Annotated in this window: 63 protein-coding genes (2 of these 63 cut by a window edge); 11 read left to right on the forward strand and 52 right to left on the reverse strand. The window is 45.9% G+C overall.

Translation table 11 applies throughout. The features are described 5' to 3' along the window. From EXW93_RS10515 to EXW93_RS10555, 9 genes are all read right to left on the reverse strand, one after another. Positions 1 to 10 carry the start of a UDP-N-acetylmuramoyl-tripeptide--D-alanyl-D-alanine ligase gene (locus EXW93_RS10515; protein ID WP_254606202.1) on the reverse strand. 1,310 nt of this gene lie to the left of the window's left edge, so only the first 10 of its 1,320 coding nucleotides appear in the window; it begins with the start codon at positions 8 to 10; its stop codon lies off the left edge, out of view. 108 nt (positions 11 to 118) lie between these two features. Beyond that, positions 119 to 2,164: a penicillin-binding protein gene (locus tag EXW93_RS10520; RefSeq protein WP_235147584.1), complete on the reverse strand. Its 2,046-nt coding sequence runs from the start codon at positions 2,162 to 2,164 to the stop codon at positions 119 to 121. An 89-nt stretch (positions 2,165 to 2,253) separates the two neighbouring features. Beyond that, positions 2,254 to 2,640 (reverse strand): cell division protein FtsL, encoded by a 387-nt coding sequence (gene ftsL, locus EXW93_RS10525; protein WP_174316441.1) that lies wholly within the window; start codon positions 2,638 to 2,640, stop codon positions 2,254 to 2,256. A gap of 13 nt (positions 2,641 to 2,653) precedes the next feature. Continuing rightward, positions 2,654 to 3,592, reverse strand: a complete 939-nt coding sequence (gene rsmH, locus EXW93_RS10530; RefSeq protein ID WP_035396712.1) for a 16S rRNA (cytosine(1402)-N(4))-methyltransferase RsmH — start codon at positions 3,590 to 3,592, stop codon at positions 2,654 to 2,656. A 161-nt stretch (positions 3,593 to 3,753) separates the two neighbouring features. After that, complete coding sequence (gene bshC, locus EXW93_RS10535; RefSeq protein WP_174316442.1) at positions 3,754 to 5,316, reverse strand: bacillithiol biosynthesis cysteine-adding enzyme BshC; 1,563 nt, start codon at positions 5,314 to 5,316, stop codon at positions 3,754 to 3,756. Between the two features lie 29 nt (positions 5,317 to 5,345). Next, a complete protein-coding gene (locus EXW93_RS10540) occupies positions 5,346 to 5,702 on the reverse strand; it encodes a DUF3397 domain-containing protein (RefSeq protein WP_023468811.1) in 357 nt (118 codons plus the stop codon). Continuing rightward, positions 5,699 to 6,508, reverse strand: coding sequence for a ketopantoate reductase family protein (locus EXW93_RS10545; RefSeq protein WP_174316443.1), 810 nt, complete (start codon positions 6,506 to 6,508; stop codon positions 5,699 to 5,701). Before EXW93_RS10545 ends, EXW93_RS10540 begins: the two co-directional genes overlap by 4 nt. Before the next feature lie 83 nt (positions 6,509 to 6,591). Continuing rightward, the gene (gene rpmF, locus EXW93_RS10550; RefSeq protein WP_012370841.1) at positions 6,592 to 6,765 is read right to left on the reverse strand and encodes a 50S ribosomal protein L32; all 174 of its coding nucleotides are present in this window, start codon (positions 6,763 to 6,765) and stop codon (positions 6,592 to 6,594) included. Positions 6,766 to 6,811: 46 nt separating this feature from the next. Then, positions 6,812 to 7,336: a YceD family protein gene (locus tag EXW93_RS10555; protein WP_023468813.1), complete on the reverse strand. Its 525-nt coding sequence runs from the start codon at positions 7,334 to 7,336 to the stop codon at positions 6,812 to 6,814. Positions 7,337 to 7,492: 156 nt separating this feature from the next. Between EXW93_RS10555 and EXW93_RS10560 the strand changes: the two genes are divergently transcribed. Beyond that, positions 7,493 to 8,644, forward strand: coding sequence for a tRNA(Met) cytidine acetate ligase (locus EXW93_RS10560; RefSeq protein ID WP_174316444.1), 1,152 nt, complete (start codon positions 7,493 to 7,495; stop codon positions 8,642 to 8,644). On the opposite strand, the gene EXW93_RS10565 is transcribed toward EXW93_RS10560, so the two are convergent. The 5 genes from EXW93_RS10565 to EXW93_RS10585 are packed head-to-tail and all read right to left on the reverse strand — an operon-like array spanning position 8,617 to position 11,480. Next, entirely contained in the window at positions 8,617 to 9,615 is a 999-nt protein-coding gene (locus EXW93_RS10565) for a SepM family pheromone-processing serine protease (RefSeq protein ID WP_174316445.1), read from the reverse strand. The genes EXW93_RS10560 and EXW93_RS10565 overlap by 28 nt on opposite strands. Next, positions 9,615 to 10,106, reverse strand: a complete 492-nt coding sequence (gene coaD, locus EXW93_RS10570; protein WP_174316446.1) for a pantetheine-phosphate adenylyltransferase — start codon at positions 10,104 to 10,106, stop codon at positions 9,615 to 9,617. Before coaD ends, EXW93_RS10565 begins: the two co-directional genes overlap by 1 nt. Then, a complete protein-coding gene (rsmD, locus tag EXW93_RS10575) occupies positions 10,103 to 10,684 on the reverse strand; it encodes a 16S rRNA (guanine(966)-N(2))-methyltransferase RsmD (protein WP_074668417.1) in 582 nt (193 codons plus the stop codon). Before rsmD ends, coaD begins: the two co-directional genes overlap by 4 nt. 46 nt (positions 10,685 to 10,730) lie before the next feature. Then, complete coding sequence (locus EXW93_RS10580; RefSeq protein WP_023468818.1) at positions 10,731 to 10,988, reverse strand: YlbG family protein; 258 nt, start codon at positions 10,986 to 10,988, stop codon at positions 10,731 to 10,733. Between the two features lie 24 nt (positions 10,989 to 11,012). Next, positions 11,013 to 11,480 carry a YlbF/YmcA family competence regulator gene (locus tag EXW93_RS10585; protein WP_217448912.1) on the reverse strand — a complete coding sequence of 156 codons (468 nt, stop codon included), beginning with the start codon at positions 11,478 to 11,480 and terminating at the stop codon, positions 11,013 to 11,015. 74 nt (positions 11,481 to 11,554) lie between these two features. On the opposite strand from EXW93_RS10585, the gene EXW93_RS10590 reads away from it, so the two are divergent. Together EXW93_RS10590 and EXW93_RS10595 are read left to right on the forward strand one after the other, a co-directional pair. Next, positions 11,555 to 12,322 (forward strand): ATP-grasp domain-containing protein, encoded by a 768-nt coding sequence (locus EXW93_RS10590; RefSeq protein WP_231681737.1) that lies wholly within the window; start codon positions 11,555 to 11,557, stop codon positions 12,320 to 12,322. A 110-nt stretch (positions 12,323 to 12,432) separates the two neighbouring features. Beyond that, a complete protein-coding gene (locus EXW93_RS10595; protein WP_023468821.1) occupies positions 12,433 to 12,783 on the forward strand; it encodes a YugN family protein in 351 nt (116 codons plus the stop codon). A gap of 146 nt (positions 12,784 to 12,929) precedes the next feature. On the opposite strand, the gene EXW93_RS10600 is transcribed toward EXW93_RS10595, so the two are convergent. From EXW93_RS10600 to cyoE, 9 genes are all read right to left on the reverse strand, one after another. Continuing rightward, positions 12,930 to 13,187 carry a hypothetical protein gene (locus tag EXW93_RS10600; RefSeq protein ID WP_023468822.1) on the reverse strand — a complete coding sequence of 86 codons (258 nt, stop codon included), beginning with the start codon at positions 13,185 to 13,187 and terminating at the stop codon, positions 12,930 to 12,932. A gap of 6 nt (positions 13,188 to 13,193) precedes the next feature. Beyond that, positions 13,194 to 13,799, reverse strand: coding sequence for an SCO family protein (locus tag EXW93_RS10605; protein WP_023468823.1), 606 nt, complete (start codon positions 13,797 to 13,799; stop codon positions 13,194 to 13,196). A gap of 12 nt (positions 13,800 to 13,811) precedes the next feature. After that, a complete protein-coding gene (locus EXW93_RS10610) occupies positions 13,812 to 14,273 on the reverse strand; it encodes a DUF420 domain-containing protein (RefSeq protein WP_023468824.1) in 462 nt (153 codons plus the stop codon). Between the two features lie 18 nt (positions 14,274 to 14,291). Continuing rightward, on the reverse strand, positions 14,292 to 15,197 hold the full coding sequence (gene ctaG, locus EXW93_RS10615) for a cytochrome c oxidase assembly factor CtaG (RefSeq protein ID WP_023468825.1): 906 nt from the start codon (positions 15,195 to 15,197) through the stop codon (positions 14,292 to 14,294). A gap of 131 nt (positions 15,198 to 15,328) precedes the next feature. Beyond that, on the reverse strand, positions 15,329 to 15,658 hold the full coding sequence (locus EXW93_RS10620; RefSeq protein WP_023468826.1) for a cytochrome C oxidase subunit IV family protein: 330 nt from the start codon (positions 15,656 to 15,658) through the stop codon (positions 15,329 to 15,331). Between the two features lies 1 nt (position 15,659). Further along, positions 15,660 to 16,289, reverse strand: coding sequence for a cytochrome c oxidase subunit 3 (locus EXW93_RS10625; protein WP_023468827.1), 630 nt, complete (start codon positions 16,287 to 16,289; stop codon positions 15,660 to 15,662). Position 16,290: 1 nt separating this feature from the next. Next, on the reverse strand, positions 16,291 to 18,159 hold the full coding sequence (ctaD, locus tag EXW93_RS10630; protein WP_029342162.1) for a cytochrome c oxidase subunit I: 1,869 nt from the start codon (positions 18,157 to 18,159) through the stop codon (positions 16,291 to 16,293). A gap of 35 nt (positions 18,160 to 18,194) precedes the next feature. Beyond that, positions 18,195 to 19,226 carry a cytochrome c oxidase subunit II gene (gene coxB / locus EXW93_RS10635; protein ID WP_023468829.1) on the reverse strand — a complete coding sequence of 344 codons (1,032 nt, stop codon included), beginning with the start codon at positions 19,224 to 19,226 and terminating at the stop codon, positions 18,195 to 18,197. 64 nt (positions 19,227 to 19,290) lie between these two features. Then, entirely contained in the window at positions 19,291 to 20,223 is a 933-nt protein-coding gene (gene cyoE / locus EXW93_RS10640) for a heme o synthase (RefSeq protein ID WP_174316447.1), read from the reverse strand. Between the two features lie 325 nt (positions 20,224 to 20,548). On the opposite strand from cyoE, the gene EXW93_RS10645 reads away from it, so the two are divergent. After that, positions 20,549 to 21,442 carry a COX15/CtaA family protein gene (locus EXW93_RS10645; RefSeq protein WP_023468831.1) on the forward strand — a complete coding sequence of 298 codons (894 nt, stop codon included), beginning with the start codon at positions 20,549 to 20,551 and terminating at the stop codon, positions 21,440 to 21,442. Between the two features lie 46 nt (positions 21,443 to 21,488). Here EXW93_RS10645 and EXW93_RS10650 read toward each other — a convergent pair whose 3' ends face one another. From EXW93_RS10650 to EXW93_RS10665, 4 genes are all read right to left on the reverse strand, one after another. Beyond that, complete coding sequence (locus EXW93_RS10650; RefSeq protein ID WP_023468832.1) at positions 21,489 to 22,844, reverse strand: cryptochrome/photolyase family protein; 1,356 nt, start codon at positions 22,842 to 22,844, stop codon at positions 21,489 to 21,491. A 75-nt stretch (positions 22,845 to 22,919) separates the two neighbouring features. After that, positions 22,920 to 26,354 (reverse strand): pyruvate carboxylase, encoded by a 3,435-nt coding sequence (locus EXW93_RS10655; protein ID WP_035396703.1) that lies wholly within the window; start codon positions 26,352 to 26,354, stop codon positions 22,920 to 22,922. Beyond that, positions 26,347 to 27,618, reverse strand: a complete 1,272-nt coding sequence (locus EXW93_RS10660) for an FtsW/RodA/SpoVE family cell cycle protein (RefSeq protein ID WP_035396702.1) — start codon at positions 27,616 to 27,618, stop codon at positions 26,347 to 26,349. The genes EXW93_RS10655 and EXW93_RS10660 overlap by 8 nt, the downstream gene beginning before the upstream one ends. A 70-nt stretch (positions 27,619 to 27,688) precedes the next feature. Further along, complete coding sequence (locus EXW93_RS10665; RefSeq protein WP_023468835.1) at positions 27,689 to 27,967, reverse strand: Fpa/YlaN family protein; 279 nt, start codon at positions 27,965 to 27,967, stop codon at positions 27,689 to 27,691. A gap of 123 nt (positions 27,968 to 28,090) precedes the next feature. Here EXW93_RS10665 and EXW93_RS10670 point away from each other — a divergent pair, with 123 nt between their 5' ends. Further along, the gene (locus EXW93_RS10670; RefSeq protein WP_023468836.1) at positions 28,091 to 28,552 is read left to right on the forward strand and encodes a hypothetical protein; all 462 of its coding nucleotides are present in this window, start codon (positions 28,091 to 28,093) and stop codon (positions 28,550 to 28,552) included. A gap of 39 nt (positions 28,553 to 28,591) precedes the next feature. On the opposite strand, the gene EXW93_RS10675 is transcribed toward EXW93_RS10670, so the two are convergent. Together EXW93_RS10675 and EXW93_RS10680 are read right to left on the reverse strand one after the other, a co-directional pair. Continuing rightward, positions 28,592 to 29,914: a PhoH family protein gene (locus EXW93_RS10675; RefSeq protein ID WP_174316448.1), complete on the reverse strand. Its 1,323-nt coding sequence runs from the start codon at positions 29,912 to 29,914 to the stop codon at positions 28,592 to 28,594. A gap of 40 nt (positions 29,915 to 29,954) precedes the next feature. Continuing rightward, positions 29,955 to 30,407, reverse strand: coding sequence for a PNPOx family protein (locus tag EXW93_RS10680; protein ID WP_023468838.1), 453 nt, complete (start codon positions 30,405 to 30,407; stop codon positions 29,955 to 29,957). A gap of 117 nt (positions 30,408 to 30,524) precedes the next feature. Between EXW93_RS10680 and EXW93_RS10685 the strand changes: the two genes are divergently transcribed. Then, positions 30,525 to 30,728 carry a YlaI family protein gene (locus EXW93_RS10685; RefSeq protein ID WP_023468839.1) on the forward strand — a complete coding sequence of 68 codons (204 nt, stop codon included), beginning with the start codon at positions 30,525 to 30,527 and terminating at the stop codon, positions 30,726 to 30,728. A 43-nt stretch (positions 30,729 to 30,771) separates the two neighbouring features. Here the strand turns inward: EXW93_RS10685 and EXW93_RS10690 are convergent, their stop codons facing one another. The 3 genes from EXW93_RS10690 to typA form a co-directional block, all read right to left on the reverse strand. After that, a complete protein-coding gene (locus EXW93_RS10690) occupies positions 30,772 to 31,869 on the reverse strand; it encodes a PQQ-dependent sugar dehydrogenase (RefSeq protein WP_023468840.1) in 1,098 nt (365 codons plus the stop codon). Positions 31,870 to 31,990: 121 nt separating this feature from the next. After that, positions 31,991 to 32,344 carry a YlaH-like family protein gene (locus EXW93_RS10695; RefSeq protein ID WP_023468841.1) on the reverse strand — a complete coding sequence of 118 codons (354 nt, stop codon included), beginning with the start codon at positions 32,342 to 32,344 and terminating at the stop codon, positions 31,991 to 31,993. Positions 32,345 to 32,370: 26 nt separating this feature from the next. Then, entirely contained in the window at positions 32,371 to 34,218 is a 1,848-nt protein-coding gene (gene typA / locus EXW93_RS10700) for a translational GTPase TypA (protein WP_023468842.1), read from the reverse strand. Between the two features lie 185 nt (positions 34,219 to 34,403). Here typA and EXW93_RS10705 point away from each other — a divergent pair, with 185 nt between their 5' ends. Continuing rightward, entirely contained in the window at positions 34,404 to 34,574 is a 171-nt protein-coding gene (locus EXW93_RS10705) for a DUF5325 family protein (protein ID WP_158581850.1), read from the forward strand. Positions 34,575 to 34,615: 41 nt separating this feature from the next. Here EXW93_RS10705 and EXW93_RS10710 read toward each other — a convergent pair whose 3' ends face one another. From EXW93_RS10710 to EXW93_RS10720, 3 genes are all read right to left on the reverse strand, one after another. Continuing rightward, positions 34,616 to 35,401: an inositol monophosphatase family protein gene (locus EXW93_RS10710; RefSeq protein ID WP_035396699.1), complete on the reverse strand. Its 786-nt coding sequence runs from the start codon at positions 35,399 to 35,401 to the stop codon at positions 34,616 to 34,618. A 122-nt stretch (positions 35,402 to 35,523) separates the two neighbouring features. Next, entirely contained in the window at positions 35,524 to 35,712 is a 189-nt protein-coding gene (locus EXW93_RS10715) for a hypothetical protein (protein ID WP_023468845.1), read from the reverse strand. A gap of 282 nt (positions 35,713 to 35,994) precedes the next feature. Next, complete coding sequence (locus EXW93_RS10720) at positions 35,995 to 36,267, reverse strand: UPF0223 family protein (RefSeq protein ID WP_023468846.1); 273 nt, start codon at positions 36,265 to 36,267, stop codon at positions 35,995 to 35,997. Between the two features lie 132 nt (positions 36,268 to 36,399). Between EXW93_RS10720 and EXW93_RS10725 the strand changes: the two genes are divergently transcribed. Beyond that, positions 36,400 to 37,887: an aminotransferase class I/II-fold pyridoxal phosphate-dependent enzyme gene (locus EXW93_RS10725; protein WP_035396697.1), complete on the forward strand. Its 1,488-nt coding sequence runs from the start codon at positions 36,400 to 36,402 to the stop codon at positions 37,885 to 37,887. 56 nt (positions 37,888 to 37,943) lie between these two features. Here EXW93_RS10725 and EXW93_RS10730 read toward each other — a convergent pair whose 3' ends face one another. From EXW93_RS10730 to pdhA, 5 genes are all read right to left on the reverse strand, one after another. Continuing rightward, a complete protein-coding gene (locus EXW93_RS10730) occupies positions 37,944 to 38,249 on the reverse strand; it encodes an SAV0927 family protein (RefSeq protein ID WP_023468848.1) in 306 nt (101 codons plus the stop codon). 109 nt (positions 38,250 to 38,358) lie between these two features. Continuing rightward, complete coding sequence (gene lpdA / locus EXW93_RS10735) at positions 38,359 to 39,771, reverse strand: dihydrolipoyl dehydrogenase (RefSeq protein ID WP_029342176.1); 1,413 nt, start codon at positions 39,769 to 39,771, stop codon at positions 38,359 to 38,361. 3 nt (positions 39,772 to 39,774) lie between these two features. Beyond that, positions 39,775 to 41,067 carry a dihydrolipoamide acetyltransferase family protein gene (locus tag EXW93_RS10740; protein WP_023468850.1) on the reverse strand — a complete coding sequence of 431 codons (1,293 nt, stop codon included), beginning with the start codon at positions 41,065 to 41,067 and terminating at the stop codon, positions 39,775 to 39,777. 101 nt (positions 41,068 to 41,168) lie between these two features. Then, positions 41,169 to 42,146 carry an alpha-ketoacid dehydrogenase subunit beta gene (locus tag EXW93_RS10745; RefSeq protein ID WP_023468851.1) on the reverse strand — a complete coding sequence of 326 codons (978 nt, stop codon included), beginning with the start codon at positions 42,144 to 42,146 and terminating at the stop codon, positions 41,169 to 41,171. A gap of 3 nt (positions 42,147 to 42,149) precedes the next feature. Continuing rightward, on the reverse strand, positions 42,150 to 43,232 hold the full coding sequence (gene pdhA / locus EXW93_RS10750) for a pyruvate dehydrogenase (acetyl-transferring) E1 component subunit alpha (RefSeq protein WP_023468852.1): 1,083 nt from the start codon (positions 43,230 to 43,232) through the stop codon (positions 42,150 to 42,152). Between the two features lie 377 nt (positions 43,233 to 43,609). Here pdhA and def point away from each other — a divergent pair, with 377 nt between their 5' ends. Continuing rightward, positions 43,610 to 44,149 carry a peptide deformylase gene (def, locus tag EXW93_RS10755; RefSeq protein ID WP_023468853.1) on the forward strand — a complete coding sequence of 180 codons (540 nt, stop codon included), beginning with the start codon at positions 43,610 to 43,612 and terminating at the stop codon, positions 44,147 to 44,149. 45 nt (positions 44,150 to 44,194) lie between these two features. Here def and rnjA read toward each other — a convergent pair whose 3' ends face one another. Then, complete coding sequence (rnjA, locus tag EXW93_RS10760; RefSeq protein WP_035396693.1) at positions 44,195 to 45,862, reverse strand: ribonuclease J1; 1,668 nt, start codon at positions 45,860 to 45,862, stop codon at positions 44,195 to 44,197. Beyond that, on the reverse strand, positions 45,859 to 46,074 hold the full coding sequence (locus EXW93_RS10765; RefSeq protein ID WP_023468855.1) for a DNA-dependent RNA polymerase subunit epsilon: 216 nt from the start codon (positions 46,072 to 46,074) through the stop codon (positions 45,859 to 45,861). The genes rnjA and EXW93_RS10765 overlap by 4 nt, the downstream gene beginning before the upstream one ends. 173 nt (positions 46,075 to 46,247) lie before the next feature. Here EXW93_RS10765 and EXW93_RS10770 point away from each other — a divergent pair, with 173 nt between their 5' ends. Next, positions 46,248 to 47,024, forward strand: a complete 777-nt coding sequence (locus EXW93_RS10770) for a Cof-type HAD-IIB family hydrolase (protein WP_174316449.1) — start codon at positions 46,248 to 46,250, stop codon at positions 47,022 to 47,024. Positions 47,025 to 47,062: 38 nt separating this feature from the next. On the opposite strand, the gene EXW93_RS10775 is transcribed toward EXW93_RS10770, so the two are convergent. From EXW93_RS10775 to EXW93_RS10795, 5 genes are all read right to left on the reverse strand, one after another. Next, the gene (locus EXW93_RS10775; protein ID WP_023468857.1) at positions 47,063 to 47,731 is read right to left on the reverse strand and encodes a potassium channel family protein; all 669 of its coding nucleotides are present in this window, start codon (positions 47,729 to 47,731) and stop codon (positions 47,063 to 47,065) included. Positions 47,732 to 47,835: 104 nt separating this feature from the next. Continuing rightward, positions 47,836 to 48,858: a cytochrome d ubiquinol oxidase subunit II gene (locus EXW93_RS10780; protein ID WP_023468858.1), complete on the reverse strand. Its 1,023-nt coding sequence runs from the start codon at positions 48,856 to 48,858 to the stop codon at positions 47,836 to 47,838. A gap of 12 nt (positions 48,859 to 48,870) precedes the next feature. Further along, positions 48,871 to 50,268, reverse strand: coding sequence for a cytochrome ubiquinol oxidase subunit I (locus EXW93_RS10785; protein ID WP_023468859.1), 1,398 nt, complete (start codon positions 50,266 to 50,268; stop codon positions 48,871 to 48,873). Between the two features lie 234 nt (positions 50,269 to 50,502). Then, the gene (locus EXW93_RS10790) at positions 50,503 to 51,615 is read right to left on the reverse strand and encodes an N-acetyldiaminopimelate deacetylase (RefSeq protein WP_023468860.1); all 1,113 of its coding nucleotides are present in this window, start codon (positions 51,613 to 51,615) and stop codon (positions 50,503 to 50,505) included. Next, the gene (locus tag EXW93_RS10795) at positions 51,599 to 52,489 is read right to left on the reverse strand and encodes a transcriptional regulator CcpC (protein WP_023468861.1); all 891 of its coding nucleotides are present in this window, start codon (positions 52,487 to 52,489) and stop codon (positions 51,599 to 51,601) included. Before EXW93_RS10795 ends, EXW93_RS10790 begins: the two co-directional genes overlap by 17 nt. A 65-nt stretch (positions 52,490 to 52,554) precedes the next feature. Here EXW93_RS10795 and EXW93_RS10800 point away from each other — a divergent pair, with 65 nt between their 5' ends. Next, positions 52,555 to 52,950, forward strand: coding sequence for a disulfide bond formation protein B (locus tag EXW93_RS10800; protein ID WP_023468862.1), 396 nt, complete (start codon positions 52,555 to 52,557; stop codon positions 52,948 to 52,950). Between the two features lie 49 nt (positions 52,951 to 52,999). Here EXW93_RS10800 and EXW93_RS10805 read toward each other — a convergent pair whose 3' ends face one another. The 5 genes from EXW93_RS10805 to EXW93_RS10825 form a co-directional block, all read right to left on the reverse strand. Next, positions 53,000 to 54,271, reverse strand: coding sequence for an FAD-dependent oxidoreductase (locus EXW93_RS10805; protein WP_174316450.1), 1,272 nt, complete (start codon positions 54,269 to 54,271; stop codon positions 53,000 to 53,002). Between the two features lie 116 nt (positions 54,272 to 54,387). Then, positions 54,388 to 55,206, reverse strand: a complete 819-nt coding sequence (gene nadE / locus EXW93_RS10810) for an ammonia-dependent NAD(+) synthetase (RefSeq protein WP_174316451.1) — start codon at positions 55,204 to 55,206, stop codon at positions 54,388 to 54,390. A 33-nt stretch (positions 55,207 to 55,239) separates the two neighbouring features. Further along, on the reverse strand, positions 55,240 to 55,683 hold the full coding sequence (locus tag EXW93_RS10815) for a BsuPI-related putative proteinase inhibitor (RefSeq protein ID WP_050677557.1): 444 nt from the start codon (positions 55,681 to 55,683) through the stop codon (positions 55,240 to 55,242). Between the two features lie 80 nt (positions 55,684 to 55,763). Further along, a complete protein-coding gene (locus EXW93_RS10820; RefSeq protein WP_023468866.1) occupies positions 55,764 to 55,976 on the reverse strand; it encodes a hypothetical protein in 213 nt (70 codons plus the stop codon). A gap of 359 nt (positions 55,977 to 56,335) precedes the next feature. Further along, positions 56,336 to 56,719: the 3' portion of a virulence factor gene (locus tag EXW93_RS10825; RefSeq protein WP_371811221.1), read on the reverse strand. It continues 405 nt past the right edge of the window; only the last 384 of its 789 coding nucleotides appear in the window; its start codon lies off the right edge, out of view; it ends in the stop codon at positions 56,336 to 56,338.

The raw sequence follows: 56,719 nt of genomic DNA on the forward strand, positions 1-56,719 counted from the left end.
TTGTTAACATGATATATACCTCCATTTGATGACAGCAAAAGAGGACGAATGCAAAAGTCAACGAATGACTCCTGTTCGTCCTCGTCTTCCTGTAGAAATCAGGAAATTTGCCCCACCGTTATTCTTTAGGTTCAGCTAGTTCGACCGTTAACTTTCCATTTTCCCTCACTAGTGTACCAGTTCGAGCTGATTGTTTGGTTACAAAACCTTTACCAATGACATCAAGCTTCAAGTCATACAAGCTGACGAGTTTTTTGACGTCTCGCTGCGACCACCCCGTCAAATCCGGCATTTTGAACGTATTTGCTGTCTTCAGCAAGACACGCTCTCCGCTGACGAATTCTTGACCACGAGACGGAATCTGCGAAACGACTTCAGCACCATCGCCTAGGATGATTGGAACAGCCTCTTGTTCTTTTGCTAAATCCGTCGCTTGTCGGGCACTCTTCTTGATGTAGCTTGGCGTAATTTTCGCTTTGACATCCACCGAGTCCTTTTGCGTTTCCGGTTGAATGCTCCGGTATTGCAATGCTGTGTTCATGACACTCTTGAACACCGGACTCATGATGAGTGGTCCTGAAACAGACGATTCACTTTTCGAAGGACGATCGACTGCGATGTACATGATCAATTCCGGATCATCTTTTGGCGCCATACCGATGAACGAGTGAATGAATTGTCCTTGAATGTATTTCCCATTCTCAGAAATTTGAGCTGTACCGGTCTTCCCGATGACACGGTAGTCTTTCAACTTATACATTTGCCCGGTTCCGATTTTACTATTGACGACACCGTCAAGTGCATCCCGCGTCGCTTTTGCCGCCTCTGCCGAAATCGGCTTACCGACGACCTCTGTTTTCGCCCGGTACGGTGCTTTATCCGTATGATCCGCTTTTTGGATGATATGCGGTTTGACCATCTCGCCGTCACCAGCAATTGCCGTTGCCCCTTGAAGCAGTTGCATTGGTGTGACCGCAGTCGATTGTCCCCATGACGTAATGAGCGCATTCAACGGTTTCGACAAGTCAGATTGACTGTTTACTTCTCCCGAGATGTCTATACCCGTTCGTTGGTCAAAATGAAACTTCTTAAAGTATTCTTTATAACGCTCAATCCCAAGTTTTTCTGCTGTCAACTTCGAGAACATGACGTTCGAGGAGTGATAGACTCCTTCAATCATCGGAATAGTTCCCCAACCGACATCGTTATAATCCTTGATGACCGTTCCTTTGTAGTTATAACTACCCGATTTATACATCTCATTCGGACGGAACACTCCCGCATCAATCGCCGCTGCGAGCGTAAAGATTTTCATCGTCGAACCGGGTTCGAACCGTGACGAGACGGCGAAATTCGTGAAATCTTTCATGTCACGTAAGTTCGGGTTGAACGATGGACGATCCGCCATGGCAAGGATTTCACCGGTTTTCGCATCCATGACGATCCCTGTCGCATTTTTCGGTTTGTACGTGTTGTACATTTTTTGCATTTGTTTCTCTAGCGACTGTTGAATGCGGTGATCGATCGTCAAGTACAGGTTTGACCCGTCCTTCGGTTCATTCGAGACACGCGACGAGCCTTGGATCAACGGATTACCGCTCCGATCTTTCTCGAAGACACGTGCCCCGTAAGATTCGCTTAAGGCATCGTCATACTGTTTTTCGATCCCCATTTGTCCCTGTAACGCGACACGACCATTCTCCTCGGTGATCTTTTGGACGAATCCAAGTGTATCGGACAAGAAGATACCATTCGGGTAATATCGTTTCGGCTCTTCAATCATCCGGATTCCAGGAAGTTTCAACTTATCGATCTTCTCTTTTTGATCGAGCGTCAAATCATTTCCTTTTTTTCCGAATTCGATTTGCGAACGATCTTTGTTCTCAATCAAATAGGTCTCCAGTTCCTTCGTCGTCATCCCAAGAATCGGTGCAAGACCTTCAGCCGTCTTTTTAAAATCGACGATCGTCTCGTCCGGATCTTTGACGCCACCTAGTCGGTAAATACCAATCAAATGATAGGATGGAACATTGATCGCGATCGGTGAACCGAGTCGGTCGAAAATTTCACCGCGTTCTGCCCCGAGCGTCTCCTGAGACTCCCATCGCTTTTTCTCAGCATAGGCGATCATGTCTTCCCCATGGAATTGTTTTGTTGTCGCCAAGTATAAAAATCGACCAATGAACACAAAAAAGAGAGTAGCAAATATCACCATGATAAAGGCTACTCTCCAACGGGATTTTTTCAGTGGATTCATTTAGGAATCACCTTGATGTTCCCTTTACGCATATCAAGACCCTGTTCTTTTGCAATCTTATAAATCCGTTCCGGAGAGCTTAAGTTCGTGACCTCTAGTTGTAAACGTTCGTTTTCTTTTTTGAGTGATTGTGTGACTTGGTTCTCTTTCGCTAAATCACGGCTCACATTATACGCTTCGTTATGCGTACTGATCGTCAAACTCCCAAATAACACAAGACCACCAATCATCGCACTGTATAAGAATTTTTCAAAGGGATACAAGCGATACTTCGGACGGACGGCGACGCGACGCGCGATATCTTCCGTCTTTCGTGGTTCCTGAACAGGTTGTTGACGAACGGATTGAACCGTTTGGACCGATTTACGAAGTGGTTCTGCCATTGGAATGCTCCTCTCAAGTTTCTTTCATTTTTTCAGCAACTCGTAATTTTGCCGATCGGGCGCGACGGTTATCATCGAGCTCTTCAACACCCGCCGTAATCGGCTTGCGTGTGACGAGTCGGAGTTCCGGCTCCATTTCGACTGGAATCATCGGTAACCCCGGTGGAAGCTCGGGTAGTGATGATTTTTCTTTGATTGCTTGTTTACACATGCGATCTTCAAGTGAATGGAACGTAATGACACATAGACGTCCACCGACCCGTAATAAATCAATGGCTTGGTGTACCGCACGATCAAAGACGTTCAGTTCATCATTGACAGCGATCCGGATTGCTTGGAAAGTCCGTTTCGCAGGGTGACCACCTTTACGTCGTGCTGGTGCCGGAATCGCATCCTTGATCAATTCGACGAGTTCAAATGTCGTCTCGATCGGTCGCTCTTCCCGCGCTTTTTCGATTTTACGCGCAATCTGTTTCGAGAATTTCTCTTCCCCGTATGTAAAGAAGATACGTACGAGATCATTGTACGACCACTCATTGACGACTTCGTAGGCAGAAAGTGGAGAAGATTGATCCATGCGCATGTCGAGACGTGCGTCGTGATTGTAACTAAATCCCCGTTCCCCTTCGTCTAATTGTGGTGAAGAGACACCGAGATCGAATAGGATGCCGTCCACTTTCTCGACGCCATGTGCTGCTAACTGCTCTTTCAGATAAGCAAAATTACTCTTTATTAAAGTAAAGCGACCTTCATACGCCGCGAGACGTTCTGCTGCATGAGCGAGGGCGACATCATCTTGATCAAATGCGTACAGATGACCTGTCGTCAGTTGCTTGACGATCTCTTCGCTGTGTCCTGCTCCACCTAATGTACAATCGACGTAAATACCGTCGGGTTTAATCGCGAGTCCTTCAATCGACTCCCATTTCAATACTGTTTCATGCTCAAACATGTCCTGCCTCACCTTTCACTGTCCTTGAAGGACGTTACTCTTTTTCAATGTATCACATTCTCTCGTGAAAACGTTACGAAAATGAGACAGTTTCCTTGATTTATTTAACTTTTGTGTAATTTTCGCTAAAAAACTAAAAAAACCTGCTAGTTTCAGCAGGTTTAAAGGAAAATCTTCAGTTGATCACTCGTATTCGCTTCATAGGCTGTTCTTAAGTCCCGAACAAAATCAAGACCATGGTGATTCAACCACGGGAGGACAGAATGAATCCGCTCTTGTGGCGCTCCATCAGGAAGAAGATGATAAGCCGTCTCTTTATATTGCCGTGTCTGTCGGTCAAACTGACGTCGATCTTCTGCCAGTAGACTAGCAATTGCTTGATCGAGCTGTTTCTTGACCTTCTCACTCTTACTCGATGTCCGCAGTAGATTCTGTTCGAGCGAGAGGAATTCCGAGACGAAACTGTCTTTTAGCATCGCTGCCGTCTGCATACGTCCTGTCATCTTCTCTTCTGAATAGAGCGGAATCGGTACGCCTGATCGGACGATTTCTTCGAGCGACACCTCAAGTTTAGCAAGACGCTTTTCATCGCTACGGCGCACGAGTAACCCACCCATGCGGGGAATCAATAACGGCATCGTCCAATTCAGGTGATGAAAGAGCGGTCGTAAGCGTGTCCAGTATGCTAACTCCCCCGGACCCCCGATATAGGCAAGCGTCGGGAACAGGTAATCCTGCATCAATGGACGTGTGACGACACTGTTGGAGAAACGTTCCGGACTGGCGTACAGCAACGCGATCAATTCAAGCTCCGTATATTGCTTTCCTTGTTTTGTCTCGAATCCGTCTACTGTCGGATACAGCAACTGACGACCGTGATCATCGACGAAAAGATGCGCCGCTTCCTCGTTCAAGAATGTATCCGGTAACTCTTGCGTCTGTGAAATACCATCCGTCAATGCTCGTCTAAATTCCGCATTGTCTTGAATCAACCGTTCAAAGAACGGAATCTCGAGTTCACGGACAGAATGTGTATCCGCATCAAAGAAGACGACATCAAAATCGATCAATTCACCGATCAATTGTGAGAAAAACATCCCATACGATGTACACGCTTCAACGAGTTGCTTCAGGCGCGCAACTAATTGTTTCGTATGAACCGTTTCTGGCATTGCTCGGAATGCCTCTTCGATGATTTCAAGAAGTGCTGCTTGATCAAAAGAGAGCCGACTGACCGAGTGGGCAATCGATTCTGAAGGTGTGACAGCGATTTTACGCGTTTGATAATCCGCTGTCGGAACGTAAACATGGTTAATCTCATCAAAATCGTGATCTTCGGTCGCGAGCCAAAAAATCGGAACGACAGGTCGCCCAAGTGTCGTTTCCGCCTGCTTCGCGACCTTAAGACAGGTCAACAATTTATAGATGGCATATAATGGTCCGCCAAAGATACCCGTTTGTTGCCCTGTAATGACAACTTGAGCTTCACCCGTACGAAGCTTCGCGACACGTTCCCGCAAACGCTCCGTCATGTTCGGATTTTGGCGTTCGAGTTCGTCTGTCAGTGCCGCAAGATGCGGATAGTGACGTTCTTCAAGCAAACGGCTCCTCGACGCTAAACCACTCTCTCCAAGGTGGTCGACATATGTTAAGAATTCTTCTCGTGAAGCACGATGCATCAACGAGTTATCATCGTATAAGGCTTCAAATGGTTGTACCTTCAAACAAAATCCCTTCTTTCTTACCTAACTGGTCAGCTGATGAACAGTTGACGAATACCGAGTACGAACAGTATGAAATGGACGGGTAATGCCAGCAAGATGATGATCCGCCAACTGTGGCGAATCATTTGTCTCAAATCAACATCAAGTTGACGAATTCGTTGCCAGAGTGCATTCAACGCAAACACCAACAACACGACGATGACGATCCACCCTAAGTAATTTGTTCCGGTCAAGGCAATCAATGCAACATGAATCGCATACAGAACGATGAATGTTCCAAAGTCGAGTGCAAATCGAACGGCCTTCCCATGTTTCCGAAATAGAAGTAGAAAGACGAGATACAACGCAATCAGGCTGAATAAAGGAAAAATGATGAAGACTGTCACTGCGGACCCTCCCTCTGTTTGATCTGTTCATAATAAAAAGATAAACGTGGCGTCGCAGTCGTCGCCTGACGTAATACGTATCCAAGTATCGGTTCTACTTCCGTTCGTCGTCCATACTCAAGATCTCGTAACATGGAAGAACGATTTTTGCTCGTATTCTTCATGATCCGCTCGATTTCGGAATAAGTAATGTCATGGTGCGGGAAAATCGTCCGCATTTCGTCAAATAATTGACGGGCTTCTTCTCGATAAGGCATCTCTAATAAGGATCCATTCTCAACACCGTAATAAGCCGTCACTGGATTGATGACGACGTTGATGAACAGCTTCGTCAATAAAACGGCTTCCATATCTGACTCAAGTTCAAAGCACAGCTGCTTTGACGACAAGTTCACTACCTCTTGATTTCCGTAGCGGATGCGTCCTTTTCCAGTATGCTGGACTTCAAACGGTGCAGTGCGCATGGCACCATGTTCGACGACACCAAATAAGACATGCGGCAATTGCTCTTTCCATTTCAAATGATCCATTCCATTTTGCAGGAACATGACGGGACACGTCAGCCGTTTAAGGAATGGAATCACACTTTTTATATCATACGACTTTGTCGCGACAAACACCAAGTCTTCTGACTCGAGCCGATCAATCTTCCGGATCCGTACGAGACGACTCGCTTGTCCATCGCGAATGATTGGTCGTTCCTCATCTTGTTCTTGTCGCACATAAAGCGTGACTGCATGATCTTCCGATAAATAAGAGGCAAGCAATAACCCGATGGCACCCGCGCCAATGATTCCAACATTCATCTATTCCTATCCCCTTTCATGAAAAAAGCGACCTTAAAACCGATTTCTCGATTCGAAGGTCGCTTTTATACCGATCAATCAGCTTATTTGCTGACGATTTCTTTACCTTTGTACGAGCCACATGCTTTACAAACGCGGTGTGAAAGTTTCATTTCACCACAGTTTGGGCACTCGACCATACCTGGTACACGGAGTTTGAAATGAGTACGGCGAAGACGTTTGCGTGTTTTCGACGTTCTGCGGAATGGTACTGCCATCGTTGTCCACCTCCTTGAAAAAATACACTCGCCTTTACTTCAGAAATCAGGAATCCTGATCTTTTTTAAAGAACTGAGCGAGACCCGCGAGTCGCGGATCGATTTTTGGTTCGGTTTCCTCTGGATCTTCTTCAGAAAGAATCGTCCAGCCTTCCCCCTCAACCAACTGATTCTCTTCATCATCCCCATGCACTTGCACTGGCACATGAAGTAAAATCAATTCTTGCACGAGCGGTCGAAGATCGACCGTATTCCCGATCGGCACGTTGATGTCATCTGCTTCGTTCGAAACAGCATCGACCTCGAGCAGGAATGGCTCGATGGATTCAATCTCGAATGGATAAGCGACGTCATTTAGCGTCCGGGCATCCGGAAGCGTCATTTCGCCGGTAATCCGAAGATTGAATATTAATTGATTCGATGTAAACGATGCATTTGCACGAACGTGCACAGGTTGCACCGCCCGGATATCCGGATGGAGGGCGACTAGCTCATTGAGCTCGATCGTCTCGTTAACCTGAAGTTGACCCAGATTGCGCAATTTATTCAATTGCATCAGGGACCATTTCATCCGAATCACCTCAATTGCAACAATATGAATTATAGAGAGGACATCTTGTTTTGTCAATGTTTTTTCTTTACACTGAAATCGCTAGAGAACGAACACTTTTGGACGTCTTTATCCATATTACCGCACTTAATTCGGTTTGCAAAGGAGAAAGTTTTCATGAGGATGACAGCTATCATTTCAGAGTACAATCCGTTTCATAACGGACACTATTATCAAGCGACAACAGCACGACGGGAAACGGATGCCGACGTCATCGTCGCCATCATGAGCGGGACGTTCATGCAGCGTGGTGAGCCCGCCTTTACGGATAAATGGACACGTGCTCAGGCAGCCGTCGCGAGCGGTGCCATCGATCTCGTTCTTGAACTTCCCTTCTATTTTGCTGTCCAGCGTGCTGATCGCTTTGCACTCGGTGGTGTGACGATTGCCGAGACAATCGGCTGTCAGTCGCTTTCGTTTGGAAGCGAGTGTGGAGACATCGAACCTTTTCTGCATGCGGCAGCGGAACAGATCGAAGAGACACCTGCATACAAGCAAGCGTTACACGATGGATTATCAGCGGGCCTCTCTTCTGCTCACGCCGCCAGTCAAGCATTCAGGAGCGTCTCACAGACGCTTGATTTGACACAACCGAACAATACGCTTGGCTATTATTACGCTCGCGCCGCAAATACCCTATCGCTCCACACGACGAAACGGATTGGAAGTGGCTACCACGACTTATCCACCGGGGATATCATGAGCGCCACCGCGATACGCGCCCATCATCAGACACACGGTCAGCTGCTTGCACTTCCTGAACAGACTGAAGACGTCTTAGCAAGTGCCTCTTTCGCCAACTTCTCGCATTATTATCCATGGATTCGACAACGTCTACTAACGACTCCAGTACCCGAGTTGATGCGAATCGCTGGAATCGACGCTTCGTTAGCACCACGACTCATCGAAGGGGCGAAACAAGCAACGACGTTCGACACCTTTCTGAATTACGTCAAAACACGCCGTTATACGCGGACGAGCCTGCAGCGTGCCTTGATCTATCTATTGACCTCAACGACGGCAGAGGAGGTCGCACGGATCGATTACGACCATGTTGATTTCGTTCGTCCCCTCGCCTTTTCAGAACGAGGACGACAGGCACTCAAAACCATCAAAAGGCGGACTGCCGTATTCAGCACCTTCACGAGTCATCCTTGGCTAACGAAAGAAAGCCAAGTGACAGCTGCATATGCACTGCCCTTGGCTCGCTACGACGCGTTGCTTGAACACCGTCGCTTTCCTTATTTCGCTGGAAGTTCTTCTAAATAATCAATCGCATCTTCGACTGTCTTGATCGGAACGAGCTTCATGTTCGTTCCGAGTTTTTTGATGGATGGTTTTGCTTCTTTGTAGTTCTCTCCTGCTGGCACGAACATGATTTCTGCTTCTGCCTCGTCTGCAGCGACCACCTTTTGCCACGCTCCACCGATTGGTCCCACCTTGCCACCTTCTTCAATGGTTCCTGTGCCGGCGATTTTATGCCCTTTCGCCAAATCTCCCGGCGTCAATTGATCATAGATTTCAAGAGTGAACATCATTCCTGCAGAAGGTCCCCCGACGTCGTCGACCTGAAACTCGATCTCAGGATCCGTCTTCACGTTCGAGATCGGGAGCGGTTCGTAAATGCCGAGCCCGACTCGCTTGACCTCTTTAGATAACTGATCCACTCGAATCGTCGTCTTCTTGTCTTCCGATTTACGCGTGAACTGAATCGGAACAGCTGTTTTGGCTTTTTTTGCTTGAATCGTCTTCATGAAACCTTCAAATGACGTAATCGGTTTTCCGTCAACACTTGTAATCCGATCCCCTGCCTTCAGTTTCCCTTCGGCTGGACCACCGGGAATGACGCCGGAGACGTAGACCCCTTCGAAATCGACATCGACCTTTTGATCCGCTAATTCATACGCTTCGATTGTTGCGTTATGTTGTGCTTCTTCCATATACAGCTTCTGACGCGTTTCATACTGCGCGTCCGACTCGCCGTCGTACAGATAATCACTTACACTCGATGTTTCGGAGAACGGTAGAAATAAGCTTTCAATGAGAAAGTAAGGCGTTGCCCGACGTTGTGCGATCGTCAGCATCATCAAATCTCCCGGTTCCTTGTCGCCTCCAGATACTTCAATCAAATCTTCCGTCGACGTCGCGTCACCCGGATAGGAGATGAAATAAGGAAGTGGTAAGAAAAATACGATCAAGGCAGCGATGATCGCTGCTAAGGCAGGTTTCCAAGCTTTCATCACAGTTCTCCTTTCGCATATTTCTGACGTAGCGCCTCTTCGACGGAAGGCGGTACGAGATCGGCAACGGAAGCACCATATTTGGCAGCTTCCTTGACGATCGAAGAACTCAAGAAGGAATACTGATTATTCGTCATCATGAATAGTGTCTCGATTTGATCGTTCATCTTCTTGTTGATAGAAGCGACTTGCATTTCGTATTCAAAATCCGAAACTGCTCGTAAACCGCGTACGATCGCGGTTGCTCCAACTTCCGCCGCATAATCGACCAGTAGACCATTAAAGGAATCCACCTTGATTTGAGGTAGGTGCGATGTCACATCGGCAATTAACTCCATCCGTTCCTGGACAGAAAAGAGTGGTTGCTTCGAAGAATTATTCAGTACGGCAATGATGATCTCATCAAAAATCGGAACGGCACGCTCGATGATGTCTAAATGTCCGTTCGTGATCGGATCAAAGCTACCTGGGCAAATGGCGATTCGTTTCATTCGTGGTCTTCCTCCGCTTCCATGAATTCGTACAATGTAATCGAGATGACAGCGGAATAACGAAGTCGACGCACGACTTCTAGTCGTCCGATCTGGTCCGGTAATTCAACCGCTGAGTCATGTTCACAGACGATGACACCATTGTCCGTCAACATATTGTGTTGCTCTATGTACGTGACATGTTCCGTCAATCGCTCTTTTGCATAGGGAGGGTCTAGATAAATCAACTTAAACGGCTCTTCAGATGCGAGTTCCGTTAAAGCGATCGCTACATCTTTTTTTAAAACACGTGCTTGGTCCGTATAGCGCGTCGTTCGTAAATTATCTTGGATCGTTTGGATCGCTTTATGGTGTTGGTCGACGAACACCGCCTCATCGCATCCTCTTGAAAGAGATTCAATCCCAAGACCACCGCTCCCCGCAAACAGATCCAGTGCTCGTCCTCCGTTGAAATAAGGACCGATGACGTTGAATAAGGATTCTTTTACCTTATCCGTCGTCGGTCGTGTTTGATCCCCTGGCACTGCTTTTAATCGTGTACCTTTCCGTTCCCCTGAAATGACTCGCATTTCCTTCATTCCTTTCAACAAAGAAGCGACGAGGATGTCCTCATCGCTCCATGGATTATGCTTCTTCTGGCATTTTACCTTTTTTGTTCGCGAACGTCTCCGTGATGAACGGTCGTTCTGAACGTTTGATCGATTCGACGAACGGGAGAGTCGAAATGACTTCCATCACCTGTTCATGCTGATCTAAATCGACATACAGATGAACGTATCGTTCACGTTTAGACGTAAAGTAGACGTTCCCGTAACGGCGTAATTGACGGGATGCTTTCATCGCATTGACATAGACGATGAGTCCCACTCGTTCCTTGATCACGCCAGCCTACCCCCTTCACCTTCGTTATCCGCTACAGCTACAGCTGCCACCGGTCGAACAACCTCCAGCGCATCCTTGATCGAAGAAAGGATTTCCCGTCGGTACTTTAATTTGCGGTGATACTTCTCCAGCGAGCTTCAGACTGATTTGTCCGAGTAACGTCTCGAGTTGTTTTTCCGCCTTTTTAAACTGCGCGACTTCCTCTTGTAAATCAAGTCGCCGTTTGACTTCATGGACCCTTTTCGTGATCGTCTGATAGTCAGGATGATACCGTCCGAATCGCTGTACGAGTTCGTAGTCCTCCTTGACTTGATGAAAATCGCGAATGACAGCCTGTGCCTCTGTTGACTCTTGCTGTGCTTGTTTCGCACATCTATATGCTTGCCCCGTTTCACTTTGAGCGAGAGATCGAATGAGGTCTTCCGCTGCGTTGATGAGGTCAATCGTCTTATCGGTATATATCACAACGAATCTCCTCCTTAGCTTTACCATCTTATCATAACATTTCTCTCCCTCCTAGCCTGTTGAATTGTGTATAATTTGTTCAGAAGGAAGGAATGAACTTTATGCAACTGCTCTCTTTTAATATGTTCCGGACGATTGGAATCAAGACGGAACATGCCAAATCAGATTATCACTTTGATTCCTTGAAAAAAATCGAACAGGCGGATGTCGTCCTGTTCCCGGAATACTGGCAAATCCACTCAATCATCTACGGAATGAAAAAACCGATTTTCCCGTCGGCTGCTACGTTCCACTTAGGTCATGACAAGATCGAGATGACGCGGATTTTTCAAACCGTCATTCCGGATAACATCCCTCGAACCGGCATCTATGGAAAAAATGAATTCACCGTCGAACGTGTCTTACGTGAATTTTCGTTTCCGTTCGTTGCGAAGACAGTCCGTAGCTCCATGGGACAAGGTGTCCATCTCATCAAAAATGAAACAGACTGGAAGAAATACACGGATACACACGAGACGTTCTACATTCAGGAGTACATTCCGAATGAGAAGGACTTACGTGTCGTCGTCGTCGGCGATCAAGTCCTTGCTGCGTACTGGCGCGTCGGTGGTGCTCAGTTCTTAAATAACGTCGCTCAAGGCGGTGTCCTTGATTTTGATGATGTGCCACAAGGAGCGATCGACTTCGTGCTCGCTCTCGCGAAACAGCTCGATATCGATCACGCCGGTTTTGATCTCATCATCCGTGACGGACAGTGGTACGTTCTTGAGTTCAATGTCTTCTTCGGTGGAGAAGGACTGAATCATCTTGGTATCCACGCACCGGATACGATTCTTGAATATGTCGAACGAAAATATGGAAGTTCATGAATTCTTCAAAATGACTTCACATCTTTTACGTCATCGTTTCATTCATTATGGTATGATAGTTTGGAAAGACTAGTATCTACTAGCAAACTGGGGTATAGGGGGATTCAAACATGAAGTTTGAACAATATGGCATCGAAGGCAAGGAACTGAAGTTCGGTCTTCTCGAAACAATCATGGAACATCACCGCTTCGTTCGTGAAGGACAGTGGGATTACGAACGCGCGATGTACGACATGAAATATGAAAAACAATCAACAGGTGAAGTATTCTACCTGCGTGTTCCTGTCTACGCGATCCAAGGCGAGATTGAAGACCGCCATGCTGTCGTTCGTATGATGACACCACTTCTCGGTAAACACTACTATCCACACGGTGTCGAGTATGATGAGACGTTCCCTCCGGAAATCGTCAAAGACTGCGAACGTCGTTTAGCAGCATTGCTCGAAACACTCGAAAAATAAGATCCACACGTAGAGGTTCCAATGAGGAGCCTCTATTTTTTTGTTTTTCATGCCAAACAAAAAAGCTAACGACCTCGCATCATCCACGAAATCATTAGCTGTTCTGTCCACCTGATTGTTATTCTTTAATACACGCGAAATCGCTTTTAACGCGCGACGAATTGTACATAAGATACGACATCGTCTCCGAGCTGAATCCCAAGCTGCTCGCGTACATGAAGATAAAGTGCGTGAAGTGACGTTGCCGGTGCATTGACCTTTACGCTAAATGCAATCTCTTCCCGGTCCATCCGTTTGATCCGGGAGTGATGGATTCCATAATCCTCGATCGCACAAGCAAGTAATTCCTCGATGGCTTGAATAGAGACGGTAACATCTCCTTGCATGTACTCTTCATAAGTCATCTACCTTCACTCCTTTGCTAATTGTGTGACCGAAGACATGACCTCTTCTAAGTCGACCGGTTCATCCGGTGTCTTCGCCATAGACGAAATCGCCCGTACTTTATTCTCACGGTCCAAAATGAACATTTGTGTTCCGTGTGTCACCAAGCCGCTCTCAGCCTTCGAGTAATAGAAATTCAACTGACGTGTCAAACGATCGATGACGACTGGATCTCCCGTCAATACTCTCCACCCTTTGGCATCTGCTTCAAAGTTCGAAGCATACTTTTTCAAGACTTTCGGTGTATCCACTTTTGGATCAACCGTCACTGCGACGAGTTCGACGTCACTTCCGTACAATTCTTCGCTCCGAAGCTTCTTCTCAAGCTTACGGTAATCATTTAACGTCAACGGACAAATATCAGGACAGTTCGAGTAGAAGAACGTCAACACTTTGACTTTTCCGTCTTCCGAATTGAATGATTTTCCGTCTACGGCATTCGTTAATTCAAATGGTGTCGGTTCAGCGATGACAGGTAACTTTTCTTTCATGAAGAAATAATAATATCCCCCGGCTGCCGCAACTAAGATAAGGACGACGGCAGCGACCGTCAAGTAACTATTCTTTTTCAAGTTGGCTCCCCCTTAATGACTCCAGATCGCCCGGAATACGTTCGTCGTCTCACCCGGATCGTAGACGACATATAGTAAGCAATACACGATCACACCAGTAATGGCTGTCAAAAACCAAACGATTGAGGCAACCGGTCCGATTTTACGGTGACGTGCAAAGTTCTTCTTATACGCGTGATAGAGTGCCATCAAACCGAGCACCCCACCAGATGTCGCAAGAAGAATGTGGAAGATCAAGAATCCTGTGTAGTAGGCTTTGACGGACTCTGGACCGCCAAAGGCTGTGTTACCGAGCAGAATCGTCCGCAAGGCATACATGATGAAGAATAATAAAGCGAGTGCAGCTGCAATCGTCATCACGGTTTGGTGAGCTTTCATGTTACGACGCGTTTGGGCGATCAAAAACCAGCCAATCGCTACGAAAATCGCACTGATGACAATCAGCGACACACAAATCAACGGCAAATAACTCATGTTCCAACTTCCTCCAATTTAATCCGCTTTTGGTGTGAAGGACATGCCTTCATCCACGGCAGTACTTTTTGAACGGCGCACCCATGTAAAGAAGGTCAGTCCGAAGAATAGACCATACACGAGTTCTTGACCGAGCTTCATGAGGACACCACCAAAGCGTTGGTCCTCTAATAAGTCATCTGTCGTTCCGAGCAATCGTTCCAGGTTCAATCCGCTTAAATCATTGTTCGGCATACAGTAAGCGAGTACTTTCGCGAATGTCGCCGGATCCTGATACGCTTGATACTGAAAACTTTGACTGAAGATCATGAAGGCACAGGCTGGTGTCAACAACACACCATTCGCTACGATGTAGACCATCTTCTTCAGGTCAGAAAGGCTGTCCGCCTCATTGACCGGTGCAATGATCGGATACCACATCGTCATACTCAAGAAAATCAATGTTCCGTGGAACAGACGGTGAACGGTATAGTTCGTCAAGACATAATCAAAAATAAATGGCATGTGATAGAACGTAAACAAGGCATTAAAGACGACAAGTGCAATCAGCGGCTTGATGAAGAAGCGAAGAATCCTACCAAGATACGGTGTATCGAACAAGCGCTTATAAAGCCACTCTGGTATCGCAATCAACAAGAGCGGCGGTGCGACCATATAGACGAATACCATCTGCAGCATGTGTGCTGAGAACGTGATATGTGCTAGCAGGTCTAACGGACTTCCAAAACCGATGTAAAAAACGATCAATGCCGCGAGCATCGAAAACTTTTGCCCAAGCGTTGTTTCCGGCTCATCCGGACGACGCAACTTTTCTGTCACGACAGCATATAGGATATACAATCCAACGAGTATCAACGCATAATACGGACTCCATAAGACAGTCCATTCGAATTGCGAAAGTGCTCCCCTTAAATTGCCTAACATATTTTTTCACCCCGTTCCTTTCTCTTACAAACTAAGATTACCGTTCCCCTATTTCATTGTAAAGGTTTCTCATAAAACGATTCCAAAATAAAAGACCATCCTGCTAAACGTTAGCAGAATGGTCACATTTCTTACCAGATCAACAGACGAAGCGTCGCAACGATCGTCAAGGCGACGAATACACCGAGACCCATCATGACTTTGATCCATGTGTTGCCTTTGTTGTTCATATGCATGAACATGTAAAGCTGCAGGTAAACCTGAACGATTGCCATGATGATCAAGAAACCACCAGCTGCCCAGTGCGGCATGAGATCAGCCATGACAGCACCGAAAGCGATGAGCGTCAAGAAAATCATGAGTGCGAAACTGATGAGTTGCAGTTGTGTCTCACGACCACGTTCTGCTTTCATCTCAAGCTCGATTTGATTGCGCGTAAGTTGCGGTTCGTGTTTTTCCATCTTATTTCACCATCCCCATGAGGTAGACGACTGAGAAGATAAAGACCCAGACGACGTCAATGAAGTGCCAGTAAAGACTTGAAACATAGTACTTCGGCGCATTCACGACCGTGATGCCACGGTTCCAGTTCCGGATGAGCAATGTCGAGATCCAGAGAAGACCGAACAAGACGTGCGCACCGTGGAATCCGACGAGAGTGTAGAAGGCAGAACCAAATGCACTCGACGTGAACGTATGACCGATGTGGTAGTAGTGATTAAACTCATAAATCTCACCACTTAAGAATCCAAGACCGAGAAGCAATGTGATGATGAGCCAAAGCTTCATCTTTTTCACATCATTACGTTTCATTGCCATCATTGCAAGAACGCTTGTTAATGAACTCGTCAAGAGAAGCATCGTCATGATGAAGACGAGACCCATTTCAAAGATGTCATAACTGCGTAATCCTTCTTTTGCACCGGAGTTATGGAGACCGATGTATGTCCCGAAGAGAGAGGCGAACAAAGTCGTCTCTCCTCCAAGGAAGAACCAGAAGGCTACATATTTATTCTTACCCTCAAGTGTCGCTTTTTCAACATGATCCGGAATACCGGTGATCGGGTTATTCGGTACTGAATGATGACCCATCTTACTTCGCCTCCTTTTCTGCTTCAAGGCGTAGATCTTCTTCGACGACTGATTTCGGGATGTAGTATCCTTCATCGTCAATCCAAGAACGGAAGAACATCGCGATCAATGTCATCGCAAGACCAATCAAGGCAACGACGAGACCAACAGTTCCATAGTCTAGGCGAAGAATAAATCCGAGACCTGCAAGGAATAGACCGACTGACATGACGAATGGCAAGATCGTGTTATTCGGCATGTGGATATCGCCGACTTCTTCCGATACAGAAACTGTTTTGTTTCCTGCCATTTTTTCGAGCCAATACGTATCCAAACCTTTGACGAGTGGGATTTGAGCGAAGTTATACTCTGGAGTTGGAACTGGAAGTGTCCACTCAAGTGTACGTCCATCTCCCCAGACGTCGCGTTTTACATATTCTTTTGACATCAATGCTGCTGCAATCGAAATGACGAGAACGATCGTCGACACACCCATGAAGGCTGCACCGATTGATGAAAGTAAGTTCATTGTTTCCCAGCCTTGGTTTGGCAAGTACGTGAAGACACGACGTGGCATACCTGTAAGACCAAGAATATGTTGCGGGAAGAACGTCAAGTGGAAGCCGATGAAGAACAACCAGAATTGAATTTTTCCCCAGAATTCGTTGAGCTGTTTCCCGAACATAAGTGGGAACCAGTAGTAAAGACCTGCGAAGAGACCAAAGACAACCCCACCAACGATAACGTAGTGGAAGTGAGCTACTACGAAGTAACTGTCATGGTACTGGTAATCGGCAGGTGCAACAGAAAGCATGACCCCTGTCATACCACCAACAAGGAATGATGGAATGAACGCGACCGAGTAAAGCATTGCGACTGGGAACGTCAACTTACCGCCCCATAACGTAAAGAGCCAGTTGAAGATCTTGACCCCTGTCGGTACAGCAATCGCCATCGTTGCTACGGCGAAGATCGCGTTTGCGACCGGACCGAGACCAACTGTGAACATGTGGTGGACCCATACCATGAATCCGAGGAAACCGATCAACATCGTCGCAAAGACCATCGTCGTGTAACCGAAGAGACGCTTACGAGCAAATGTAGGAATGATTTCAGAGAAAATACCGAAGGCCGGTAAGATCAAGATATAAACTTCCGGGTGACCGAAGATCCAGAAGAGGTGTTCCCAGATGACGATGTTCCCGCCCGCTGCCGGGTCGAAGAAATGCGCTCCGAAGAGTCGCTCGAACGTCAAGAGGAACAATCCAACCGTAAGTGGTGGGAATGCGAAAACGATCAAGGCAGAAGCAACGAATGCTGTCCATGTGAAGAGCGGCATCCGCATCAGTTTCATACCTGGTGCACGCATGTTCAAAATCGTAACGAGGAAGTTAATCCCCCCCATAAGTGTACCGAAACCAGAAATCTGAAGACCCAACGCGTAGAAGTCTACACCGAGAGACTCAGGTACCGTCGAGAGTGGTGCGTATGCAGTCCACCCTGCGTTCGGTGCAGCGCCGAAGAACCAAGAAAGGTTCAACAAGACTCCACCGAAGAAGAACAACCAGAAACCAAGTGCATTCAAGAATGGGAACGCAACGTCACGTGCCCCGATTTGAAGCGGTACTGCTGCGTTCATGTATCCGATCAACATCGGCATCGCTGCCAAGAAGATCATCGTCGTACCGTGCATCGTGATCAATTGGTTAAAGAGTTCACCGCTGACGAAATCGTTCATCGGTTTAATCAATTGAAAACGAATCATTAGGGCTTCTACGCCACCGACTAGAAGGAAGAACAATCCAGACATGATGTAGAGAATCCCGATTTTCTTATGGTCGACTGTCGTTAGCCAGTCCATGATGCCGCTTTTTTTCTGCGGCATACCCATAGTATGTGTCCCCACTATGATTCCCCCTTAAAAAATTATTGGAGCTTTTTGTCCAATAGATAATCTGCCAATTCGCTCAATTCTTCATCGCTGATCTGATCTTCAGAGAATCCAGGCATTTTTGTACCTTGTTTCTCTTTTTGAGGATCGCGAATCCATTTTTCGAGGTTTTCTTTATCATGGTCGAGGTAACCCGCGATACGTTGACGATCACCGAAGTTCGTCAAGCTAGGTGCGACTTTCCCGCCACCATGACAGCTGAGACAGTTCTGGGCATAGACTTTCTCGCCAGTCGTCCAGTTCTTTTCATTCTTTTTATCAAGCTGCTTCGTCTCTGCTTCTTTCGCAGCTTTCATATCTTTCAACCAGTTGTCGTAGTCCTCTTGTTCAAGTGCAACGACTTTGAAGTCCATCAATGCGTGAGAAGGACCACACAACTCGGCACATTTACCGTAGTAAGTGCCTGCTTCTTTTGCTTGTAACCACATTTCGTTCTCAAGACCTGGGTTCGTATCTGTTTTACCAGAAAGAGCTGGTACCCAGAACGAGTGAATGACGTCTTTAGACGTCAAGTTAACAGCAACACGTTTACCGACTGGGATGACAAGTTCTTGTCCTGTCGAAACACCTTTGTCTGGGTATTCGAACTCCCACCAGTAGAGGTTTGCTGTAACGTTGATTTGTTCGTTTTTCTTCGCTTCTTTTGCATCTGCGAGTTCAACCGTTGTTTTGATCGTCGGAATTGCAAGAACGATCAAAAGAAGAATCGGAATGACTGTCCAGATGATTTCAAGCGTATGGTTCCCTTCGACTTGCTTCGGAACCGTGTTATCACCTGATTTACGACGGAATTTCATAAGTACGTAAATATAAATGACGGCTACGATCGCAAGGACGAACAACATGACCCACAAGCTAAGCTTGATGATCTCAAGTTGCATCTCAGCGCCTTCTCCGCGAGGCTGTAGCGCAGACAATTCCGGAATTCCACAACCTGATAACATGAGTGCCATCAAGCCGATTGGAAGAAGCCGGAAGAGCATTTTTACTGATTTTTTCACAACCATCCCCACTTTCTTTGTCCCCAATTTTGTCTTTCGTAATGGTGTACGTGAATTATGTCAAATCGTTTTAGAGAGAAACGAGTACGACCGTCACGATCCAAGCCGTGAAATAAAACAGTGAGAAGAAGAACATCTTCGACGCCCATTTGATTTCGGCTTGTTCATCTTGGATCTTCAGACCTTTCAGTCCCATATAGAGCCAATATCCACCGAGCAATGCCATGACGATCATGTAGATGATGCCATAGTGTGCTAAGAGGAGTGATGATGGAATGAGTACTGCAATCCACCATACAATTTGTCGTTTCGTGATCGCGAATCCGTTTACGACAGGTAACATCGGGATACCTGCTGCCCGATACTCCTCTGTCCGTCGCATCGCGAGTGCAAGGAAATGTGGTGGTTGCCACACGAACATGATGAGGAATAAAATCCACGCATCAATGTGAAGCGTCGGAGTGACTGCCGCAAATCCAATGATTGGTGGCACAGCTCCTGATATACCACCTACGACTGTATTGATCGTGTGCGTCCGCTTTAACCACATCGTATAAATCACGACGTAAACGAATGATCCGATCAATCCGAACACTGCCGCCACATGGTTGACGATCAACAACAATACCGTACCGGTCGCAAGAATACCGAGTCCTAGTGCGAGTATCCGCTGTCCATCCATCTTCCCAGTAACGCTTGGTCTTCCCATCGTCCGTTCCATCTTGTAATCGATGTCCCGGTCAACGTAGTTATTGAGGTAGCAACTTCCGGCAATGACCAACCCACTCCCGAGAAGCGTCCACAGTAACATCCACTTGGTTTGCCACAAGTACAACAGGACATCATCCGTTATGTACGATGCTGCTACGACATACCCCGCGAAGACCGTAATCAGATTGGCACGAACAATCCCCATTTTTGCTAGGGTAATATAGTCCTTGAATGTAGGCTGATCTGCTTGCTCGATTGCCATATCCAGTGCCTCTCCAGTAACTTTCGCCATGCTGTTCCCTCCTTTTCACCGTCTGCTTCCGTTTAGCACCTAGGCTTCACGTAATTTCTTCACAGAAATAACACAGACATGCCACGAAACGCCCTTTTCTCTATAAAAGATACCACATATCGAGGACCGTGACGTATGAAAATACTTTCGACATAATGAACAAAATGTGAAATCTATGTGATTTTCATCACAGTTCACCATATTTACCTAATACTAGAATAGCGTTGTTCTAAAAGATTGCAACCCTTTCAGTACTTTTTATGCGATACTAGACCTATGGAAATCCATGTATTTCGTATTTTTTTAGAAAGGTGGTGTCCAAATCTTGAATCGAAAACTTTCGATGTTTTCAGCCTTCGTCACGTTTACGATGATGATCGTCTTACTGATGGGTGGGACAGTCACAAAAACGGATTCGGGAGATGGTTGCGGAACGGATTGGCCACTCTGTCACGGGGAACTCATTCCGACGAACCCAAGTGTTGAAACGATGATTGAATATAGTCACCGCGCTGTGACTGGAGTCGTTGGACTCTTAATCATTGCCTTATGTCTCTGGACGCTCGTTGCCTTCAAGGATCGATTAGACACGAAGATCTTTGCGTTTCTTGCTTTCATCTTCATGTTGATTCAATCGATCGTCGGTGCTGGAGCAGTCGTTTGGCAACAATCAGACCTCGTCATGGCGTTACATTTCGGAATCTCTTTGATTTCCTTTGCTTCGCTATTGATTTTGACACTGTTGATCATGGAGCGTCCGGGTCAGGAATTCAGGGAATCTGTCCCAGCATTCTTACGGAAGCTCTTGTACGGTCTACTCATCTATACGCTGATCGTCGTTTATACGGGTGCTTACGTACGCCACGTCGGCGCTACATATGCTTGCGTTGGTTGGCCTGTCTGTTCTCAACCGTCCATGACGTTCGAAGCGTGGGTGCAGATGATTCACCGAATCATGGCAGGATTACTGTTCCTGTTCACCTTATTCGTCCATGTCGTTGCGATTCGCTTAAAGCATCGGACGACAACGATTGGTATGGCGTTCGCGACGTTCTTCATCTCGTGCCAAGTCGCCACTGGGGCTTGGATCGTTCTTGGTGGACATGCAACGTATGTGCCGTTACTCCACGCCTTCTTGATCACATGTTACTTCGGGGTCTTATCTTACTTGACGTACCATGCATTCCGAACGCGTAAGGCAAATAGTCGTCTTCAATAAGGTCATAAAAAAGGATGTTCCTCACTTGAGGGACATCCTTTTTTCATTATTTGAATCGAGCAATCGCACGCTTTCGCGCTTCGTCATGTGCGACGATTGGTTCTGGATAGCCATAATCCTTGCGTTGCTCAGCAGTCGGTTCATGAATATACTGCTTTGATAAATCCTTGATTTCCGTTACATACTTTCGAATGAACGCTCCATCCTTATCGAACTTCTTCGATTGAGTCGTCGGATTGAAGACGCGGAAGTACGGGACGGCATCCGTTCCGACTGATGCTGCCCATTGCCAACCCCCGATGTTTGATGCCGCTTCGTAATCAACGAGTTTCTGCTGGAAATATCGTTCGCCTTTCTGCCAATCGACCAACAAGTCTTTTGTCAGGAAAGAAGCGACGATCATCCGTAGACGATTATGCATCCACCCTGTTTGATTCAATTGCCGCATCGCTGCATCAACGATCGGATAGCCCGTCTTGCCTTCACACCACGCCTTGAAGCCCTCTTCATCTTTCTCCCATTCGATTTCCCGATATTGCGTATTGACGGCTTGTCGTTTTGATTCCGGGAAATGCATTAAAATCATGTAATAGAATTCACGCCAGATGAGTTCGGTGATGAAGGTCTGTTTCCCTTTTGATTCTTTTGCCTCCTGAACAGCCGCATAGACGGTCCGAATGCTGATTTCTCCAGTCCGTAAATAGCGAGAAAGTAAACTCGTACCGTCGACAGCAGGAAAATCACGGTTCTCTTCGTAATCTTCAAGCGATTGTTCGATGAATTTCTTCAAGCGTTGTTTCGCCTGCTTTTCACCTGGATAGAAGACAGCTTCCGACTCTGCCTTTTTAAAATAAGCGTTGATGAAACTATTATCGTGCTGACGCTTTTGATAATGATCCCGCAGCGTTTGCCATTTGACTTCGTATGGTGCAGGAATGTCTTTTTTCATGAATGCATTCTTATATGGCGTGAATACTTTATAGAACTTTCCATCTTGCTTTTTAATGTCATGTGGATGAAGAAGATGCCGGTCTAGTAGTCGCTCCGTCTGACGATCTTTACGCTTTTTAATGATTTTTTCATCTCGCGTCTTAAATGGTTCGACATATTCCGCATTAAATAACAAAACGTCCGCATCACCAGTTGCGTCTAAGAAAGCCTGTTCATCGCCTTCGATGAAACGGATTGGCATCTCTTTCTCTTTGCAGGCATCAGAAAACATCTCGAGCGCTTGGAAGAAATATTGTTGCCGTGCTTCATATTCTCCGATGTAATCCGGATTGAGCCAAAAGACGAACTCGACCGCCGCCTTCGGATTTTCATTTAGTAATTCAACAGCACGTGCCAACATGTGGTTATCTTGTAATCGAAAATCACTTCGTACCCAACAAATAATGTTCAATCGTATCCTCTCCCACTACGTATTGAATGAAAAACAGGCAGCCCGCCGAGCGTGCGCCTGTTTTTCCTTGTGACCTTATACGAATTCAATCAGTAAGTCTTGACTCGCGATGGCTTCGCCTTCCTTGACGTGGACGGCTTTGATTTCACCGTCTTCCGGTGCTTGGATCGTCGTTTCCATCTTCATCGCTTCCGTGACGAGGAGTTGCTCTCCTTTACGGACACGTGTACCCGTCTCGACGAGCACCTTCAGCACGCTCCCCGGCATTGATGCACCGATTTGTTTCGCATTGCTTCGATCTGCTTTTGGACGACTTGATGAACTTTCCTTAATACTGATGTCTTTGACTTCGACTTCACGAGGAACACCGTTCATCTCATAATAGATCGTCCGCATACCATGATCGTCTGGCTGACCGATTTGAATCAACTTAAGGTAGAGTGTCTTGCCTCGTTCGATTTCAACCTCGATCGTCTCCCCTAGACGCATTCCATGGAAGAACGTATTCGTATCAAGAACAGAGATATCGCCATATCGCGCGACATACGAACTGTAGTCCATGAAGACTTTTGGATAGAGCGCGTAAGCGAGTGCATCAAATTCTGTAACGGGACGTTCAAGTTTTTCGAACAATTCATGTTTGATCGCATCAAAATTGAGTGGTTCCATCATCTTACCTGGACGTTCTGTCAGCGGAGCAGCTCCCTTGAGAATAGCCTGTTGAACGTCTTGCGGGAAACCATCTGGTGGTGTTCCGAGCTCCCCTTTCATCAGTTCGACGACTGAATCCGGGAAATCAAGTCCACTTGCACGGTGCAAGACATCCTCTTCTGTCAGATGATGTTGAACCATGAAGAGTGCCATGTCTCCAACGACTTTTGACGATGGTGTGACTTTGACGATATCGCCAAACAGCATATTGACACGCGCATACATCTCTTTGACTTCAGACCAACGATCCGCAAGTCCAACCGCTTTTGCTTGTTGCTGTAAGTTCGAATACTGTCCACCCGGCATCTCATGGTCGTAGACCGTTGGATTCGGTGCGATCATATCGAGTTCGAATGCTTGATACAGATGACGCACGTCCTGCCAATAATCCGAAATCTGTTCAAACTTCTGTGCTGATACGAGCGGTTGACGTGGATGACCACTTAAGGCATGAATCAAGCTACCACCCGCTGGCTGACTCGTCAGTCCCGACATGCTTGATGCGGCGACGTCTACGACGTCGACACCTGCATCGATCGCACGCGCATACGTATAAATCCCGTTCCCACTCGCATCGTGTGTGTGGAGATGGATCGGTAGCGATACCGCATCTTTAAGTGCTGATACGAGCGCATAGGCTGCTTCCGGTTTCAAGAGACCCGCCATATCCTTGATGGCAATGATATGAGCGCCGCTTTCTTCCAGTTGTTTCGCCAGATTGACGTAATACGGCAGGTGATATTTCGGTCGATTCGCATCGAATAGATCCCCTGTGTAACAGACAGCTGCTTCCGCGATTTTACCTGTCGGCAAGACCGCATCGATCGCAAGTTGGATTGACTCCGGGTTGTTCAAGCTATCGAAGATTCGGAAAACGTCGACTCCTGCCTGCGCCGCTTCCTTAACGAACGTGTGAATGACATTGTCCGGATAGTTTTTGTAACCAACGCCGTTCGCACCACGAAGCAACATTTGAATAAGGACATTTGGCATCTTTTCACGTAATTTCATCAGACGAACCCATGGATCCTCCGATAAGAATCGGTAGGCAACATCAAATGTCGCGCCTCCCCATGCTTCGACAGAGAACAATTCAGGTAGAAGTTTCGCTTCCGCTTCGGCGATTGCAACGAGATCCTTCGTCCGCATCCGCGTCGCAAGGAGCGACTGATGGGCGTCACGGAATGTCGTATCTGTCAACAAAACGTTTTCCTGAGCTGCCAACCATTTTGCGACGGCTTCTGGACCTTCTGCATCGAGAATCGCTTTTGCACCTGGTGTATAGTCTGTCGGGAGATTTTTCGGAATCCGGACGTCACGCGCAAGCGGCTTGTCCAATTTTCCGATTCCCGGGAATCCATTGACGGAAACCTCTCCGATGTACGTCAAAAGTTTCGTTCCCCGGTCTTGACGTTTCGGGAAAATGAATAATTCTTGTGTATCATCAATGAATGATGTGTTGTAATCCCCGCTGACGAACGCATGGTGCTTCAAGACGTTGCTCAAGAATGGAATATTTGTCTTGATCCCTCGGATTCGGAATTCACTTAAATTTCGACGCATCTTCGCGACGGCTTGGTCGTATGTCAAACCATGCGTCGAGATTTTAACAAGCAGCGAGTCATAATATGGTGAGATTTCCGCTCCAACATAAGCATTTCCACCATCGAGACGTACACCAAAACCACCTGGTGAACGATAGGCTTTAATTTTCCCTGTATCCGGCAAGAAGCCGTTTTCCGGATCTTCTGACGTGATTCGGCTTTGGATCGCAAAACCAAGCATCTTAATGTCTTCTTGTTGCGGAATACCAACGAGGTCGCTATGTAACGATTCGCCTTCAGCAACACGGATTTGTGTCTGGACGATATCAACGCCTGTGATCATCTCCGTAATCGTGTGCTCGACTTGGACACGTGGGTTGACCTCGATGAAGTAGAACGATTCATCTTGTGTCACGAGAAATTCGACCGTACCCGCATTTTCGTATCCGACATGTTTCATCAAAGTGACGGCTGCGTCACAAATCTTTTGTCGACCTTCGTCTGATAGCGTCACACACGGCGCCACTTCGACGACTTTTTGGTGACGACGCTGTACGGAACAATCACGTTCAAACAAATGAATGATGTTCCCATGGGCGTCACCGATGATTTGAACTTCGATATGTTTTGGTCGTTCAATTAATTTTTCGACGTAAATCTCATCCGAACCAAACGCTTTTAAGGCTTCAGATTTCGCACGTTCGATCATGTCTGGGAGCTCTTCTTCTGTCCGGACGACACGCATACCGCGTCCACCACCGCCAAGCGATGCTTTGACCATGAGTGGATAGCCTGCTTCTTTTGCGAACGCATATGCTTCATCAATGGATGAGATCGGACCATCCGTTCCTGGAATGACAGGAAGACCGGCCTCAATCGCTGTCGTTCGTGCCCGTACTTTATCCCCGAACTTATACAGATGCTCTTCTTGCGGTCCGATGAAGATGATTCCTTCTTCACGACAACGTTTGGCTAGCTCAATATTCTCAGAGAGGAATCCATAACCAGGATGGATTGCATCACATTCGGCTTTTTTCGCTGTTGCAATGATATCTTCAATATCGAGATAGGCTTCGATCGGTTTTTTCCCTTCTCCGATCCGGTACGCTTCATCGGCTTTATAGCGATGAAGAGAACCCATATCCTCTCGCGAATAAATGGCAACGGTACGAATACCGAGTTCTGTCGCTGCACGGAAAACGCGAATCGCGATCTCCCCGCGGTTTGCTACGAGAATCTTCTGGATTTTAGTCAACTGATGCTCCCCCTTTAGTTAATGAGCTTGTGGCACTCATCGAACGTGCAGTCCGCACTTCTTTCTGATAAGCCACTCGATATTTGTTTTGCATGGAAATGTTCGCCATTACACCAAGCATCGTACTCATGACGAGTAACGATGACCCACCGTAACTGATGAATGGCAAGGTGACGCCGGTTCCTGGAAAGAGACCAGACATCGCCGCGATATTGATACATGTCTGAATGAAGATAATACCTGAAATCCCAAGCGCAAGCATACTCGAATAAATAGAAACACACCGGTTAGCGATAATCGCCCCTTGAATCATCAAGTAGAACAGTAGACCAAGCACGACGAGGACACCGACGAATCCAAGTTCCTCCGAGATGATCGACATGATGTAGTCAGTTTCAGGTTCAGGCAAATAACCATACTTCTGAAAGCTATTCCCGAGACCTACTCCGAATAATCCCCCGTGTGCAATCGATATGACGGAGTTGATGAGCTGATATCCCTTACCTTCTGCGTCAAGGAAGGGATTCAAACTTGCCTGAATCCGTTGCATCTGATTATCCGAAAAGTTGTTCCAGGCATACATGAAGATGATTGGTACGGTGACGACACATAACATGATGTAACCACTCGGTAATCCAACTGCGAATAAAATCATCGCCGTGATGAGCAACAGAATGAACAATCCGCCGTCATCCGGTTGCATGCGAATGATGATTGCGTATGGTGCCAGTAACACAACCATCGGAATCAAAATCCAGTCCGAGAAACTAAGTAAAATTCTTCGGCCTGGAGACGTCGCTTTGATTTGACGATGGATGAAGTGGTGGACGATCCCAATCACGCCGTCCATCTTCCCTTTGTGCTTTTGATCAAAATAACTCGCAAGTCCGACGACGAGGACGAATTTACAGAGCTCGATCGGTTGAATCAAGAAGATACCGAAGTTCAGCCATGCACGAGCACCATTGAGTGGAGCCGAAAACAACGTTGCCATCAACATCAACCATGTAATCGCGTACAAGAGTAAGCGAATAACCGGTCCACGGAACACCTCATGATTTACTTGCGAAACGAAAAGGAACAAGGCGATCGCCATCGCATCAAACATCAACTGCTTCTCAAAGAAGGACGTATTCGCATAATCCCCACCGTTCCACACGCTCGCACTATAGACCATGACCGTACTGATCGCCATGAGGATGAGCATCGTAAAGAAGAGACCATAGTCAAAAAATGCTCGTTTTTCTTTAAACTTCGCTAACATATGTACACGTCCTTTTTTCATTTTCTAAAAAAAAATACCCAAACGCCGCATTTCACGTTTGAGTAGAAAATCAGCACGTCTCCGCATCATGTAAATCAGATAATTGCTGTTCAAGTGATTCGAGTAATTGTTTCCCCTCACCCGCATCAATCAGTTCAAGACGTACCGCAAAATCAATCTGACGGGATAATCCGAACATTTGTGTATCCAATACTTCCTCGTAAAGAGGACATTGTGGCATCGTTAAATTCGCAAGCTGGACCTCGATCAACCGGCGGATTTTTTGTGCATCCGCTTCTAGTAGCTCAAGAGCGCGCTGGCGATGAACTGTCTCGATTTCAGTTGACAATCCAATCCCTCCTCATCAAATGACGCGTTCCTGTTATAGCTAAACTTTACCTTACTTTCGCCAACAATTCAACGTTTCGGTATAATGGATTTGTTGGACTTACACATTTAGGGGGTAGAACAAATGATTTTTCCGATTAACGGTAAAGTACGGCATCAGTTGACGATTGATCCGACAGTCTGGATCTTTGATGAACGAAAGGTGGAAATCGAGAAAATCGGTCAACCAGCCGACACAAGTGAACAAGAAGCGTACTACGCGAAAATGGGGGCTGCGTGGGATAAAGGCATCATGGAAGGCAGTCGTACGGATCACAATCGTCCGATGACACGTGCTGAAAAAGAAGCCGCGCTTCAAGGGTCATTCGCCATGGCGCTTGCACCGTTCATCCGGAATGCCGAACTTTTACCAGATGCGATTGCCATTCGTTTTGAAGGCGAAGAAACGGTTGAACTTCCACTTGAGCAACTCGACGAAGTGTATCTGCAGTTCTCACAAGACGGCAAAGTATTAGCAGATGGACCCGTTCATCTGTTACACGGACAACGGATCGTCAAATCCGTTCATACGGTTACCGTCATATAAGGAAAACGTGGTGCGCCTGAATAGACGCACCACGTTTTTTCATAGTAAATCGGCTGCGAGGCGCGCCAAGTTCGAGCGCTCCCCTTTGACGAGTTTGACGTGTCCCGTCATCTTCTCATTTTTAAGTCGTTCTACGGCGTAGGATAAACCATTGGAATACTCATCTAGATACGGATGATCAATCTGTTGTGGATCCCCGACTAACACGATTTTCGAGTTTTCACCGACACGTGTCAAAATCGTCTTGACTTCATGTTTCGTCAAATTCTGCGCTTCATCGATGATGATGAATTGTCCCGGCATACTGCGTCCCCGGATATACGTTAAAGCTTCCAGTTGAATCGTCTTCATTCCGGCGAGAATGTTACCTAGTTCGTCTCCCGATCCCGTATTGAAAAGGTGTTCAAGGTTATCGTAGATGGGTTGCATCCACGGACGAAGCTTCTCTTCCATTTCACCCGGCAAGTAGCCGATATCGTTTCCCATCGGTACGACCGGACGAGCAACGACCAGTTTTTTATATTTATGCTCGTCTTCCACTTGCAGGAGACCAGCAGCGAGTGCAAGTAACGTTTTTCCGGTACCTGCCTTACCAACGAGTGTCACAAGTGGTACATCGTCACGTAATAATAACTCAAATGCCATCCGTTGTTGGACGTTTCGTGGAATGACGCCCCAGACTTGATCGACATCGATCGAAAGTGCCCGAATGATTGGCAGGTTCTGATCAACGACGGCGATGGCTGAAGCTTTCGACATGTTACTTTTTAAGATGACGAACTCATTCGGTTGCACTTTTTCTGGCAAGACATCCACCGAAAGCCGTTTGTCCTGATAGAAGGCATCAATATATTCCTGATCGACGGTCACTTCGATGAATCCTGTATAAAGACCGGTCAAATCAGCGATATGATCTGTCATATAATCTTCAGCGACTAATCCATACGCATACGCATCCGCTTTGACGCGGACTAAGATATCTTTTGAGACGAGAATGACATCTCGTGGGGTCGCTTCGGTTTGTTGTTCCTGATGAATCGACCACGCCAGTTCAATGATCTTATTATCGTTCGATTCATGCGTAAACGGCGAACCTTCATGAATGGAGTCCCCAATATCGACGCGAAGAATACCGCCATTTCCGAGTGGCACTCCCGCATGAAGCTGACCCGTTTCTCGTAATTGGTCTAAAATGCGAGCTGTTTCTCGTGCATTACGTCCAACCTCATCCATGTTGCGTTTTTTTCCATCTAGTTCTTCTAATACGATCGCTGGTATGACGACGTCGTGCTCCTGGAATTGGAAAAGAGAAAGTGGATCGTGAAGCATGACATTAGTATCAAGTACGTATATTTTTTTCATTCCATCGTTCGCCCCTTTAGAGTCGAGTTTGTGATGAATGTTACGCTTTTAGGATGCGATGAACGAGTTGATCCAACCGTTCAGCTGCCTGTTCATCGTATGTTTTTTCGATAGTTGGTCGTTGTGTGACCGCTGCTCCGTAAAACAAGATGTCACGTACCTCCTCAACGCGTCCCTCATAAAAAGCGAGTGGCAACGGAAGGTCTTCTTGCGGCGTAAACGCCTTGACGTCCGTACACGTTAAGCTGTACGTCGATTGATCTGCAAAAAAGATCAATGTGAAGACCGGATGTTCTCGTAATGTTTTAACGAGATGAGAATCTGCTTCGATTGTAAAACGAACCGTTTGCGAATCCGTCGCATGTACCCAACTGATTGCGTGTGTGATGGGCCAATGTTTGGATTGATCATGCGTAATCAAAAAAACAAGTGGTAATTGCGATAGTGCTTCTAGTTGATCTGAGTTGAGCTGTTGTTCAACTTTATTTGCCATGACATCACCCCCTCTACGACTTAGTGATGATATTTCGAGATATACTTCTCGTTTCCCTTTTTTACATCTGAATAATCTTCTAATATGATATACTAAGAAAAAAAGGGAGGACCTGGCATGCGAGTGAAATGTACGATTTGCGATAAGCGTGAAACGATTGATGATTGGTCCTTCACGGCGAAGCGATTACGCAATAAACCTGTTCGTGTCCACATTTGTGATGAATGTCGATCACGCATAGAAGAACGGACACTTGAACGCCACGCTTCTGGGCAATTCCATCTATACCCGACTTGGGAAACGAAACGAAAACACTGGTAAACAAAAGGTCTGCGGGGAAATTCCCTGACAGACCTTTTATTGTTCATCGATTGATACGAACGAGTCGATCATCATCTGCCGATGGATTCCCTCTTCCGTCCGTATTATTTGTAATATAGTAAATCGATGTCTCGTCAATCCAGACATCTCGAATCCGACCTTGATTTTCGACGATTGTCTTGACTTGCTTCGTCTCTAGATCGATGGTTTGTAATCGTTGTCCGACAAGTGTTGCAAAATAAAGTATATTCTCTGCCGTTGCAACTCCACTTGGTGCTACAGATTGTTCTCCTACTTCGTACCACGGCGTCACCAGTCCATCTGCTTGTTCTTTCCCTTCAATCGTCGGCCATCCATAATTCTTTTGCTCGATTCGGTTGATTTCATCATGCCCACTTTGCCCATGTTCACTTGCATACAGTTGATCATCGACGAAAACAAGTCCTTGTGGATTCCGATGACCGAGACTGTAGACATATCCTTTTTGATTCCCCTCGAACGGTTTCCCTTCAGATGTGATGCGTAAAATCTTTCCTGCCAATGAATCAATGTCTTGCGCTAGTTCGGGATTTGCTGCGTCTCCTGCTGTGACGTAGAGTGCGCCCTCAGGTCCCCACTCCAGTCGTCCCCCGTTATGAATCGTCGCTCCGGGAATATCATCGAGTAAGACACGTTCTTCCGTCCACTGATCACCCTCTTCTTTTATCGCAATGACGCGATTCGTCGCTTGTCCTTGTTTGGCGTACGTATGGTAGACGTATGCTGTCTGATTGTCCTTAAAATCAGGATCAAGTACCATCCCAAGCAATCCACCTTCTCCTTCAGCGAGGACATCCTCTTTCAGCTGAAGGCGCATCCGTTCATAATCATCTTTTTCTCCTTTGACAATCGTTCCTTCTCGTTCCGTGATGTAAAATACCTCTCCTTCTCGGACAATATTCCACGGAGCGTTTAGTTCTTTAAATACGACACCTTCTTGTGCTTGAGATGATTGCGTCGCTTCTTGATCACCTGAATCCTGTTGATTGTTTTCTTGTGTCGTCTGATTCGTTTCCTCTGTTGACGATTCTTCTGACGTTTGTGTACAACCCATCAGAATACCCGCTAACAGGAGGGGTGATATGACATACTTGATCTTCAATGTTTTCTCCCCCTTTTAGTATTCTAGTTCCCGCTACGCTTTAAATCATGCATCTGAATTGGCTCAAAAAAAGAACGAACCTCCGAAGAGATTCGTTCTTTTGATTCATGACATGCTTCCGTCAAGAAGCTGTCCGTTCACGTTCACGCTTGACCATCCACATCCGGAAGCGATAAATACCAAGTACGAAGACCATCGCTAAGAGTACTTCAGGAATCGGCCATGTCCAGAAGACAAGCGTCAATGCTGCCGAGAAGACGGCGAGCAAGAGATAGACGATCAGTGATTTCCACCATGCTAGTTCCTTAGCAAATCCTAACTTAAAGACGACAAGTGTCAAGATGACGACAGTGATCATTAAAGGATAAAATCCCGCTTCGATGTTATTCGGATCACTTCCGATACCGAGAAGTTTCGCGATGAACGGAATATCGTATTTCGAGAAATCAGAAGCAACGGCAGCTTGTGCATTCATTGCCAGTCCCCCTATTCGTTCAAGACTTAATCTTTACCTAGACGACGACGTTTTTCTTGCTTTTCACGTTCGTTCTTATTCAAGACTTGTTTACGGAGACGAACCGATTGTGGTGTGATTTCACAGTACTCATCTTCGTTCAAGAATGTCAACGACTCTTCAAGTGAGAAGACACGTGGACGTTTAAGAACGTTCGTTGAATCTTTTGCAGATGCACGCATGTTCGTTAATTGTTTTGCTTTAACGACGTTGACAGCGAGATCGACATCACGGTTACATTCGCCGATGATCATACCTTCGTATACTTCAATACCAGGCTCGATGAAGATCGTTCCGCGGTCTTCAAGAGCTGAGATCGCGTAAGCAGTTGCTTTACCTGTTTCGATCGAGACCATAACTCCACTACGACGTCCACCAATATCCGCTTGGATGAACGGACGGTATTCTTCGAATGTGTGGTTCATGATTCCGTATCCGCGTGTAGCAGAAAGGAATTCGTTACGGTAACCGATCAAACCACGTGAAGGAACGATGAATTCCATTTTTGTTTGACCGTTGTCCATTGTTTGCATGTTCGTCAATTCACCTTTGCGGAGACCGATCGATTCCATGACAGAACCTGTGTACTCTTCTGGTGTATCGATGACGACGCGTTCGAATGGCTCGACTTTGACGCCTTCTTCTTCTTTGATGATTACTTGCGGTTTCGATACTTGAATTTCGTATCCTTCACGGCGCATGTTTTCGATCAAGATCCCGAGGTGAAGTTCCCCACGACCAGAAACGATCCAGCGGTCCGGTGAGTCTGTGTTTTCGATGCGAAGTGAAACGTCTGTTTCGAGTTCTTTTTCAAGACGCTCTTCGATTTTACGTGAAGTAACGAGATCCCCTTCACGACCAGCGAATGGCGAGTTGTTGACGATGAATGTCATTTGAAGCGTTGGCTCATCGATACGTAATAATGGGAGTGGATCAACGTGTGAAGTCGGGCAAACCGTCTCACCGACGTTGATATCTTCCATACCAGCGATCGCAATCAAATCTCCAGCTTTTGCTGTTTCGATTTCGACACGTTTTAGGCCGAAGTAACCGAACAACTTCGTAACACGGAAGTTCTTCGTTGAACCATCAAGTTTTGAAAGCGAAACGCTATCACCAACTTTGATTTCTCCACGGAAGACACGACCGACACCGATCCGTCCGAGGTAGTTATCATAGTCAAGCATCGTCACTTGGAACTGAAGCGGCTCCATTGTGTTATCGACAGGCGCTGGTGTGTGCTCAAGAATTAAATCAAGAACGTTTGTGATTGTATCTTCTTGTTTCTCTAATTCAGGTTCAAATGAACTTGAGCCGTTGACTGCCGATGCATAAACGACTGGGAATTCGAGTTGATCTTCGTCAGCTCCGAGGTCGATCAAGAGATCAACGACTTCGTCGACGACTTCAAGAGGACGGACCATCGGTTTGTCAATTTTGTTGACGACGACGATTGGTTGAAGTCCTTGCTCGAGTGCTTTTTTCAAAACGAAACGTGTTTGTGGCATACAGCCTTCACGTGCATCGACAACGAGGATAACGCCATCAACCATACGCATGATCCGCTCAACTTCTCCACCGAAATCGGCGTGTCCTGGCGTATCAACGATGTTGATGCGTGTGTTCTTGTAATCAATTGCAGTGTTTTTCGCAAGAATCGTGATTCCACGTTCCCGCTCGATGTCATTTGAGTCCATTGCGCGTTCTTCGACTTGTTCGTTCGTACGGAACGTACCAGACTGTTTTAAAAGCTCATCGACTAATGTTGTTTTACCATGGTCAACGTGGGCGATGATCGCAACGTTGCGTAAATCATTTCGTACTAATGTTGTCATAGGTGTGTACCTCTTTCTATTCATTTAAATAAATCTTATCATACTTTCGGTCAACTTTAAGAGTATAGCACAGGTAGAGTCCTAATTGGCAATGACTAAGATTCGACATCAGTCCGAAAGCCTTTTCATTATCCTTCATTCACGCTACACTGTTAACGTACTCACGGGTAGAGGGGGAAAAGAACATGCGCCTGCTATTTTTATTACTCGCCATGCTTGCCGTAGGATCCATGGCAGCCATCGGCATCTTCATCGCGGAACAAAACGTCCCGATGACGATCGCCTCTGTCATCTTGATGATTGTTACGATGGGTGCTGGGTTCGTCTTAAAAGCACGTTTACGAAAACAAGCATGAGCAAAAAGGTTCCTTTCGTTCAAGACGAAAGAAACCTTTTTTCAATCCTCTTGTGTTTGTACGAATGTCAACACATCTTCAACGAACGTCTGGCTCCCTGCTAGCACACTCGTTTGTTCGAGAAATGACATCGATTCACCTGTGATCGTTCCGACACGCCCACCGACCTCTTCAATCAACAACTGACCGGCTGCGTAATCCCAAGGCATATTACGCATTGTGATATACCCGTCAACACGCCCTGCAGCTGTCCATGCGAGTTCGAGTGATGCTGCACCGATTGCTCGTACACCTACCGCGTGTCGTACGAGTGGTGCAAGACGATCCGTATTGATTCGACGATTTGGTGTCACCCAGGTCGCGTTCATACAGATGATTGCTTCTTTAACACTCCGCTCCTCGATTTGTGGTAATCGTATGCCGTTTTGATAAGCACCATGCCCTTTGATGACATGGAACAACTCGTCCGCCATGACATCGTAGACGAATCCATAGCGTAACTCACCATCCACCATAATCGCGATCGAGATGGCAAACATTCGTTTTTGACGGATAAAGTTCATCGTTCCATCAATCGGATCAACGAACCAGATCGTGCCTTCGAGTGTATCAGGTCGAGCGATTCGCCCTTCTTCCCCATAAATATGATGATTCGGATAGCGATCTAAAATACCTTGAATCAATAAATCCTCGACGGCTTGATCAATCTCTGTCACTAAATCGCTTTTTCCGGTTTTTTGTTCGACGTGATACGAACCATCAATTTTTTCGCGAATGTACTTTCCCGCTCGTTTGATCAAATCTATCGCATCCAACTCAATCTGCATTTGAGTTCACTCCTTCATCGTTGTTTCCAGCTTCTTCTATAGTAACAAAAAAAAAACCAGCGAACAGTTCGCTGGTTGAAGAGTTGATATTTTATTATAAGGTAGAGATTGGAACGTTGAAATCAAGCTTCAAGACGTACCATCTCTTGACGATATTTTTCGAGGCGCTCTTTACTTGCGCCAACAGCTTCTGCGTCACTTGCCACCATCGCATCGTGTAATGTAGCAAGCTCATAATCGATTTCGAGACGCAATACAGGAATGCGTTTTTCTGCATCTTTTCTCTTGTATGCTTCTATCACTTGTTTCACAGTAACCACACTCCTTCGCGGGATAAACAGAGGTTTAATTTGTCAGACAATTGCGACTTATTAGTGGATTGAATCTATAATAGTACGATTCAACTTAGATGTAAAGCATCTAATTTTAAAAAATACAGTTTCACATATTTGTAAGGCCAACGTCTTGTATGTAGTATATAGCCGCTTCCTTTCCACTTTAAACAAATGTTGATCATTTCCCGCACATTTCCAGTCGGATTAAAAGATAAGACTCCTACGCGATCGCATAGGAGTCTTATCTTCATGATCCAATTATTTCTTCATACGAACAATCGGTTCTTCCTGACGTTTTGCTTGTTGCATCGTCCGATAACTCGAGCAACCGGTCTCTTCCATATAAAACTGATCCCACTGTTTTTCCTCGGATTTCGAGGTGACGATTTGCTTGAATTCACGATACGCTTCGAGCAACCGTTGTCGTTCAACACCTGTCTCATACGCTTGCTCGACTAAATTAAAGAAGTCGATGACTTTCACGATTTCTTCAGTCGACCAATCGGAATTGAGCGGATAATTCAATGCCATCATTCCCACTTCCTTTCTGCACTTTTCTATTTTACACGGAAAAGAAGCATAAAACAGTTGCAACCGTCCGAAAACTTGTTATAGTTAGCTTGTTTGATTGTATTTTTATTCGGTTTTAAGGGGGGAAATCTGGTGCAAACAAAAAGCTTAACACAGCTCGATACACCTTTATTCGATGCGCTACTCGCGCATGCGAAACGTCAACCAATTCAATTTCATATTCCCGGTCATAAAAATGGTCAGGGAATGGATCCAGCCTTTCGATCGTTCATCGGTCAGAATGCGCTCGATATCGATTTAATCAATATCGCTCCCCTTGATGATCTCCATCATCCAAAGGCAATCATTAAGGAAGCTCATCAATTGGCAGCTCAAGCCTTCCACGCCGACGAAACGTTCTTTTCCGTACAAGGAACTTCAACGGCCATCATGGCGATGATCATGAGTGTCGTCGGACCTGATGATAAAATTCTCGTTCCTCGGAACGTGCATAAATCGGTGATGTCAGCTATCGTTCTTTCTGGTGCGCATCCGATTTTCATTCACCCTGAATTCGATGAGACATTCGGAATCGCGCACGGCATCACACCAAGCGCGGTAGAACGTGCCCTTGCACTTCATCCCGATACAAAAGCAGTACTCGTCATCAACCCGACCTATTTCGGCGTTGCTGGTGACTTAGAAAGCATCGTCAAGCTTTCCCATAGTAAAGGTATTCCGGTACTCGTCGACGAAGCACACGGCGTCCATATCGCCTTCCACGAAGATATGCCGTTGTCTGCGATGCAAGCAGGAGCTGATCTTGCCGCAACCAGCGTGCATAAACTCGGTGGCTCACTTACAGGAAGCTCTGTCCTGAACGTTCGTCGCGGACTTGTCTCTCCAGATAAAGTTCAAGCAGTGCTCTCGATGTTGACGACGACATCGACATCTTACCTGTTGCTCGCTTCTCTTGACTGCGCTCGGCGTCATCTTGCGATCAACGGTGAAGCGATGAATCGTCGGGCACTTGAACTTGCGACACGGATGCGCTTTGGATTAGCGAAGCTTCCTTATCTCGCTGTTTTCGGTGAATCCGATCTTCATTCGAGTGCGACGTTCGCCTTTGATCCAACGAAAGTGCTTGTTTCCGTCAAAGGGCTTGGCATTTCTGGTCACCTCGTCGAAGAGTTCTTACGTGAAGAACACCGGATCGAAGTTGAACTTTCTGATTTGAACAACATTCTCGTCATCATCACGTCTGGCGACTCAGAAGAGACGATTGATGCCTTTTTACATGCGATGTCATTACTTGTCGCACGTTATCAAAATAATGCCGCCGAGACGACTGATCATTCGATTGTTCTTCCAGACATCCCAGCGCTCGCTCTCAGTCCTCGTGATGCATTCTATGAAGAGACAGAGACGATTCCGTTGATCGATGCGGTTGGGCGGATTTCGGCTGAATTCATGATGGTATATCCACCTGGTATTCCTATCTTCATCCCAGGCGAAATGATCACGGCAGACAACCTTGCCTATATTAAAGAAAACATCGAAGCCGGTCTTCCGGTTCAAGGTCTTGAAGATCATTCGCTTGAGACGATCAAAGTCATTCAACAATCGAATGCGATTCGGTGAAGACAAGATAAAGCAGTAATCCTTAGTTAATGAGGATTACTGCTTTTTTTGTCATTTCATTCTGCGTACTCATCGTTTGGTGAACAAGGAATGAATGCTGCGAGTGCTTCACCGATTACTTCGACATCCTCTCGTTCAATCGCAAATGTACGAATTAAGACATCTCCATTCAACACATCCTGTTGATCGAGTAACGCTGACTGACCACCGGTTAAACTGACGACAAGTACTTTCCCGAAGAATTGTCCCGTACAGACGACAGCAAAATCATAGCGGGCGAGTGCAGTCGTCCAGCCGACAAAACGAACCTTATCCATTTCCGATACGTAATACAGCTCCTCTAAGGTAGTCACGGATTCCATGTGCGTCCACCCTCTCCGATTTTTACTTTTTCTTTTCCTTTTTTGTATCAAGACCAAACAAAAAACACCTCATACACGGTCGGCTCCCCGTGTATGAGGTGTTTCGAAATTATTTAATGATGTGGATTGGGCTACCGATTGCAACTTCAGCAGTTTCCATTGCGATTTCACCGAGTGATGGGTGCGCGTGGATTGTGAGTGCGATATCTTCAGCTGTCATACCAGACTCGATTGCGAGTCCCATTTCAGCGATCATATCAGATGCGCCTGTACCAGCGATTTGCGCGCCGATCAAGAGACCATCTGATTTACGAGTGATCATTTTCAAGAAGCCGTCTGGCTCGTTGAGTGCAAGTGCACGACCATTCGCAGCGTAAGGGAATTTAGACGCGATGTAGTCGAGTCCTTCTTCTTTCGCTTGTGCTTCCGTGTAACCGACAGTAGCGAGTTCTGGGTCTGTGAAGACGACCGCTGGAATCGCGCTGTAGTCGAGGTATGCAGGGTGTCCTGCAGCTGCTTCAGCAGCAATTTTAGCTTCGAATGAAGCTTTGTGTGCAAGTGGTGGTCCTGGAACGATATCACCGATTGCGTAGATGTTTTCGTTTGAAGTACGGCACTGATCGTCGATTTCGACAAGACCACGGTCGCTGACTTTGACTTCTGCCATTTCAAGACCAAGATCACCAGTGTTCGGACGGCGACCGACAGTGACGAGGACGTAGTCCGCTTCAACTGTTTGTGCTTCACCGTTGACTTCGAATGTTACTTTAACGCCATCTTCCGACTCTTCCACACTTTGAGCAAGTGCTTCGTTGTGGATTGTGATGTTACCTTTTTGTTTGAGCTTTTTCTTAACGACTTGCGTCATAGCAGGCTCGAAACCAGAAAGGATGTCTTTTGTTCCTTCAAGAATGACGACTTCTGTATCGAAGTTCGCATACGCTGTACCAAGCTCCATCCCGATATATCCACCACCGATGACGATGAGTTTTTTCGGGATTTCAGGAAGGTTCAATGCGCCTGTTGAAGAAAGAACGCGTTTTGACCATTTGAAAGCTGGAAGTTCGATTGGAGTCGAACCTGTCGCGATGATACATTTCTTGAATTTGTAAGGAGTCGAAGAATCTTCGTTGATGATACGGACTGTATCTTCTGATTGGAAGTAAGCTTCCCCAACGACAGTCTCGACTTTGTTCCCTTTAAGAAGACCACTAACGCCGCCAGTCAATTTGTTGACGACAGATTGTTTCCAAGATTGAACTTTCGAGAAATCGACAGTTGCATTCTCAGAAGTGATCCCCATATCGCTTGAACCTTTAGCATGCTGGAAGTTATGACCTGCAGTGATCAAGGCTTTTGATGGGATACATCCAACGTTTAAGCAAACACCACCGACGTTTTCACGTTCAACGATTGTTACTTTCATACCGAGTTGCGCGCCGCGGATTGCAGCAACGTAACCACCAGGGCCAGCCCCGATTACGAGTAAATCTGTTTCTTGTGCGAATTCACCTACTACCATTGCTTATCCCTCCATGATGAGAAGTTGTGGGTCGTTCAATAGGCGTTTAACTAAGTTAAGCGCGTTTTGTGCAGTTGCACCATCGATGAGACGGTGGTCGAAGCTGAATGAAAGTGCAAGAACTGGTGCAGCAACGATTTCGCCGTTTTTAACGACTGCTTTTTCAGCGATACGGCCGATACCGAGGATTGCAACTTCTGGGTGGTTGATGACTGGTGTGAACCACTGACCGCCAGCAGAACCGATGTTAGTGATCGTGATTGATCCGCCTTTCATCTCTTCGCCAGAAAGTTTACCTTCGCGTGCTTTACCAGCAAGGTCGTTGATGTCGTCAGCGAGTGAGAAGATCGATTTACGATCTGCATCTTTAACGACTGGTACGACAAGACCGTTGTCTGTATCTGCAGCGATACCGATGTTGAAGTAGTTTTTGTAGACGATTTCTTCGTTTACATCGTCGATTGATGCGTTGATTGCTGGGTATTTTTTAGCAGCAGCAGTCAATGCTTTTACGACGAACGGAAGGTAAGTCAATTTCGTACCTTGAGCAGCCGCAACTTCTTTGAAGTTTTTACGGAGTGCTACGAGGTTCGTAACATCGACTTCGTCCATGAGTGTTACGTGTGGAGCTGTATGTTTCGAGTTAACCATTGCTTTCGAAATCGCTTTACGGATTCCTTTGATTTTCTCGCGTGTTTCAAGTTCAGGTTGAGCAGCAACGTATGGCTTAACTTCTGTTTTTGGTGCAGAAGCAGCTGCAGCTGGTGCTTTTTCTTCTGTTGCTGGTGCTTCAGAAGTTTGACCACCGTTTGCGAATGCATCGATGTCTTCTTTGACGACACGACCGTTGTCTCCAGAACCTTGGACTTCACGGATGTCGACACCTTTTTCACGTGCATATTTACGGACAGATGGCATCGCGATGACGCGTTCTGATTTATGGATTTGAACCTCGTTTGGTTTGTCTTCCACTTTTTGATCCGTATCTTGAACGTCTTTCGCGTTGTCTTCAGCTTTTGGTTGCTCTGCTTCTTCAGAAGGAGCAGAACCTTCGCCTTCGACTTCGAAAGTGATGAGGACGTCGCCAACGACAGCTACGACACCTTCGTCAACTTTAACTTCTTTAACAGTACCATCAACTGGTGATGGGATTTCAACGACTGCTTTATCGTTTTGTACTTCAAGAAGAACGTCGTCTTCCTTGACAGTGTCGCCCGCTTTTACGAACCACTTTACGATTTCACCTTCATGAATACCCTCACCGATATCCGGCAATTTGAATTCAAATAAACCCATTTGAATATGCCTCCTTTTAGTTCACTCTTCTAGTCGATTGTTATCTGTAAAAACGGAAGCAAGGAGAGAATGGACCCCTCTCCTTATTTTCCGAAATGCTCTTAGAAATTGTAGACAGTTTTGACTTTCTCAACGATATCTTTGTGATCTGGGATCCAGACGTCTTCACCTTGTGCAAATGGGAAGATTGTATCTGGAGCAGCAACACGAAGAATTGGCGCTTCGAGGTCAAGGATTGCACGTTCTTGGATTTCAGTTGCAACCATTGCAGCGATACCCGCTTGTTTTTGTGCTTCTTGAACGACGACGACACGGTTTGTTTTCTTGACAGAAGCAAGAATCGTATCTATATCGATTGGGCTGATTGTCATCAAGTCGATGATTTCGACGCTGATGTTTTCTTTTTCGAGCTCTTCCGCTGCTTTAAGTGAAGCGTGTACCATCGCACCGTAAGTGACGATTGTTACATCTGTACCTTCACGTTTTACATCAGCTTTTCCGAGTTCGATCGTGTAATCGCCCTCTGGCACTTCACCGCGGAATGAACGGTAGAGTTTCATGTGCTCGAGGAATACGACTGGGTCGTTGTCGCGGATTGACGCGATCAAAAGACCTTTTGCATCGTAAGGTGTTGAAGGAATGACAACTTTAAGTCCTGGTGACTGAGCCATGAGTCCTTCGAGGTTATCTGCGTGAAGTTCCGGTGTTTTAACACCGCCACCGAATGGTGAACGGATTGTAACAGGTGCACTGTATGTGCCGCCTGAACGGTAACGGAGACGCGCAAGTTGTGCTGCGACTGAATCGAATACTTCGAATACGAATCCGAAGAATTGGATTTCCATGATTGGACGGAATCCTGTCAGACTGAATCCGACAGCAAGACCACCAATACCTGATTCTGCAAGTGGTGTATCGAAGACGCGGTCTTCGCCGAGCTCATCTTGAAGACCTTCTGTCGCACGGAATACCCCACCGTTTTTACCGACGTCTTCACCGAACAAGAGAACTTGTTCGTCGCGTTTCATCTCGACGCGCATTGCGTCAGTGATCGCTTGGATCATCGTCATTTGTGCCATGGGTTATTTCGACTCCTTTGCTGTATACTCATCAAGCTGCTCTTGCAGGTTTTGTGGAAGCTTCTCAGCCATCACGTTGATGAAATCTGTAACTTTTTGTTTTGGTTCTTTGTCAGCTTGTGCAAGTGCTTCCTTAACGTCAGCTTTAGCTTGCTCGATGACTTCGTTCTCTTTATCTTCGTTCCAAAGACCTTTTGCTTCCATGAAAGCACGGAAACGGACGAGTGGATCTTGTGCTTGATACTCATCATCCATGTCTTTTGTACGGTAACGTGTTGGATCATCACCAGCGAGTGTGTGTGGTCCGTAACGGTAAGTCAATGTTTCGATCAATGTCGGAACACCGTTGAGTGCTTCAACACGCGCTTGTTTCGTAGCTGCGTATACAGCAAGAACGTCCATACCGTCGACTTGGATACCATTGATACCAGCAGCGACAGCTTTTTGAGCGATTGTTTTCGCCATAGATTGTTTTTCGACAGGTGTCGAGATTGCGAAACGGTTGTTTTGAACGACGAAGATTGCAGGTGCTTTGAAAGCTCCAGCGAAGTTCATACCTTCATAGAAGTCACCTTGTGAAGAACCACCATCACCTGTGTAAGTGATTGCGACTTGTTCTTTACCGCTTTTCTTAAGACCGAGAGCAACACCAGCCGCTTGAACGATCTGCGCACCGATGATGATTTGTGGCATTAAGACGTTAACACCTTCAGGAATCTTACCACCTGTGATGTGACCGCGTGAGAACAAGAATGCTTTGTAAAGTGGGAAGCCATGGAAGACCATTTGTGGAATATCACGGTATCCAGGAAGAATCCAGTCATCTTTATCCAAAGCGAATTGCGTACCAATCATTGACGCTTCTTGTCCAGCTACTGGAGCGTAGAAACCAAGGCGTCCTTGACGGTTAAGTGAGATTGCACGTTGGTCCCAGATACGTGTGTATACGAGACGGCGCATTAATTCCGTAAGCTCTTCATCCGAGAGGTCTGGCATAGCGTCTTTATTGACGACTTCACCTTTCTCGTCAAGAATGCGGAACGTTTCAAAGTTTTCTTCCACGTTTTTAAACATGTTTACGTTCATCTTTTCACCTCATCCTTTCACTGCGTTCAGCGAAATATTCCTCTGACTGATTTGCCCACATGACAATAGTGTCCAAAAAACGAAGTCCCGTGTGACTATCCTTTGAACATGTGTCTGTGTACCTATTCAGTTGAGTAAACTGTATTATCATGAATCGACACGTTATAGTGTCTTGTTCATTACGTTACAAGTATAAATCTGTAACACCTTAAAATCAAAGGAAATGTTTTATTTTTTTCGCGTTTCACATTGTGAATTCAATCACAAAACTAGAATATTCCATCTTCTGTATCATTCGATATTTTCCTACTGTGTTAGTTGTCATCATTCCCCACTTTCCTATGCTATACTTTTTGTAGACGAAAGGAGTGTTGTTCATGATCACCATGAATGAAATCGTACGCGAAGACGTTCCTGCTCTTCACGAACGGTCAGTAGAAGTGACCTTCCCTCTCAGCGATGAGGATAAGGAAACGATGCGACTCATGCGCGAGTTCCTCGCCAACAGTCAAGATGATGAAATTGCGAAGAAATACGATTTACGAAGCGGCATTGGACTTGCAGCACCACAAATCGGTGTCAACAAGCGCATGTTCGCGATCCGCTTACCAGATGGTGATGATTTGCTGGAATTTGGTATCTATAATCCAAAAATCATCAGTCATTCCGTCGAGCAGACCTATTTAACGGGCGGCGAAGGATGTCTGTCCGTCGACCGTGAAGTCGAAGGACATGTACCGCGCTATATGCGTATTACCCTAACTGGCATCGATCATAACGGAAATCCTGTAAAATTACGTTTAAAAGGGATGAAAGCAATCGTCTGCCAGCATGAATACGATCATCTAGATGGCGTCATGTTTTATGATCGGATTGATAAAAAAGAACCGTTCAAGGAATACGGTCCTGCCACGTAATACAAAAATCCTCGTTTCCGTTTTCGGAGACGAGGATTTTTTGAATCAGACTTCCATGATGATCGGCATGACCATCGGATGACGTTGTGTTTTTTCTGTTAAATACGGTGTGAGCGTATCATTGATGACTTGTTTGATGTCCGTCCATTTCGTATTACGGTTCGCAAGCGATTGATCAAGTGAACGCTTGAGTAGACGTTCAGCATCTTTAATCAAATTACCCGACTCACGCATGTAGACGAAACCACGCGAGATGATGTCCGGTCCAGAGACGAGACGATTCGTCTTCGAGTCAAGCGTCACGACGACGACGACGAGTCCCTCTTCTGAGAGAATACGGCGATCGCGTAAAACGATGTTTCCGATGTCTCCGATTCCTTTTCCATCGACATAAACGGCATTCGCTTGAATCTTCCCGGTGATAGCGGCTGCATTCGCATCTAATGCCAGTACTTCACCGTTATCCATGACGAAGCAGTTCTCTTCCGGTACGCCAGCATCCATCGCAAGCGACATATGCTTCTTCAGCATCCGGTATTCCCCGTGAATCGGCATGAAGTATTTCGGATTTAATAGACGTAACATGAGTAACTGCTCTTGTTGACTACCGTGACCTGATGTATGGATATCATTTAGTTTACCGTACATGACATCTGCGCCAGCTTTGTACAGCTGATTGATCGTCTTTCCGACAGAAACGACGTTTCCTGGGATTGGGGACGAAGAGAAGATGACGAGATCATCCGGAATGATCGAGATTTGACGATGTGTTCCGTTTGCGATACGGCTAAGTGCAGCCATCGGTTCTCCTTGTGAACCCGTACAAAGGATCGTCAACTCATTTGATTTATAACGTTTCATCTCGTTCGGCTCGATGATCGTACCCTTCGGTGCTTTGATGAAATCAAGTTCTTGACCAATCATCATGACCTTGTCCATGCTACGTCCGAAGACGACGATTTTCCGTCCTGCTTCTACAGAAGCATTGACGACTTGTTGCAGACGATAGATGTTCGACGCAAACGTCGCGAAGATAATCCGCCCTTCCGCTTTACGGAAGATGTCTGAGATCGTTTCCCCAACGACACGTTCACTCATCGTAAACCCTTCCACTTCTGCGTTCGTTGAGTCCGATAGAAGACACAATACGCCTTCTTTACCGAGTTCAGCCATTTTCGCTAGATCAGCTGGCTCTCCGACTGGCGTGAAATCGAACTTGAAGTCCCCTGTATGCACGATGTTCCCTTGTGGTGTTTTGACGACGACACCGAACGAATTCGGAATCGAGTGTGTCGTACGGAAGAACGAGATGCTTGTCTTCCGGAACTTGATGACCGAATCTTCATCAATCTCATGCAGTTCCGCGTTGCGAAGCAAACCATGCTCTTCTAACTTCACCTTGATGAGACCCATCGCAATCTTCCCAGCGTAAATCGGTAAGTTCACTTGTTTAAGCAAGAAAGGCAGACCGCCAATGTGATCTTCATGACCGTGTGTGATGAAGACGCCTTTGACCTTATCCTTGTTCTTGATCAAGTACGTGTAATCTGGAATCACATAGTCGATTCCGAGTAATTCATCTTCTGGGAACATGACACCCGCGTCAATGACGATGATCTCATCTTGGAATTGAACGACATACGTGTTCTTCCCGATTTCCCCGAGTCCACCGAGTGCGAAAACGGCGGCCTGATGGTTTTTGACGAACTTCATTCGAACGTCGCAACCTTGAAATCAGGATGTTGTTGTTCGTATGTCAAAAATTCTCCGCTGACTTCGCGGATGAACTCGATGTTAATATCTTTGAGGTGGTCAATCGTTGATCGCACGTCACGAATGCTTTCCCCTTCTACATACATTGTTTCTGTCCGTTCACGAACAGGTGCTTCCGAACGAAGCGGTTGGTAAAATACTTTAAAAATCATGCCTAGCAACTCCTTATCAGTACATTGTTTTTTGTCCTTAGTACAGTATACACGATACACGGACTATTTTTCATCCTTATTCGGCATGTTCCCTTCCGGCAACACGCTTTTGGTTATGCTATACTTTCACATGAACAGGTCATTTCGACCAATTAAAAAGAGAAGGTGAAACCATGGCAAATCAGAAAGTCGTCTTTTTCGATATCGACGGAACCTTATTGCATGATGGTCATTTTGTTCCGGAATCAACAAAACAGGCAATTCGTAAGCTTCAAGAAAATGGTGTCTATGTAGCCCTTGCAACTGGACGCGGACCTGCGATGTTGTCTGGAATCCGTGAACTACTCAACATCGATACGATTATCGGCTATAACGGGCAAATCGTCGTTCATCAAAATGAAATCATCTACAAACGTCCACAACCTAAGACGGATTTAACGCATTTAACGCAACAAGCGAAAGAAAACGGGCATACACTCGTTTATCTTGGCGAAACAAAAGGCTTCACGACGAAATCAAATGATGTTCATGTCGTCGATTCACTCGGGGAGCTTGATATGCCGTTGCCGATTCACGATGAAGAAGCTTTCTTATCGCATGATGTTTTCCAAACGCTCGTCTACTGTACGGCCGAAGAAGAAGCGGATTATGTTAAACGGTATGACGCATTCGATTTCATTCGTTGGCACCCACATGCAATGGATGTCATCAATGTCGGTTCTTCGAAAGCAGAAGGGATCAAACAGTTCCTGAAATTGACGAATATTCGCCGCGAAGATACCTTTGCATTTGGTGATGCTTTAAACGATCTAGAGATGCTTCGCTACGTCGGAACGGGTATTGCAATGGGCAACGGACTTCCAGAAACGAAAGCTGCCGCTGACTATGTCACGAAACCCATCCTTGAGGACGGTATCGCACACGGATTAAAAGAATTCCAACTCATTTAATTAAGTAAATGTAAAGCTGAGGCGCGCCTCAGCTTTTTTTAGTTCTTCACTTTATGAATCGCACGCTCTAGACGGTCGAGGTCCTCATTTTCACCAATGACGACGAGGTAGTCCCCTTTTTCAATCATTTCGTCAGCTTGTAGAGAAATCAGAACGTTTTCTCCACGTTTAATGGCGACAACGTTCGCTCCGTATTTGCTCCGTAGATCCAGGTCAATCAATGTTTGTTTTGCCATCCGATCACTAACTTTAATTTCAACGATCGAAAATTCTTGAGATAAATCGAGATAGTCAAGAATATTGGAACTCATTAAACCATTTGCAATCCGGACTCCCATATCCCGTTCGGGGTGAACGATGAAATCTGCTCCGATTTTTCGTAATACTTTTTCGTGGTAATCGTTCGTCGCTTTAACGGTGATCGATTGTACCCCGAGCTCTTTTAAGATCAATGTCGTCAAGATAGATGCTTGAATATTTTCCCCGATGGCAACGATGACATGGTCGAAGTTTCGGATTCCTAGACTTTTTAAGACGTTCTCATCCGTCGTGTCCGCGATGACGGAATGCGTCGCAATTCCCATGAATTCATTGACGCGCTCCTCGTCGGAGTCAATCGCTAAGACATCGTACCCATTTTTCGATAATTCACGGACAATCGAGCCACCAAAGCGCCCTAGTCCAATTACTGCAAACTCTCCATTCATTTTCACAACTCTCCTTCACAATCGCTCTTCTTTAGTAGTGTACCTGATTCAATTTAAAAATACTATAAACGCCCCTGCGATTCGCAGAGGCGTGTATTCATCCATTATTTTGAGGATTTCCCACGTACATAATCGTTATCGAACAAGAAGAGTCGTAAAATCAAGTACAACGCCGGAATCAAGAGTAAGAGTCCGAAGATGAAGACAACGACGAGTGCGGAAGCCATTGTTTCGTTAACGACCGCTTTGTTGATATCGATATATGGATACAAGATATATGGTAAGTGCGTATAACCGTAACCAAACCATGCCACTCCATACTGTAGCATGACCGCGACGAAGGCAATTCCGTAATTCTTCTTCATGTAGACGAGTGTCACCGCAACGAGGAAGAAGATGAAACTAGCAGCGAACCACCACCAGTTCCCGTTTAAGATGTTCTCATAGTGCCATGCCGCTTGATTTTTCAATCCAAAGAAGACGAGTGCACAGACTAGAATCGTCGGACCACTCCAGAAGAGCGCCCACTTACGAATCAATGGCGTAGCCCCTTCATCCTTCGCTTTATCTGCATAGAACAAGAGGAACATCGCACTGATATAGAGGACGGATACGATAGCGAGTGCTACGACCGACCAAGAGTAAAAGTTCGTAAATAATTTTGTTCCTAAAAACTCAACCGTTTCATTCGTTTTACGAATGAATCCACCTTGACTGATCGTCAATGTCGTTGACATCGCCGCCGGAATCAATAGACCAGTTGCTCCATATAAGAACGTATAGAACATGCTGTCATTTGATCCATAATTGGCGAATGCATAGAAACTACCACGAATCGCAATCAATACGAGAACGATCGAGGCTGGCACGAGTAGTGCCGTACCGAAATAGTAAGCGGTATCCGGGAAGAACCCGACTAATCCGACGAAGAAGAATACGAAGAAGACATTCGTTACCTCCCACACTGGTGAGAGATAACGAAGAATCAATCGATTCGTTAAATGATCCCGCTTCGTATATTTTGAATAAAAGGCGTAAAATCCAGCACCGAAGTCAATTGAGGCAACGATGAGATATCCGTACAGGAAAGTCCAAAGGACCGTAATTCCTAGTGTTTGAACGTCCAAATCGTTCCCTCCTTACTTGTTATCATCCACGAACATAGCTTCCCCACGTGCGTGGTGGTTTTCAGCAAGTTCTTGAAGTTCTTTTCCAACCGGGTTTTTCTTGAACATCCGTAATAATACGACTGTACAAATCGTACCGAGCATCAAGTACAAGGCACTGAATAGAATCAACATCGGACCGACGGCAGTTGATGTCGTCGCCGCATCTGCTGTCCGCATGATGCCGTAAAGTGTCCAAGGTTGACGACCAATTTCAGCATACATCCAACCTGCTTCAATTGAAATCATCGCCAGAGGTCCACCGATGAAGACACCTCTTAAAATCCATTTGTTATAAGGATTTAATTTTTTCAAACGGAATGCCAAGATGAACAAGGCAGAGATGGCAGCCAAATACATACCAATCGAAACCATGATATCGAAGAAATAGTGAACGATCAGCGGTGCTTGATCTTCTTTTGCGAACTCATTTAGACCAATGACTTCTGTATCTGGAGCTCCACCCGCAAGAATTGAGAGTGCATATGGGATTTTGACGGCACCCTTGATTTCATAACTGCCGTCTTCTTGCTGATCAAGTATCCCACCGAAGATCAACTCGGCTTCACTTGTCGTTTCAAAATGCCATTCAGCAGCTGCGAGTTTCTCTGGCTGGTATTTCGCCAAGTATTTCCCTGAGAAGTCCCCGACAAGTGCCGTCGAGAAGGCAAAAATCAATCCAGCCATGACCGTTAAGCGAAGTGCTTTTTTGTGATACGCTGTTTCCGCTGCTGAGAGTGTTTTTTTGCGGAGTAAGTGGAACGCCGCGATTGCCGCCAAGATGAATGCGACTGTTAAATAAGCCGATACGATGACGTGTGTTGCTTTTGTAGGTGTTGCTGTATTGAACATTGCTTTCAATGGTTCAATTTGCGTTAGCGTTCCGTTGACGATCTTAAATCCTTCTGGTGAGTTCATGAAGGAGTTGACCGTCGTAATGAAGAATGCTGATGCTGTCGCACCAATGACGACCGGAATCCCGATCAACCAGTGTAACCATGGGTTTTTGAACCGATCCCACGTGTACAGATAAATACCGAGGAAAATCGCTTCAAAGAAGAATGCGAATGTTTCCATAAATAGCGGTAGTGCGATCGTTTGACCAGCCACTTGCATGAGTGACGGCCAAAGTAGTGATAATTGCAATCCGATGGCCGTCCCTGTCACGACACCGACTGCGACGGTAACGACGTATCCACGCGTCCACCGTCTTGCTAATAAAATATAATCCGGATCTTTGCGTTTCAGACCGATGAATTCAGCTGCGAGTACCATGAGTGGTACCCCGACGCCAATCGTCGCGAATATAATATGAAACGCTAATGTGAGCCCTGTCAACAATCGACTGAGCAATACGGGATCATTGAACATGTATATAGCCCCCTCTTCCTAAAACATACTTCTCTATATGGTCTATAACCGTATCATAGAGAACATAACCCTTTATGTCTGTTTATAATGTTTGATGTAACAAATTGTTCACATGTGCACGTGATTTTTTTCACAAAATGTTCGAAAACTCCTATTCTTACATATATAAAAAGCTTTCCCATTCTTGATTTCGAAAGGGAAAGCTTAATGTCCTTTATTATTTCATAAAACTTTTTAAACATATTCTCGGAAATAATGATCGAGTAAATCAATCACAAATGGAATAGCGGATTCATCTGGATTCAAGGTTGGTTGATGAAGTCCAGATGTCGGATTGTCGACTCCAAGCCAAAACATCATCCCTGGAATTTCCTTCAACATGAATCCAAAGTCTTCTCCTGTCATTGCTGCATCACATTCAATATAGTTCGCATTCATCTTAACGAATGATGAAAATTTATCAACGATGTGTCGGTCATTGACGACCTCGTAATAACGATTTCCGAATTGCAGATCAATCTTGACGCCAAAGGAAGCTTCGATTCCCCGGATGATGTCACGAACGCGTCGTTCCAGTTTTTCCATGTCTTCCCCGTTGAGTGCGCGCATCGTACCGTCAAGAACAGCTCTACCGGCGATGACGTTTTCTCGAATCCCGGCATCGACCTTTCCGATCGTGATGACGCTACAGTTCATCGGATTGATGGATCGGCTGACGATTGTTTGCAATTGCATGATCAAGGCTGCTTGCGCAACGACCGTATCAATCGTCAAATGAGGAAATGCCGCGTGACCACTTTGACCATAGATCGTGATATGGACTTCTCGAGCACTCGCGAACAAGACGCCGGGACGGCTTGCAATCGTACCGACTGGATACTCCGGTGCGACGTGAAGACCATACATCTCACTTGGACGATATTTTTCAAACAACGGACTTTTAATCATCGGTTCTGCCCCGCCCGGACCTTCTTCCGCTGGTTGGAATAAAAAGACGACATCATCCATGACCGGCAATTCAATGATTCGTTTCATCAATCCCAACGCAATCGACGTGTGCATATCGTGACCACAGGCATGCATGAAGCCTGGATGTTCCGAGCAAAATGGAAGACCTGTCGCTTCTTCGATTGGTAACCCATCAATGTCTGCCCGGTATCCAATCGTCCGATTTCCAGTCAATCCTTTCACTCGAACGAAAACACCCGTTTCAAACGTGTCATACGTGACACGATCTGGTGGATAAGCACGAATTTGTTCCAATATAAAAGCTTGCGTCTTAAATTCCTTGAACCCTGGTTCTGGTATTTTATGAAGCGCGCGCCGCATTTCAATGGCGTATTCCATCTGACTGACTTCCTCCTTCTTCTTTTACGATATCCCAAAATGCTTGAACTTGTTTTAGTTCAAGCATCGATTCCGTAGACAAAATCCATGTATCTCGCTTTAATACCTTTCCAGATGATGTTTTTAACGGAAGCTGCATGACTTCATTTGATTGTTGGATCGTCGATTCGGGTAAAATCGCAAATCCAATTCCATGTAGAGCCATCTGCTTACATGTCTCGATTTGATCGACGACCAGAGTCCGCGATGGCGGACTTGCGAACCGATCTTGCCACCATTCTAAAATTTCTTGATAGTACGTTGAATCACTCTTGAACTGGATGAATGGTCGATCCGTCACGCGTAACTGTTCGATTGACGTCAACTCACTATCGACTAAATAGAGCGGATCCGAGAAAAGACGTTCTTTAACACCTTTCCAGTCCGGGTTTCCACGAATGATCCCGATATGAAAATGTTCCTCTAACATATGACGCATCATCTCACTGGACCATCCCGTGACAAGCTGAACACGGACATGCGGATAACGCTCAACGAATCGTTTCAAGACACGCGGGAGCCAATATTGCCCCATGATGGAAGCGACGGCAATCCGAAGCGTTCCATAAACGGCACCCTCTTCTGCCGTCAATTCACTTTTTAACTCAAGTTCCTTCCGATTCATCTCTTTTGCGAGACCGATTACTTTTTCTCCTTGTGGTGTGATGCTTAACCCACGCGATGAACGAATGAATAACTTTGTTCCCCAGCGTCTTTCAATCGCAACGAGACGTTGACTAAGCGCAGGTTGCGAGACGAATAATCGTTCAGCAGCGCGCCTCATATTCAATTCTTCCGATAAGGTGATCAACATTTCCATTTCCGACACTTGCAATGTGAGATTCGACTCCTCATGATATAAGATGGCATTAGTTTAACACGTTAGAAAGGACGATACATATGACACGCTATCATTTTATGTTCATCATCTCAACGATTGCAACGCTTGGCAGTCTCTATTTCAGTGAAATTCGCGGATTCATCCCTTGCCCTCTCTGTTGGTGGCAACGACTATTCATGTATACGACAGCCTTTTATTTGCTCATCTCGCTATTCCGGTCGAAAACGATCGATCCGCTCTTCGTCCGCCTGTATGTGCTTGCCGGCTTTGGTGTCGCCTTGTACCACGTCATCCTTGAGCGCTTACCCGATGGCGAAGCGTTATGTACGAGTGGCTGTCTCATCAAATGGGTCAACTATTTTGGTTTCTTGACGATCCCGATGATGAGTCTCATTGCCTTTACATTACTCTTGATTCTAGCGTTCTATCCAGCACGTTCGAACAATGAAGCGTAAGATACAAAAAAGAGAAGTCGATTCGACTTCTCTTTTTTGTCGTTTGACATCACGTCCATCGATTGAAGACGCTGACGGCGCTTGAGAACGCAAGCTCTGAGAGTTGTCCCGTACCTTCACACCAGTCCCCGACGAAAGCGACACCTGCATGATCCGGAATGTGAGTCGCAAGCGGCGTTTGTCCCATTTTCCATTTGATTTCTTGTACGACTGCTCGTTTGATCGTTCGTTCTGCGACGATACGTTGTCTCCAATCTGTAAAATGAACGTCAAGCATCTGTTCGATTCCTGTTCGGACATGTCCAATATAATCAGGATCCTCAAGTCGATCGTGTTCAAGATAGGCGATTGCTTGAAGGACTTGACCATCCTTCGGTGCAAGACTTGCATCATAATGTGATAAATCCGTGATGAACGCTCGATGCGAACGGTCGTAGATGTATGAATACGGTGTTTGGATATACGGATGAAGTCCAAGATCATACACGAATACTTCTACCGGTTCATGACTTGCATACGGTGTAACAAATCGTTGAATGGCAGTTGGGGTCGCCATTTTTAAGATTTCACGCGGTGGTACGGCAAAGATGATCCGTTCGACGTTCCATTCTTGTTTCTTTCGATCACGTACTAAGAATCCTGTCGTAGTCGATTCGACTGCTGTTATTTTTGTTTTTTTCAGAATCTCTCCGCGGTTCTCAAGAATGATCCGTTCCAACTCCTGTACTAACCCTTGCCATCCTCCTTCGATGTATGAGACAGGCTTTCGCGTCCGAAAAAGTTTTTGATAATACTCGAAATAGACGTCTGACGGAATTTTTTCGGGTTCTGCCGTAAAAAAGTTCGTTGATGCCAAATCAAGCATCAACTGTGCCACTTGTTCATCGACTCGTTCTGTTTTTAACCATTGCCCGATCGATTGTTGCGGATCCCCTCGTTCGACTCGTAAAATCGTTTTAATGATTTCCCATGTAAAACGTACTTTGTTCGTTCCTTCGATGACTTCTGTTTTCAATAATCCCCAGGCATTCGCAGGAACTGCCGTCAAATGACCTGAAAACTCATATTTCGCACGACTCGCTGAGAAATCCAGCCACGTCACTTCGATACCAAGCTGTTTCGTTAATTTGCGAAGAATCGATTGATCGCGTCCATAAATCGCATGAGCACCGTAATTAAACGTAAATCCTTTTACGGTTTGAGAGGTGGCACGTCCTCCGAGCAATCCAGCATCCCAGAGCGTGACCGGTGTTCCTTGTTTTGCGAACAATGCTGCTGCCGTCAAGCCGGATAACCCTCCACCTATGATACCAATCGTCATACTCCCGCCTCCTCAATCATCGTTTCTCTTCTTTTCCCATAACGATTGAAGAAGAATCGAAGAACATGAAAAAAAGGCGTGATTTCAATCATGAAATCACACCTCGTTATTCTTGATTATGCTTTCCACCATTCGTCGAGTGGTGAGACGGGCATATGATGCTTATGCCCAACACGTTTATACTGCATCTCTAGCTTTTCTTGACTTGCTTCTGAAATCGTCTTACCTTCCAAGTAATCATCAATTTCTTCGTATGTCATTCCGAGTGCCACTTCGTCTGGTAGTGCCGGACGATTTTCTTCAAGATCTGCTGTCGGAATTTTTTCAATCAATACTTCTGGTGCGTTCAAGTAACGTAACAGTTGTTTCCCTTGCCGTTTGTTCAGTCCCGTCAATGGCGTCAAATCACATGCACCATCACCATGTTTCGTGTAGAATCCCGTCACGAATTCAGCTGCATGATCCGTTCCAACGACTAAACAGCCATAATGAGCGGCTAAATCATATTGACTTTTCATTCGCTCTCGCGCTTTCGTATTTCCTTTATTAAAGTCGGAAAGTTCTGCACCTGTCGCTTCTTTGAACGCCTGCATCGATGCTTCGACCGCTGGTTTAATGTTCACACGAAGCGAATGATCTGGTTGAATGAACGTCAAGGCTGTCTGTGCGTCTGCTTCATCTTGTTGTTCCCCGTAAGGCAAGCGGACCGCATAAAATGCGACATCTTTCCCCTCTTCTTTTCGCAACTCTTCAACTGCCAGTTGGCACAGACGACCTGCGAGCGAAGAATCTTGTCCCCCTGAGATGCCCAATACGAATCCCTTTGCTCCTGTATGCTTGAGATACGCTTTCAAGAAGGCTACCCGCTCGTTTACTTCTTGTGCTGGGTCAATGACAGGCTTTACTCCTGTTACTTGGATGATTTCTTTTTGCATGAATCGCTTCACTCCTTCACATTGTGTTGATCGTCATTTTGAATCAATCATTTGTTGATCCGTCGTTTGTTTTGCACTTGCTCCCTTGAATTGACGGATTGTCGATACGCGAACTTCCGTGCTATCACCTAAAGAGGAGATCGGTAATTCAACCGTATACTGTTTCGTTTCACGTTTCGTGAACGTATCCTTTTCAATCGCTTGCGTGAATACTTGCTCTTTCTCAAAATCATACGTTACGTGTTGTTTCGCATCAATCAATTGAGCCTGAAAACGTTGTGAGGAAGGATACGTCACGTTCACACTGTGATCATTTGGATTCGTTAAAGAAATGTCTAATTGCATCATGTCGTCCTGCTTTGTCGTTTTGACTGCGATTTGAATCGGTTCGTTCGTGGTTGTTGCCTGTTGTTTCTTTTCTTGGCAACCTGCTAAACAAACAGTAAGCAGTAGCAGAATGAAAACGAGACGTTTCATCTCATCCCTCCTTTTATCTTTATTAATTTTATCACAAAAAAAAGCGAGAGAGGATTCTCCTCTCTCGCACGTTTATCCGCTTATGCCACAGGTAAAGTCGATGGATTCATCTTGAATGAAAACAATTGCTCTAATCCTGTCGCAAACAGTTCGTCACAAATATCTTCTGCCGCGTTTGCTGGTGCGACTAATGTGATTGTACGACTGTCGATTGTTTCGATCGTTACATATACCCCTGTTTTTGTCCGTTCCTTGTATCCTACTGCTAAATCAGTTTCAGCGAAAAGTAACATATCCCCGATTCTCCCCTTTTCTCATTCATAATGCCCAGCCAAGAGATGACCTACATGTTCCGAATTCGTTATTGTAGGTTAACTGTACCAAAGGGCAGAAAAAAGAAGAAAATTGTCATTCGACATTTCATTTCAAAACAATATTTCAATTTCATCAGGGATATTTTGGAATAATCCGTTTAGTTGTTAGATGCAAGCGTTTTAATAAGCATTTCCAACACATTTCATTTCGATTTCAAAAGATGACAACATGATTTTGATTATTTTACCAGTATTTTTAGGAAACAGGGAATATATACCTAGACAATTAGTGACTCATTTTGTCGAATGATTCTCTCACCCAATTATTTTTTAAGTTCTCATGAACTTTCATCTATCATTCGATTCATTTGCTGCCAAACCGTTCCTAGTGCTTCTTCCCCACTCTCGATCCGCGTTAATGCGAGTTCGGCTTGTAGAGCCACTTCATATTCCCGGTCTCGGATTGCTTCACGCAGTCTTGGAATCGACTGTTCCGTTCCGACATCAAACAGGAAGCGAGCAGCTCGCCAGCGTACTAATTTATTTTTATCCGCTAACGCTTCCATCATCATTGGTTCAGCTTCTGGCATCGCCCAATCTGAAATCGTATCGCCTGCTGTCCGGCGAACGATCCCTGACGGATCATGCAGTGCACTCGTCAAATACTCTAACAGTTCTTCTCGGTGATCTTCGAACATCCCAAGCTTTACAATCGCTTGACG

The organism is Exiguobacterium sp. JMULE1, from assembly GCF_013337175.1.
GTDB lineage: Bacteria > Bacillota > Bacilli > Exiguobacteriales > Exiguobacteriaceae > Exiguobacterium_A > Exiguobacterium_A indicum.

What these genes read in the sequence shown, in the direction of transcription:
- EXW93_RS10765 (WP_023468855.1), bottom strand. Translation starts at nt 46,074, where the DNA reads ATGATTTTTAAAGTATTTTACCAACCGCTTCGTTCGGAAGCACCTGTT.
- ctaG (WP_023468825.1), bottom strand. Translation starts at nt 15,197, where the DNA reads ATGTTAGGCAATTTAAGGGGAGCACTTTCGCAATTCGAATGGACTGTC.
- EXW93_RS10790 (WP_023468860.1), bottom strand. Translation starts at nt 51,615, where the DNA reads ATGGAATACGCCATTGAAATGCGGCGCGCGCTTCATAAAATACCAGAA.
- coxB (WP_023468829.1), bottom strand. Translation starts at nt 19,226, where the DNA reads ATGGTTGTGAAAAAATCAGTAAAAATGCTCTTCCGGCTTCTTCCAATC.
- EXW93_RS10585 (WP_217448912.1), bottom strand. Translation starts at nt 11,480, where the DNA reads ATGGTAAAGCTAAGGAGGAGATTCGTTGTGATATATACCGATAAGACG.
- typA (WP_023468842.1), bottom strand. Translation starts at nt 34,218, where the DNA reads ATGACAACATTAGTACGAAATGATTTACGCAACGTTGCGATCATCGCC.
- EXW93_RS10820 (WP_023468866.1), bottom strand. Translation starts at nt 55,976, where the DNA reads ATGTTACTTTTCGCTGAAACTGATTTAGCAGTAGGATACAAGGAACGG.
- EXW93_RS10625 (WP_023468827.1), bottom strand. Translation starts at nt 16,289, where the DNA reads ATGGGTCATCATTCAGTACCGAATAACCCGATCACCGGTATTCCGGAT.
- EXW93_RS10740 (WP_023468850.1), bottom strand. Translation starts at nt 41,067, where the DNA reads ATGGGTTTATTTGAATTCAAATTGCCGGATATCGGTGAGGGTATTCAT.
- EXW93_RS10685 (WP_023468839.1), top strand. Translation starts at nt 30,525, where the DNA reads ATGCGAGTGAAATGTACGATTTGCGATAAGCGTGAAACGATTGATGAT.
- coaD (WP_174316446.1), bottom strand. Translation starts at nt 10,106, where the DNA reads ATGAAACGAATCGCCATTTGCCCAGGTAGCTTTGATCCGATCACGAAC.
- EXW93_RS10695 (WP_023468841.1), bottom strand. Translation starts at nt 32,344, where the DNA reads ATGAATGCACAAGCTGCCGTTGCTTCTGATTTCTCGAAATACGATATT.
- EXW93_RS10545 (WP_174316443.1), bottom strand. Translation starts at nt 6,508, where the DNA reads ATGAATGTTGGAATCATTGGCGCGGGTGCCATCGGGTTATTGCTTGCC.
- EXW93_RS10805 (WP_174316450.1), bottom strand. Translation starts at nt 54,271, where the DNA reads ATGACGATTGGTATCATAGGTGGAGGGTTATCCGGCTTGACGGCAGCA.
- rsmH (WP_035396712.1), bottom strand. Translation starts at nt 3,592, where the DNA reads ATGTTTGAGCATGAAACAGTATTGAAATGGGAGTCGATTGAAGGACTC.
- def (WP_023468853.1), top strand. Translation starts at nt 43,610, where the DNA reads ATGATCACCATGAATGAAATCGTACGCGAAGACGTTCCTGCTCTTCAC.
- EXW93_RS10595 (WP_023468821.1), top strand. Translation starts at nt 12,433, where the DNA reads ATGAAGTTTGAACAATATGGCATCGAAGGCAAGGAACTGAAGTTCGGT.
- EXW93_RS10775 (WP_023468857.1), bottom strand. Translation starts at nt 47,731, where the DNA reads ATGAATGGAGAGTTTGCAGTAATTGGACTAGGGCGCTTTGGTGGCTCG.
- EXW93_RS10770 (WP_174316449.1), top strand. Translation starts at nt 46,248, where the DNA reads ATGGCAAATCAGAAAGTCGTCTTTTTCGATATCGACGGAACCTTATTG.
- EXW93_RS10675 (WP_174316448.1), bottom strand. Translation starts at nt 29,914, where the DNA reads ATGAAAAAAATATACGTACTTGATACTAATGTCATGCTTCACGATCCA.
- EXW93_RS10670 (WP_023468836.1), top strand. Translation starts at nt 28,091, where the DNA reads ATGATTTTTCCGATTAACGGTAAAGTACGGCATCAGTTGACGATTGAT.
- EXW93_RS10565 (WP_174316445.1), bottom strand. Translation starts at nt 9,615, where the DNA reads ATGAAAGCTTGGAAACCTGCCTTAGCAGCGATCATCGCTGCCTTGATC.
- rnjA (WP_035396693.1), bottom strand. Translation starts at nt 45,862, where the DNA reads ATGAAGTTCGTCAAAAACCATCAGGCCGCCGTTTTCGCACTCGGTGGA.
- pdhA (WP_023468852.1), bottom strand. Translation starts at nt 43,232, where the DNA reads ATGAACGTAAACATGTTTAAAAACGTGGAAGAAAACTTTGAAACGTTC.
- EXW93_RS10660 (WP_035396702.1), bottom strand. Translation starts at nt 27,618, where the DNA reads ATGTTAGCGAAGTTTAAAGAAAAACGAGCATTTTTTGACTATGGTCTC.
- ctaD (WP_029342162.1), bottom strand. Translation starts at nt 18,159, where the DNA reads ATGGGTATGCCGCAGAAAAAAAGCGGCATCATGGACTGGCTAACGACA.
- rpmF (WP_012370841.1), bottom strand. Translation starts at nt 6,765, where the DNA reads ATGGCAGTACCATTCCGCAGAACGTCGAAAACACGCAAACGTCTTCGC.
- EXW93_RS10705 (WP_158581850.1), top strand. Translation starts at nt 34,404, where the DNA reads ATGCGCCTGCTATTTTTATTACTCGCCATGCTTGCCGTAGGATCCATG.
- EXW93_RS10560 (WP_174316444.1), top strand. Translation starts at nt 7,493, where the DNA reads ATGAGGATGACAGCTATCATTTCAGAGTACAATCCGTTTCATAACGGA.
- EXW93_RS10555 (WP_023468813.1), bottom strand. Translation starts at nt 7,336, where the DNA reads ATGAAATGGTCCCTGATGCAATTGAATAAATTGCGCAATCTGGGTCAA.
- EXW93_RS10800 (WP_023468862.1), top strand. Translation starts at nt 52,555, where the DNA reads ATGACACGCTATCATTTTATGTTCATCATCTCAACGATTGCAACGCTT.
- nadE (WP_174316451.1), bottom strand. Translation starts at nt 55,206, where the DNA reads ATGCAAAAAGAAATCATCCAAGTAACAGGAGTAAAGCCTGTCATTGAC.
- EXW93_RS10720 (WP_023468846.1), bottom strand. Translation starts at nt 36,267, where the DNA reads ATGGCATTGAATTATCCGCTCAATTCCGATTGGTCGACTGAAGAAATC.
- EXW93_RS10590 (WP_231681737.1), top strand. Translation starts at nt 11,555, where the DNA reads ATGCAACTGCTCTCTTTTAATATGTTCCGGACGATTGGAATCAAGACG.
- cyoE (WP_174316447.1), bottom strand. Translation starts at nt 20,223, where the DNA reads ATGGCGAAAGTTACTGGAGAGGCACTGGATATGGCAATCGAGCAAGCA.
- lpdA (WP_029342176.1), bottom strand. Translation starts at nt 39,771, where the DNA reads ATGGTAGTAGGTGAATTCGCACAAGAAACAGATTTACTCGTAATCGGG.
- EXW93_RS10785 (WP_023468859.1), bottom strand. Translation starts at nt 50,268, where the DNA reads ATGTTCAATGATCCCGTATTGCTCAGTCGATTGTTGACAGGGCTCACA.
- ftsL (WP_174316441.1), bottom strand. Translation starts at nt 2,640, where the DNA reads ATGGCAGAACCACTTCGTAAATCGGTCCAAACGGTTCAATCCGTTCGT.
- EXW93_RS10815 (WP_050677557.1), bottom strand. Translation starts at nt 55,683, where the DNA reads ATGAAACGTCTCGTTTTCATTCTGCTACTGCTTACTGTTTGTTTAGCA.
- EXW93_RS10680 (WP_023468838.1), bottom strand. Translation starts at nt 30,407, where the DNA reads ATGGCAAATAAAGTTGAACAACAGCTCAACTCAGATCAACTAGAAGCA.
- EXW93_RS10600 (WP_023468822.1), bottom strand. Translation starts at nt 13,187, where the DNA reads ATGACTTATGAAGAGTACATGCAAGGAGATGTTACCGTCTCTATTCAA.
- EXW93_RS10745 (WP_023468851.1), bottom strand. Translation starts at nt 42,146, where the DNA reads ATGGCACAAATGACGATGATCCAAGCGATCACTGACGCAATGCGCGTC.
- rsmD (WP_074668417.1), bottom strand. Translation starts at nt 10,684, where the DNA reads ATGAAGGAAATGCGAGTCATTTCAGGGGAACGGAAAGGTACACGATTA.
- EXW93_RS10620 (WP_023468826.1), bottom strand. Translation starts at nt 15,658, where the DNA reads ATGGAAAAACACGAACCGCAACTTACGCGCAATCAAATCGAGCTTGAG.
- EXW93_RS10610 (WP_023468824.1), bottom strand. Translation starts at nt 14,273, where the DNA reads ATGAGTTATTTGCCGTTGATTTGTGTGTCGCTGATTGTCATCAGTGCG.
- EXW93_RS10710 (WP_035396699.1), bottom strand. Translation starts at nt 35,401, where the DNA reads ATGCAGATTGAGTTGGATGCGATAGATTTGATCAAACGAGCGGGAAAG.
- EXW93_RS10730 (WP_023468848.1), bottom strand. Translation starts at nt 38,249, where the DNA reads ATGGAATCCGTGACTACCTTAGAGGAGCTGTATTACGTATCGGAAATG.